Source organism: Nocardia sp. NPDC006630 (assembly GCF_040611495.1).
GTDB lineage: Bacteria > Actinomycetota > Actinomycetes > Mycobacteriales > Mycobacteriaceae > Nocardia.
This window is the reverse complement of record NZ_JBEXOK010000014.1, coordinates 1-57,671: the sequence shown is the minus strand read 5'-3', so window position 1 is coordinate 57,671 and position 57,671 is coordinate 1. Positions and strand designations below refer to the sequence as shown.

The following is a 57,671-nucleotide window of genomic DNA, read 5'->3' as shown; positions in this document are numbered from 1 at the left end:
CTACCGTCAGCTCGCCGCCGTCTGCGATTACCCGCTGCACCTGGGCGTCACCGAGGCCGGTCCGGCCTTCCAGGGCACCATCAAGTCCGCGGTCGCGTTCGGCGCGCTGCTGTCCGAAGGCATCGGCGATACGATCCGCGTCTCGCTCTCGGCCCCGCCCGCCGAGGAGATCAAGGTCGGTGACCGCATTCTGCAGTCGCTGAACCTGCGTCCCCGCAAGCTCGAGATCGTCTCCTGCCCCTCGTGTGGTCGCGCCCAGGTGGACGTCTACACCCTTGCCGACCAGGTCACCGCCGGTCTGGACGGCCTGGAGGTGCCGCTGCGCGTGGCCGTCATGGGCTGCGTCGTCAACGGTCCCGGTGAGGCGCGCGAGGCCGATCTCGGTGTGGCCTCCGGCAATGGCAAGGGCCAGATCTTCGTCAAGGGCGAGGTCATCAAGACCGTGCCCGAACACCTGATCGTGGAGACCCTGATCGAAGAGGCACTGCGACTGGCCGAGGAGATGGGTGAGGCCGCCGGCAGCGGTTCGCCGGTTGTCAGCGCGGGATAAACGACTGGTCGGCGTGCGGTCCGGCGCAATAGTGCGGCACGTTCTCGGAAATTCTGGCAGGCTGTGAACGTGCGGAGTGTGCTGGAGCCGACTCGCCGGGGCAAAGCCTCCGGCGCTCAACAGCTCGCGAACCGCGATCTGTCACAGGTTTTGCGCGTACTCGACACCGATCCGGTGGCGAGTTGCATGGTCGCGGCGCGGTTGCAGGACTACGGTCTGGATTCGCGCGGCGCCTACGGGGAACTGTGGAGTCGCGGCGGGCCCGAGGCGTCCCTATGTTTCTCGGGCGCGAATCTGGTACCGCTGCGCGGTAATAGAGCCGATCTACGTGCCTTCGCCGAGCGTGCGGTCCGCGGTCCGCGGGTGTGCTCCTCGGTGGTGGGCCGCCGCGAGCTCGCCCTGCCGCTGTGGGAGTTGCTCTCCGATCATTGGGGTCCGGCCCGGGATCTGCGCGCCGATCAACCGCTGCTGGCCATGGAGAAGACGGCCGCCATCGCGCCGGATCTGCGGGTCCGCCGGGTGCGCCCGGAGGAACTGGACCGCTATCTTGTTGCCGCCGTTGCCATGTTCACCGAGGAGATCGGTGTCGATCCCCGCGCCGGAGACGGTGGCCGGGGGTACCGCCGCCGGGTGGCGGGCCTCATCGAATCCGGCCGTGCCTGGGCGCGATTCGAGGACGGCGAGGTGATTTTCAAGGCCGAGGTGGGCGCCATGTCGCGGCGCACCGGCCAGATCCAGGGTGTGTGGGTGCATCCGGAGCATCGCGGGACCGGTGTGGGCACCGCCGGCACGGCTGCGGTGGCGAATGTGGTGGTGGCCTCCGGTCGTACCGCGAGCCTGTATGTGAACTGCTACAACGAGGTTGCGCGCGCCGCGTATGCGAAGGTCGGGTTCCGGCAGATCGCGACATTCGCGACAGTGCTGCTGGATTGACACTGCTGGATTGATGCGCTGTACGAGGTTCGCCACGGACGACAAGTGATCCTCAGCTCTGTGAAGTCTCCCTGAAATCCTTTCCGGCCCAGTGTGTCGCGCATGTTTGCCAGTAGTTGGCTCTACGATCTGTGCCGATGTCCACACGGGTCTTCACCATGCTGATCGCCGCCGCGGTGTCGGTTGCCGCAGTGGGTTGCTCCTCGGGACCGCAGGGTCCCGCGCAGGCCGCCGATGCCTTCCTGTCCGCCTTCGCCGACCACGATGTGCAGGGGGCCGCCGACCTCACCACCCAACCCGAAAAGGCCGGTCCCGCACTGGCTTCCGCCTGGGATCAATTGCAGGCCGAGAAGCTGACGGCCACCTCCGGCGATACCCGGGTCACCGGCGATACCGCGATCGTCGACTACACCTACGAGTGGAAACTGCCCAAGGATCGCGTCTGGAACTACCGCGGACAGCTCCAGATGGGCCGCACCGAGGGCCGCTGGTCGGTGCGCTGGACGTCTGCTGACATCCATCCGCAGCTCGGCAATACCCAGACGCTGCAATTGCGTGCGCTGCCCGCGCCGCGCGCTCGGGTGAACGAGCGCTCGGGCAGTGATGTGCTGGTGCCGGGCGCGATCTACCGCGTCAATTTCACTCGCACCGCCGCCTCCGATCCGGTTGCGGTCTCCAATGCGCTGTCGCGAGCGCTGCAGCAGTTCGATGAGCGGCTCACCGCCGACGCGATTCTCACCGCCGCCCGCAAGGCCGACGGCGTCTACAACGTCGCCGTCCTGTCGGAGTGGGAGTACCAGGAGGTGAGCTCGGAGCTGGTCGGCCTGCCCGGTGTCACCTTCGGCCGCCAGTGGGATCTGGTCCCCACCGACCGGCATTTCGCCCCGGACCTGCTCGCGCAGATTCGCAAGACGGTGATCGACGAGGTGGACGGCAAGGCCGGCTGGAATGTGGTCACCGTCAATTCCAATGGCGCCGATACCGATGTGCTGAAAGAGGTCGATCCGCAAACCTCCCCGTCGTTCTCGCTGAGCGTCGACCGCAATATCCAGAATGCCGCGCAGCACGCCGTGGACGCGCGCGAGGACCAGGCCATGATGGTGGTGATCCAGCCGTCCACCGGTGCGGTGCTGGCCATTGCGCAGAACGCGGCCGCCGATACCGACGGTCCCGTCGCCGCGTCCGGTCTCTACCCGCCGGGTTCCACCTTCAAGACGGTCACGGCCGCCGCCGCCATGAAGGCGGGGCACATCACGCCGGACACGGTGGTGCCGTGTCCGGGCCGGATTGTGGTGGGGGAGCGGACCATTCCCAACTACGACTTCTTCTCACTCGGTGATGTTCCGGTGTCGACCGCCTATGAGCGCTCCTGCAATACCGCGTTCGCGAAGATCGCCTCGGAGCTGTCCGGCGATGATCTGCAGGCGGCCGCGTCGACGCTGGGTCTGGGTCTGGACTATTCGGTCGTCGGCCTGCCGACGGTCTCCGGTTCGGTGCCGCACGACGATGATCTGGTCCAGCGTGCCGAGGACGGCATCGGTCAGGGCAAGGTGCTGGCGAGCCCGTTCGGTATGGCCATGGTGGCGGCCTCGGTGGCGCGCGGTTCGGTGCCGGTGCCGTATCTGATCTCCGGTCATCCGACGCAGGTATCCGGCGATCATCCGGAGCTGTCGGCCGATGTGGTGAACGGATTGCGGCTGATGATGCGCAAGGTGGTGCTCGGCGGTACGGCCGAGCGCATTGCGGATCAGGGTGAGGTCTACGGCAAGACCGGTGAGGCGGAGGTGGACGGCGGTTCGCACGCCTGGTTCATCGGCTACCGCGGGGATATGGCCTTCGCGACGCTGGTGGTGCGCGGCGGCAGTTCCGACAATGCGGTGGCGGTGACCCGCGATATGCTCGCCGCCCTGCCGTCGGGGTACTGAGAGTCACCGGCGGGCTGGGACTTCAGCGGTAGACGGGAACCTGTGCGAGATGGACACAGGCCAGCGGCTGGATTTCCCCCGAGGCCGGATCGGCGATGTAGTGCTGCTGGGCGAGCGTGCGCGCGGCGGGCGGTCCGACGCTGGAGGCGTCGCCGAGGATTTCGGTGACGCCGGCGCCGGCGAGGATCATGCCGGCGGTGGTGATGAGCAAAAGGGCCGAACGCTTCATGGTCCAACTCCCTTGTTTAGGGGGATGAGTGGGCGCCCCGAAAGGTCAGTTTCGGATAACCGGTGCTCATTAGGGTTGGCTGATTGTTTGCCACCGTAAGGAACGGTAATCCGACAGTCCTGTTCGACGCAACCCGCAGGTGTGATCCCGCACACTTATCGAAGTAAAGTGCCGCAGGTCACGAATGGTTGGACGCAATAGAAGTTTTTTCAGTTCTCCCGCTGCATGGTTGATGCCAGATGATGCTGCAGCGGTTGCTCGACCGCCGCCATGCGCAAGGTATAGCTGAGGGTGTCACCGGCCAGCGTGATCGTGCGGCCGAGTGCGGTCACCGCTTTTGCGCTGCTGCTGAGCCCGATCGAGGTGGAGTCCAGTTCGATGCGCAGGCCCTCGTCATCGGCGACGAGACTGCCCTCGCAGATCTCGGTGATGCCGGTCGGATGCGCGAGAATCAATTCGACCCGATCTTCGGGGAGCGCGCGCAGATATCCGGTCTCACTGTGCATGGGACGCCCATCGTCGGCGGCGCGAGTGCGCTGCCGATAGGTGAGGAAGGCGCGGCCGACATGGCCGAAGTGCACTTCCTCCAGATACTCGAAATTATTGATGGTCGGATATTCGCCCTGTCCGCGTCCGCGCCAGGTTCCCAGCAGCGGTGCGAGATGAGCGATATCCGGATGGGGCGCGACGGGTGATTGGGGTTCGAGCACGGCGGCCAGCATAGTGCGCCCCGCAACCTCCGGCGCGCGCTCGACGCGCCGGAGGTTCGGTATTTGGCGAAAGGGGGCTGGATGGGGGGATTGTGTTGTGGCCATTGGGGGTACGAGATTCGGACATCTCGCGCAAAGGGGTCAGCGGCGGCTGGCTCGCCGGTAACCGTAGGCCGCCGGAACCGCGAAAACGATGATCATGCCCAGCGACCAGACGATGGTGAGCAGGAGCGGACGAGCCAGCGCACCGCCCTCCGCGAGCGAGCGCATGGTGTCCACCGCGACGGACATGGGCTGGTTGCGCACCACCGGCTGAATCCAATTCGGATACGCGCCGAGCGGGACGAAGCCGGTGCTGAAGAACATCAGCAGCGACGACAGCAGCGCGACGCCCTCCACCAGTGTGGATTTGGCGGTGAAGACCGCGATCGCGGTGACCATGGTGGCGAAGGCCAATCCGAACAGCACCGGCAACCACAGGAAGGCGAAGGCGGCCAGCGGTCCCTGATGAAATCGGAAGCCCAGCAGCATGGCGAAGCCGATGATCACGACGGTGCCGCAGAAGATGCGGCAGCCCTCGGCCAGAATGCGCGCGGCCAGCCCGGAGCCGCGATGCACCGGCAGCACCCAGAACCGGGCCAGCAGTCCGGCATCGCGTTCGCGCCCGAGCATGACGCCGCTGGCGACGGTGCCCGACAGCGCGCCCACCAGTGTCACCATCGGCACCGATCCGTAGAGGGCGCTGTGGCCGGAGAACTTCTGGATCTGGCTGCCCACAACGATATTGAGCATCATCAGCAGCAGGCACGGGACGATGAGGGTTTCGAGCAGGGTGATGGGGTCGCGTCCCCAGCGCAGCAGTAGCCGCTGGGTCTGAATCCAGGTGTGGCGCAGCAGCGCCGGGGCCGAGGATTCGGGCGGGCGGAGGGTGTCGGCGTCGGTGTGTTCGGCGAGGGTGGCCATGTCACGACCTCTTCATATTCAGCCGGACGGTGCAGATGAGCGAGAACACGATGATCGCGGCCGCCCAGAGCAGCGGCGGTGTCATGAGCGACCAGGTCACCTCGCCCGCATTCCCGCGGGTATCGCCGCCGAGCGCCCGCAGCCCGTAGGCGAATTGCGAAACGGGTTGATTGCGCACGAAAGCCTGTACCCAGTGCGGGAATTGGCTCGCCGGTGCGAGTCCGGTGGAGAGCATGCCCAGGATGAGCGGCGGCAGCACCAGCATCTGGGTGGTGGCCTCCGGACTCTTGGTCACGGTGCCGATGACGTCCGCGCCGATGCTGAAGGCGATGCCGATGAGCATGGCGAAGAGCAGGAATCCAATGGTGTGCGAGGCGGGGCCGTGGAACCGGAAGCCGATCACGTACACACTCACCACGGCGGAGGCGAGCCCCACGAGCATGCGAAAGAGATTGGCGGCCATACGCGCCGCGGTGGGAATGAGCGGATGCATCGGCATGGCATCGAAGCGCCGATCCAGTCCGGAGACCATATCGGTGGCGGCGCGGAAGGCGGCGGAGATGGCGGTGAACGCGGCCGCCTGCAGCATGACGATGGGTGTCATGAACTGCGCATAGGAGCTGAATCCCGTTCCGGCGAACGACATTACGCGATTGAGCGGAATGTAGAAGCTGATGGTGAAGGTGATCGGCGCGAGCACCGCGGTAATGATCTCCCCGGTCGTGATCGCGGGCACGATGAGCCGGATGGTGAGCACCCACCACTGCCGCAGCGTGGCCGGGGTGGCACGGGCGCTGGTGAGCCAGACCGCCGGTGCGGCCGTCGCGGCGGTCACGACTGCGCCTCTTCCGCGATGACCAGTTCGGCCGGATGGCCGGTGAGCTGCAGGAAGACCTCGTCGAGCGAGGGCCGCCGCAGCGCGATATCCACCAATTCCATTCCGGCACTGTCGAGTCGGCGCAGCGCCTCGGCGAGCGTCTTCGCGCCCTCCGGTGCGGGAATCGCCAATCGATCCGAATCCCCGGTCAGGGCAATGCGAGTCGAGTCGGGAATCAGATCGCCGAGGGCTCCGGCAATGGCGGGCAGATCCTCCATGCGCAGCGGCACGATCTCGCAGTAGCTGCCGCCGGTGCGTGCCTTGAGCTCATCGGGCGTGCCGCTGGCGATCACGATTCCGTGGTCGATGACGATGATCCGATCGCAAAGGGCATCAGCCTCCTCCAGATACTGCGTGGTGAGCAGCGTGGTGATGCCGTGCTTGCGGAATCCGCCGACCAGATCCCAGACCCCTTGGCGGCTACGGGGATCGAGCCCGGTGGTGGGTTCGTCGAGGAAGACCACCTCCGGCCGCACCACCAGTCCGCAGGCGATATCGATGCGCCGCCGCATACCGCCGGAGTAGGTGCCGACGCGGCGTTTCGCGGCCGCGGTGAGATCGAATTCGTCGATGAGCTCATCGGCGCGGGCGCGGGCGGCGCGCTTGCGCAACCCCATGAGCCGCCCGAACATGACGAGGTTCTCGTATCCGCTCAAAGCATCGTCGAGCGCGGCGAATTGGCCGGTCAGCATAATGCTGCGGCGCACCTCGGCGGCCTCGGCGACCACATCGTGCCCCGCGACCGAGGCACGCCCGGCATCGGGTGCGATGAGCGTGGAGAGGATATTGACGGTGGTGGTCTTCCCGGCGCCATTGGGTCCGAGAATGCCCAGTACTTCACCGGGCGCGGCGTGGAAGGTGATGCCGCGCAAGGCCTGTACCGCGCCGAAGGATTTCTCGACGCCTTCCACGATGACGCCGTCACCGGCTTCCGACGGCACCGCGCTGCTGGTTGTGGTCATGGTGTCCCTCCGAGGTTTTCGTCGAGGATGCGGGCGATCGCCGCGAGCGCATGGGGTGCGGTCAGTTCCTCGTGAGCGACTTCGATGTCGTGATTGGTGATGTCTCCGGTGATCCACGGCCGCCAGCCGGCGGGCCCGAAGATCTCCGAGGTGTCGACGGTGGCGCTGAAATACAGTGCGTCGCCGTGGAATACCGGCCGCTGATACCCGGTGCGGGTGCGGGCGGAGGCGTTGTAGGAGGCGGCCATGCGCTCGAGGGTGGCGGCGTCGATCAGCGAGATGCCGCCCATGCGCTCGCGAATGAGCTCGGCGGCCTCGTCGGCGGTGGCCTCGGCCGGGACGTCCTCGATGCCGAAGACCTGGCCGAAACTGGCCACGAAGGAACCGGCGGTGAGCCTTTCGATGCTGTCACCGTCGATATCGGTGCTGTCCGCGTCGAGCAGCGTCAGTATGCCGATCCGAGCCCCTGCTTCCTGGAGTTTTGTGGCGACGGCATGTGCGATGAGACCGCCGAAGGACCAGCCGAGCAGATGGTACGGGCCCTCCGGTTGCAGACGCCGGATTTCCTGCACGTAGCGCTCGGCGAAGTCGTCGATGCTCTCGGCATGGGGTGCGCCGGACAGATCCGGAGCCTGCAGACCGTAGATCGGACGGCCGGGGCGCAGGGCATCGGCCAGTCCGAGGTAGGTCCATGCCATACCGGAGGACGGGTGGATGCAGAACAGCGCGGGTTCGTCACCGCCGAGCCGGATGGGCAGCACCACGTCCAGGCCGAGTCCGGGCGGTGAATCCTGTTGTACGGCAGTGAGTGCGGCGCGCGCCTGCTCGGCCACATACCGCGATTCCGCATCGGAGGCCGCCCGGGCCGCCGGGGTGTCGGCGAACCAGGCCGCGGCGGTGAGCGTTTCGACCCACAGCCAGGCCAGAGCGGCGACTTTCGATCGCGGCACCAGCTTTTCGGGGTAGCTGAAACTCGCCTGCAAGCGGTCACCGGCCACCACGGCATTGATCTCGATTTCGGCGGTCACCGGTACATCCGGGTGCTCCGTGGCGTGCAGATCCCCGAATTCGTCGGTGGGCAGCCAGCCGAGTCCCTCCAGCCCGGCCGGAATGTCGGCGGCGGCATAGCGACCCAGATAGTTGAAGCCGATGCGCCCAGGCAAATGCTCCGGCAGTGCTCGCGCGGTCTCCTGATCGAGATAGCGCAGCAGGCTGAAGCCGATGCCCTTGTCCGGCACGGCGAGCAGTTGATGTTTGACCGCGCGAATCGCCTCGCCCATGGCGGGACCGCCCTGCAGCGCATCGTCGATATCGATGCCCGGCAGCCGCAGTTCCACCGGATAGAGACTGGTGAACCAGCCGATGGTGCGGGACAGATCCGCACCGGGCACGATCTCCTGCTGCCGCCCGTGGCCCTCCATGCGGATCAGCACCGAGTCGTCATCGCTGCGAATGCGCCAGTGCCGGACCGCGAGGGCGAGGGTGGCCAGCAGCGCGTCCTCGACACTGCCGCCGAACAGCGCGGGCAGGGTGGTGAGCAGGGCGGTGGTGACCTCGGCGGGTGCTTCGACATCGACCGCGCGCACGGTGCCGATGAGGTCGATCGCGGGATCGAGTTCGCGGCGGCCGATCGGCGGATCCGGGGTGGTGGCGATCGCGCGCCAGTAGTCCAGTTCGGCGGTGCGGGTGGCGCTGCGCGCTTCCTCCTGCAGCGCGTGTGCCCAGCGGCGCATGGAGGTGCCGGTCTCGGACAGCACCGGGGCCGCGCCACCGGAGATCTGAGCCCAGGAGGCGATGAGATCCGGGATCAGGATGCGCCAGGACACACCATCTATGACGAGATGGTGGGCCACCAGGATCAATCTTCCGGAGCGACCGGTCGGTCCTGCCGGATCGAGCCACACCAGCTGCAGCATGACCCCGGCCGCCGGATCGAGCCGCTGGAGTGCCGAATCGAGTTCGGTCGCGGCGTATTCGCGCAGCTCACTGATGCCGGCGGCCTCGAATTCCACCCGATGCAGCAGCGCATCCACATCGACGGCCCCGGGCTCCCGGGTCCGCAGCCGCCAATCCCCGTCCTCGAAACTGAGCTGGGCGCGCAACATATCGTGGTGATCGACCACCGCGCCGACCGTAGCGACGAGCTGTTCGCGGGTGATGCCCGCCGGCATTTCCAGCACGGCGGTCTGCGCGAACCGGCTGAAATCACCGCCGCGCTCGATCATCCACCGCATGATCGGCGTGAGCGGCATATCGCCGACACCCCCGCCGGGCAGCTCCTCCAGGACGACGGCCTCGCCCGCCGCATCCGCGAGCGCGGCCAGCGCGGCGACGGTGCGGTGCTCGAAGATCTGCAGCGGCGTGAGCTCCATCCCGTGCAGTCGAGCCCGCGAGACCAGCTGAATGGCCAGAATGCTGTCCCCGCCGAGCGCGAAGAACGAATCGTGCACACCGACCCGCTCGCGCCCGAGCAGCTCGGCCACCAGTGCGGCCAAGGTGGATTCGGTATCGGTCGTCGGGGCGCGATATTCGGTCTCGGCCTCGAAGATCGGCTGCGGCAGGGCTTTTCGATCGAGCTTGCCCACGGCATTGAGCGGGATGGCGTCGAGCACCACGAACGCCGACGGCACCATATAGCCGGGCAGGTGATCGGCGGCATGGGCGCGCACGGCGGCGATATCGAGCTCCGCATCGTGTGCTGGCAATAGATAGGCGGCCAGCGCGGTGGCTCCGCCCGGTCCCGGAACACCCAGCGTGACAGCGAATTCGACATGGTCGGCGCGGGTCAGCACCGCGTCGATCTCGCCGAGTTCGATGCGCTGGCCGCGCACCTTGACCTGGAAGTCGGTGCGGCCCAGATACTCCAGCCGGGGCGCGGTGAGCGCACCGATCCAGCGCACCAGATCGCCGGTGCGGTACATGCGTTCGCCCGGCTCGCCGTACGGGTCGGCGACAAAGCGGCCCGAGGTCAGGCCGGGGCGCGCGTGGTAACCGCGAGCCAGTGCGGGTCCGGCCAGATAGAGCTCACCCGCGACACCCAGGGGCACCGGCCGCAGCCGCTCATCGAGCACCACGGCGGCCGCACCGCGAATCGGGCGCCCGATGGTGACCTGCCGATCTGCCCGCAGCACATCCGAAGTTGTTGCCCAGATGGTGAATTCGGTCGGTCCGTAGAGGTTCACCAGCATTCGGTCCGCCGCCCAGCGGGCGACCAGATCGGGCCCGATGGCTTCACCGGCGACGGCGAGCACACGCACGCTCGGCACAGCGGCCGGATCCATGGTCGCCAACGCGGAGGGTGTGATCACCAGGTGGGTGACCTGCTGTGCGGCAATGAGTTCCGCGAGCGCGTCACCACCGAACACATCGGGCGGCGCGACCACGGCGGTACCGCCGGCGCCGAACGCCATGAGCGCCTCGAATGCCGAGGCGTCGAAACTCGGTGAGGCGACCTGCAATACCCGCGACTTCGCATTGAGCCCGAGCATATGGTGCTGGGCCCGCACCAGATCGGCGATCCCGCGATGCGAGACCGATACGCCCTTGGGCGTTCCGGTCGATCCGGACGTGTAGATCAGCCAGGCGGGGTGGTCCGGGTGTATCTCGCGATAGGTCTCTTCCCACGGCTCTTTCGCTCGTACCGGAGTGCTCGGCTGGTCCAGTTGCACCCAGCGAATGGTGTCCGGCAGCAGTGGCCGGTGCACGCTGGTGGTCAGTCCGAGCACCGCGCCGGAGTCGGACAGCATGTGGTCGATGCGATCGAGTGGATGGCGCGGGTCGATCGGCAGGAAGGCCGCCCCGGTCCTGGCGGTGGCCAGCAGTGCGATGAGCAGCTCGGCGCTGCGCGAAAGCGCCAGGGCCACCACGGTTTCGACATCGGCTCCCGCGGCCGTGAGCTGGTCCGCCAGCCGGTCGGCGGCGGCTTCGAGTTCGCCGTAGGTGGTGGTCCGGCCGTCGGCCACAATGGCCGGGCGATCGGGGTGGAAGGCCGAGGCGGTTGTGAGAATCTCGGCGAGCGTGCCGGTGCCGCCGGTGCGTGGCCCGCGCAGCGGTACCAGTGCGGCCCGTTCGGCCGTGGCCATGAGATCGATATCGGAGATCCGGATATCGGGATCGGCGGTAATGGCGGTCAGCAACTGCTCCCACCGCGCCACCAATTGTGCGGCGGTGGCCGGATCGAACATATCGGTGGCGTAGGTGAGGGTTCCGTCCAAACCGCCAGGTCCCGCACCGGGATTCGGATCGCGCAGATCGAAGGTCAGATCGAACTGGGAGGTATCCCGGTCGAACGGCTCCACCGTCACCCGCAGTCCCGGGAATTCCAGGGCCGGGGTGTTGAAGTTCTGCAGGGACAGTGATACCTGGAACAGCGGATGGTGCGCCGTGGAGCGCGGCGGATCCAGCACCTGCACCAGGCGTTCGAAGGGCACCTCGGCATTGGCGAAGGCATCGAGGTCCGAAGCCCTTACGGTGGAAAGGAATTCGCGGAAGCCGCGTCCGGTGTCGACCGGTGTGCGCAGGGCCAGGGTATTGACGAACATGCCGACCAGATCGTCCAGTGCGGCCTCACCGCGTCCCGCCACGGCGGTGCCGATCAGGACATCCGGAGTGCCCGCGAGTCGCGAGAGCAGCACCGCCAGCGCGGCGTGCACCACCATGAACAGGCTGGATTCGGTCTCGGCAGCCAAAGCCGTGAGGGCACTGTGTAATTCGGGCCGGATGCTGAACGGCAGGTCGGCGCTGCGCATGCTCTGCACCGCCGGTCGCGGCCGATCGGCGGGCAGTTCCAGTGCGTCCGGCGTCGCGGCCAGCCGCTCCGCCCAGTACCGGATCTGCTGTGCGGCAGCGGAATCGGGATCCTGTTCGTCGCCGAGCAGCTCGCGCTGCCAGATCGAGTAATCCGCGTACTGCACCCGCAGCGGCGGCAGCGCGTGATCCGCTCCGCTGCTGCGGGCCAGGTACGCGGCCATGAGGTCGGTGGCCAGCGGCGCCATGGAGGTGCCGTCGGCGCTGACGTGGTGCACCACCAGCACCACCACATGTGTCTCGGACTCCGGGGTGATCCGGAAGAACCCGATGCGCAGCGGTGATTCCCGGGTCAGATCGAATCCGCTGCCGGTGACCGCCGCGATCCGATCGGCCAGTGCCGCACCGTCTTCGGTCTCGGCAACCCGCAGTTCGGGCGCGGCCGACTCCGCGCCGACCACCACCTGCCGCGGTCCGTCGGCATCGGCCGGATAGATGGTGCGCAGCGTCTCGTGCCGGGTCACCACATCGATGACGGCCTGCCGCAGCGCCGGTACATCCAGTGCGCCGGTGAGCCGCAGCGCGACGGAGATGTTGTAGGCCGCCGACTCCGGATCCAGCCGGTTCATCACCCACATGCGCTGCTGCGCGGGAGAGAGCGGAATCCGGTCGGGCCGAATGCGGGCCGCCAGCATGGGCCTGCCTGTGCCGTCCCCTGCGGGCACCACCCGCGTCGAGAGCTGGGCGACGGTCGGTGCGTCGAACAGATCGCGCAGCGCAATGGTCGCGCCCAGTGCGGAATTCACCCGCGCCACCACCCGGGTCGCGCTGAGCGAATTGCCGCCGAGTTCGAAGAAGGATCGGTCGATACTGACCTTCTCCACTCCGAGCACCTCCGCGAACACCTCGGCGACCGCGGTCTCCACCGCGGTGCGCGGTGCCAGATACCGTTCCAGCAGACTGGCGAAATCCGGTGCGGGCAGGGCATTCCGGTCGAGTTTGCCGACCGGGGTGAGCGGCACCTCATCGAGTTCGATGAGGTAGCTCGGCACCATGTATCCGGGCAGCGCGGCGGCGACGCGGGTGCGCAGCAGTTCGGTATCGAGATCGTGCTCGCCCAGTCCGACCACATACGAGACCAGCACGGTCTGCCCGCCGGGCCCCGGGCAGCCGATGGTGGCCGCATATTCGACCTCGTCGTCCGCGCTCAGCACCGCGTCGATCTCGCCGAGTTCGATCCGCAGGCCGCGAATCTTGACCTGGAAGTCGCTGCGCCCCTGGTATTCCAGCTCGAGCCGGGTCTGCTCGCCCTGCTCGCTCTCTACCCACCGCACCATATCCCCGGTGCGGTACATGCGTGCGCCGGGCGATCCGTACGGATTGGTCACGAAACGTGTTGCGGTGAGCGCGAATCGGTTGAAGTACCCGCGCGCGAGTGCCGGTCCGGTCAGATACAGCTCCCCGGTCGTGCCCACCGGCACCGGTCGCAGCCAGGTGTCGAGCACCATGGCCGCCGCCCCGCGAATGGGCGTGCCGATGGTAATGGCCTCCCCGCTCCGGAGTTCGCCCGGTCCGGTGGCCCAGATGCTGAATTCCGTGGGACCGTACAGGTTCACCATGCGCCGGCCGGGGGCCCACGCCGCCACCAGCTCCGGTCCGGCCGCCTCACCGGCCACCGTCAGATTCCGCAGATCACTGAGCCCGTCCGGATTCATGGTGGCCAGCACCGACGGTGTGATGACCGCATGGGTCACCCGCTCGGTGCGCAGCAGCTCCTCCAGCTCCGGGCCGCCGTACACATCCGGCGGCGAGATGACCAGTCGCCCGCCCATCCCGTGCGCCATGAGCATTTCGTGCACCGAGGCGTCGAAGCTGGGGGAGGCCACCTGCAGCGTGCTGCACTCCTCGTTCAGATCGAGGAAGGTCTCCTGGGAGGACACCAGATTGGCCAGACCGCGATGACTGAGCAGTACGGCCTTGGGTTTACCGGTGGAACCGGAGGTGTAGATGAGATAGGCGATCTGGTTCAGATCGATGGGCCCGCCGCGTTCGGCATCGGTAATGGGCGCGTCCGAGACCGTCATGACCCGGCGAATGGTGTTGAGGTCGTCCAGCAGCAGCCAGTCGATACTGCCCGGCAGCGTTTCGCCGACCGAGCACACCGTCACCCCGATCGGTGCGCGGGAGTCGGTGAGAATGTGCTCGATGCGCTCCACCGGATAGTTGGGATCCAGCGGCAGGAACGCCGCTCCGGTCTTGGCCAGCGCCCACACCGCGACCACCGATTCCACCGACCGGGTCAGCGCCAGTACCACGAAGACCTCGCGGCCGACACCGCGGCGCAGCAGCATCCGGGCGAAGCGATTGGACCAGGCGTCGAGATCGCGATAGGTCATGGTGAGGTTGCCGGAGCTGAGGGCGATCCCGTCCGGCGCGACTCGCGCACCGGCGCCGAGGATTTCGGCCAGCGTGCGCATCGGCACCGGCCCGGCGCCGCGCACCGGCAGCAGAGCCCGCCGCTCGGCCGGATCGCAGTGCTGCAGCTGTGCCACCCGCAGTCCGGGGCGGTTCGCGATCTGCCCGAGCAATTGCGCGAAGCGCTCCAGCAGTCGCCGCGCCTGCGCCTCGGGCAGCTGATCGGTCATGAATTTCACGGTGAGCTGCAGACTTTCGGCGCCGTCCGGTGCGCGCTGCGGAATCACCATGAGGTTCAGGGGATACGGCGTGGCATCGGTGCCGGAGACGTCCAGAATGCGCATGCCGGCGATATCGAGCGCCTGGGACAGGGTCTCCCGATCGATCGGGTAGGACTCGAAAACGGTGAGGGTGTCGAAGAGTTCGGACAGCCCGATCGCCTGATGAATCGCGGCCAGCCCGACATGCTGATGGTCGAGCAGCCGGGTCTGCTCCGATTGCACCCGGGCCAGCAGTTCGGTCACCCGCTCGGCCGGATCCAATCGCACGCGCACCGGCAGGGTATTGATGAAGAGCCCGACCATCTCCTCGATACCGGACAGCTGCGGCGGCCGCCCGGACACGGTCCCGCCGAACACCACATCGGTGCGCCCGGTGACCATGGCCAGCAGCAGTGCCCAGGCGGACTGCACTGCCGTATTGACGGTCGCACCGGCGCCCCGCACGGTCGTCTCCAGCCGCGACAGCGCCTCCGGCCCGAAATCGACTGTCACCATGCCGGATTCGGTACTGGAGATCTCCGCCAGGGACGGGACGGCGCGGGTCGGGGAATCCACGCCCGCGAGGGCTTCGGTCCACGCGGCCAGGGAGGCGGCCTCATCCTGCTCGCCCAGCCAGGCCAGGAATTCGCGATACGAATGCGCGGGCGCCGCGGTGAGTTCGTGCCCGGTGACCGCGGCGAGGTAACCGGCCAGCAGTTCCCGCACCACCAGCGGGGTGGACCAGCCGTCCAGCACCAGATGGTGATTGGTCATGAGCAGCGTGTACGCCTCGGCGTCGGTGCGAATCAGACTCAGCCGCAGCAGCGGCGGGCGGGCGAGATCGAATCTGGTGCCGGCATCGACGGCGATCAGCCGCGTCAGCTCGCGCTGTCGCTCGGCGGCATCCACGATATCGGTGAGATCGACCTGCTGCCAAGGTATTTCGGCGTCACCGGCAACCAGCTGGCGCGGTCCCGCCGCCGTTTCGATGAAGGCCACCCGCAGCACCTCGTGCCGATCGAGAATGCTCTGCGCCGCATTCCGCAGCCGCGCCGCATCCACCCGGCCCGCCAGCGACAGCTGTGTCTGCACCGTGTAACCGTCGGCGGTATCGGTGTCGTACCGGGCATGGAACAGCAGCCCGTACTGCAGCGGCGACAGCGGCCAGACATCGGTGAGCCGCGGATAGTCGCGCTCCCACGCCTCGAGCTGCGGCTGCGTCACGGTGACGAGCGAGAAGTCGGACGGGGTGTGCCCGCCCGCACCGGTCCGGCGGGCATGGTCGGTGAGTGCGGTCAGTGCCGCCGCCCACAGCTCGGCGAAGTCGCGGACCTGGGTCTGCGTGACCAGTCGCGCGGCGTACGCCCAGGTGATTTCCAATCCGGCGTCGGTGTGGAAGGCATTGATGTCCACGGCCGCCGCGAGGGGTGCGTGATCGTCGTGGGTCGCCGCGAAACGGCGTGGCAGCCAGGGGGTTTCGTCGCCGTCCACGGTACTGCCAGCCCCGGTGCGGCCCAAGTAGTTGAAGCTGAGCTGCGGAACGGGTGCTGCCGCCAGCTCGGCGGCCGTCTCCGGATTCAGGTAGCGCAGCATGCCGAACCCGACACCCTTGTCCGGTATGGCGCGCAGCTGCTCCTTGACGGCCTTGAGCGCGGCTCCGGCGGCGGGACCGCCACGGAACGCCTCGTCGAGATCGATCCCCCCGAGATCCAGTGCGACCGGATACACGCTGGTGAACCAGCCGACGGTGCGGGAGATATCCGCGCCGGGCAGGATCGATTCCTCGCGGCCGTGGCCCTCCAGGGTGAGCAGGGTGCGGTGGCTCCTGCGCCACTTGCCGGCCGCGAGAGCGAGGGCGGTGAGCAGGGCGTCATCGGCGCCGCAGTGGAAAAGCTCGGGAATGAGTTCCAGTGCTGCCGAGGTGGTTTCGGCATCTATGGTGGTGCGCAGCTGCTCCATGGTGGCAGCGGTATCGTGCGCGGCATCCAGTGCCCGCGCACCCAGTGCCGGATCGGGTGTCGCCAGCATCTCCTGCCACAGCGGCAATTCCGCTACGCGCTCGCCGGCCTGCTCCTGTTGCGCGTGCGCCCAGCGCCGGAAGGAGGTGCCGATCGGCGCCAGCGTGCCGCCGGAGCAGGCGGTCACCAAGTCGGGCAGCAGAATTCGCCAGGACACCCCATCGGTGACCAGATGGTGCAGCACGATCCACAGCAGCGGATCGCGATCCTCCCGTTCGATGAGTACGAACCGGGCCACCACTCCGGCGGACGGGTCGAGCAGATCCGCGGCGCGCTGCAATTCGACTTCCCCATCGGAATCGGCGGGCGCGCGAACCACCTCGATGAGCGCGCCGGCCTCCACCGAACCGGGCTTGTCGACCAGCCATTCCCATTCGGACCCGGCCTGCTGAGTCAGTGTGCTGCGCAAGAGATCATGCCGGTCGAGCAGGGCCTGCACGGCCGTTCGCAGCTGGGACCGGTCGATATCGCGCGGCAGTCCGATGAGCACCGCCTGGGCGAAGCGCGGCCAGCTGTCGCCCTGATCGAGCATGGCGGCCGCGATCGGAGTCAGTGGCACCCGGCCGATACCGCCGCCGGGCAGCTCCTGCACGACCGGTGCGGTGGCGTCCGTGGCTGCTCTGGCGAGCGCGGCAACTGTCTTGTGCTCGAAGACATCTCGCGCCCGCAGGCCCAATCCGGCGGCCTTGGCGCGCGCCACCAGCTGGATGGCGACAATGCTGTCGCCGCCGAGGGCGAAGAAATTGTCGTCCGCGCCGATGGCGTCGGTACCGAGCACCTCGGCGAATATCGTCGCGAGAGTGCGCTCCCGTTCGCCCTCGGGCGGGCGACCGGTGCGGGTGCGCGCGCCGAACTCCGGCTGCGGCAGCGCCCGCCGATCCACCTTCCCGGCCGGGGTGAGCGGCAGCGAATCAAGGACCATGACCACCGACGGCACCATGTGCGACGGGAGTTGGCGGGCCACAGTGGCTTTCACGGACTCGGCATCGACGGTCGCATCCGGGGCGGGCAGCACATACGACACCAGCGCGATCGCTCCGCCCGGCGTGGTCGCGCCCACCGTGATGGCGGTCGCCACTCCGGCGTGCTGCGCGACCGCCGCATCCACCTCACCGAGTTCGATACGGAACCCGCGCACCTTGACCTGGGTGTCGCCGCGCCCCGCGAATTCGAGCTCGAAGCGCCCGTTGCGCCGCCGCCACCGCACCAGATCTCCGGTGCGATACATACGCTCACCGGCGGCGAAGGGATTCGCGACAAACCGCTCGGCGGTGAATCGGATGCGCTGGTGATAGCCCCGCGCCAATCCGGCTCCGCTCAAATACAACTCACCCGTCACTCCGGGCGGGACCGGTCGCAGCCAGGGATCGAGGACAACCGCGCCGACCCCGCGGGCGGGCGCGCCGATGGTGATCGGTTCACCCGGCGTCAGCGGCGCACTGAGCGTCGCGGTCACGGTGGTCTCGGTCGGCCCGTAGCCATTGAGCACCGTGCGCCCGGCCCAGCGCGCGGGCAGCTCCGGCGGGCAGGAATCGCCGCCGACGACCAGGGTCCGCAATCGCGGCAGCGTCGCCACCTCGAGTGAACCCGCCACGGCCGGAGTCACATTCAAATGCGTGACCTCCAGCGCGCGCAGGACGCGCGCCAGTTCCTCACCCGCGTAGGCGGCGGGCGGCACCACCGCCACGGTCGCTCCCACCGCTAATGCGACCAGCAGCTCCTCCACCGAAATATCGAAACTCGGCGAAACTGCATGCGCCATCACGGCATCCGAGCGCACTCCGAAGGCCGTGCCGGAGCCGGTCACCAGATTGGACAGCCCGCGGTGCGTCACCCCGACGCCCTTGGGCAGTCCGGTGGAACCGGAGGTATAGATGAGATAGGCGAGCTGGTCGATCCGCACCGGTGCGAGCCGGTCGGCATCGGTGACCGGGCCGGAATCGACTGCGGTGAGCGCTGTTTCGGCGGCCTCGTCATCGATGACCAGCCATTGCACCCGATCCGGCAGCGCACTGCGCGCGGCGGCCACGGTCACCCCGGCCACCACCCGGCTGTCGGTGATCATGTGCTCGATGCGATCGGTCGGATATCCGGGATCGATGGGAACGAAGGCCGCACCGGTCCGCGCCACCGCGCACATGGCCAGCACCGACTCCGCCGAGCGCGGGATCGAAATGGCCACGGCCCGTTCGGGTCCCGCGCCGGCGGCGATGAGCAGGCGGGCGAGTCGATTGCTGTACTCGCTGACCTCGCGGTAGGTGAAGGCGGTCCCGTCGGCGCGCATGGCAATCGCGGACGGATCGACCTGTGCGCCGGCGTCGAGAATATCGGGCAGGGTGTGCGGCCGGGTACCGATCCGGCCCTGCGCGGGCGCCAGCTCCCGGCGCTCCGCCGCGGACAGGGCGGTGACCCCGGCGAGCGGCGTGCTCTGCCCGCCCACCAGGAATCGGTGCAGGAACTCCAGGAACCGGGCGTGCAGGGTGGCCAGTTCGGTCTCGTCGTAGCGGTTCGGATTGGCCTGGAAGTCGATATGGGTCTGCTCGCCGCCGGTGCCGGGATAGACATTGACGAACAGATCGTCGATCAGGCCCGAGGTCAGCACGTGCAGCTGTCCGGTCACCCCGCCCAGCCGGATGCGGGTATCGGCCAGCATGAGATTCACCGTCGGGCCGAAGCCGGCGATCTCGTCCATGGCCCAGCCCAGATCGCGGATGATGTCTTCCTGCCGGTACCGCTGCCGCCGCAGTGCGGCCACCAGTTCACCCTGGGTGGCCCGGATCAGCGCACCCACGGTGGCGCCCGGCTGCGGATGCAGGCGCAGCGGCACCACATTGGCGACCATGCCGCCGGAGCGGCGCAGGGCGGCGGTGGTGCGGCCGGAGACCGGCAGGCTCAGCACGATTTCGCCGCTGCCGGTCATGGCGCCGACAAAAGCGGCGAAGGCGGCCACCACCACGGGTGCGGGACTGGTGGACAGTTCGGCGGTGACAGCCGCCAGCGCGGCCGCGGTCTCCGCGGGCAGTGCGCCGCTGAGCAGCCGGGGATGGGCGTCGACCGCTCCCGCGCGGCCGCCGAGCTGCCGTGGTTCGGCCATACCGTCGAGATGTTGTTTCCAGTACTCCCGATCCGCGCCGAGCTTATCCGAGTTCCGGTATGCCACATCGGCTTCCACGATGTGCTGCAGTGGCTCGGCCTTGCCCTCGGGCACTTCCCGCCCGGCGGCGATGGCGTTGTAGAGCTCGGAGGTGCGCTGCAGCATGGTGAGTGCGCCGACGCCGTCGAGCAGGATGTGATGTAGCCGTGAGTACCAGAACCAGCGATCTTCGGCCAGCCGCAGCATGGCCACGGTGCACAGCCGGTCCCGGGTGAGATCCAGCGGTGCGGTGTATTCGGCCCGCATCCAGGCCTGCGCGGCGGCGTCCGGATCGGGTGCACCGCTCAGATCGACGGTGAGAATGCGATCGTCGAGGGTGGTGTCGACGAGTTGCCATGGCAGCTCGTCGATTTCGATGAGGCGCAGATAGCCGGTGCCGAACTCCCGTCCCGCCTGCCGGGCCACCCGGCCGAGCAGGTCCACATCGACCGGGCCGATGAACTCGACGTACTGGGCGATGGAGATGGGGGTGTCACGGGCCAGCTGCTGGGCGAACCAGATGCCACGTTGTGCAGCGGACAGAGCGAAGGCTGAGGTGGCAGAGCTGGAAGCCATGAAACATCCTGCGGGCTGGGGAGATTCGGCGGATCAGGCGGCGGCCGGAAGTGCCGGATGGAGCTCCGCGGCGGTGAGGGGCGCGTCGGAACCGGTCAGGTACTGCACCAGCGTGGAGCGATCGTCGAGCACCAGCCAGCGGCCGGTGTCGGTGTAGTGCTCCAGGCCGGCCTTGGTGGTGATGCCGAAATCGGCCCGCGAAGCGGTGGTTTCGGTGGTGTAGGGCGCCGGGGTGGCGCCGGTCTTGGTGATGGCCAGCCGGGCCACGATCGACTCCAGCTGCGGGGTGTGCACGATGGCGACGTGATCGCCGGGGCGGACGCCGCGACGCAGCAGCATGCGGGCCAGCCGATTGCTCCAGCTGTCCAGTTCGGCCTGGGTCAGTTCGGCATCGGTGGTGGTGGCGGGCGATTCGACCGGCTTGCACATCGGTAATCATCCTCTCGGAGCTGCGGCTGTGTGGTGCTGTTGGCTATGTATCCAACTGTCGCCGCATTCGGCTGCTCCCGACAGCAACCTCAGTGCTGTCGATCACCGCTCCGAGGGTGGTGAGGTGTGCACCCTGGGGTGGGTGGTGGCGCGGTTACTCCAGGTCACGCATGGTGTCCGAGATCATGTCGATGGAATCGCGGGGGCTCAGTGCCATGGCCCGCAGCTGATCGAACATGACGCCGTAGCGGCGGACCTCGGGATGCCCCTCGATCAGTTCGTCGCTCGCGATGCCCTCCACGTACACCAGCTCCGGATCGGCGGGATCCGGAAAGTCCAGCAGCGTAAAGGATCCGAGCATGCCGGGGTGCGCGCCGGCGTCGAAGGGCAGGATCTGCAGGATCACATTGCGCTTCTCGGTGTGGTAGCGCAGCCGTTCGAACTGCTCCCGCATCACCTCCTTGCCGCCCACCAGTCGCCGGATGACGGCCTCGTCCAGCACCACCCACAGCTCCAGCGGATCATCCTTGGTGAGCACCCAGGATCGTTCCTCGCGCGCTCGAATGCGTTGCTCCACCACCTGATCGGAGATCTTGGGCATGGTGGTCTGGTAGACGGCGGTGGCGTAGGCGGCGGTCTGCAGCAGGCCGGGGACGTACGAGGCCTGGAAGAAGCGCGCCGAGAGCGCCTCGGCCTCGAAGTTGATGTACGCGCCGTAGACCTCCGATACCGCGTCCTCGAAGGACCTGGCCATACCGGGCTTGAGCGCGTCCACCAGCAACTGCAAGGCATCTGAACGCTGTGGCTCGGGAATCTCGTAGAGCTCCAGCATGGCCGTCAGGGTGCGGCGCTGTGGCCTGGCCTGTGCGGTCTCGATGCGGTACAGGGTGGTGACGTTGATGCCTGTTTTGGCGCTGACCACCTCTTTGCTGAGTCCGGCTGTTTCACGCATCTCGTGAAGCATCGCCGCGAGTCTGCGCAAACGGACAGTAAGCACAGTTCGCTTGCCCGCCATGACAACCCTTTCGTCTTGCGCACTAGCAAGAACGCACTGTTGCGTTCTTGCATTTGTAAGAGCATGATTCGGCTAGCCTATTCGTGAACAACCGATCCGATGACCGGTATAGCTGATTTCGGAGACCAATCATGTTGGTGCGATTAGTGATGCTGTCAGGTACGTGTGGGGCGACCCGATGACCATGTCGATAGCCAGCGTTCTGCCGACTGCCCCGCAATTACTCTGTGCCTTCCAGGGGCGGCGCTTTCAAGATCGAGTTCTGCTCAGGTCCGCGCACGCTCTGGCCGAGCTGCACGAACGCCGAGCGGAGATCGGGGATTCCCTGCTGGTTGCCGAGATCGATTGCCGGCGCATCGAACTCGTCGACGATATCAATGACTGGGTGGAACAGGAACTGCCACAGCACCGCAGTGGTGCGCTGGTGCACACCGAGAGCCTGGGGGCGGTCGTCGACCGCATGGCCAGGAGCTGGGTGAAAGCCAATCAGGTGATCGATCACGACGGTGCGGGCAGCGATAACACCCATAAACACTGGTACCATCTGGCCGAGTTGGTCGACGGTTACACTGATCTCGTAATCGACGTGGCCGGAGGCCGCATCCGTTTACCAGAACAGTGATTCCAAATGCATTGACACAATTGATGCATTGGTACGGAGCCATTGTCACCAGCGGTGACGTCAACAGCCGTTCAGACGTCGCCCGCCATAAGACGGCGGGCGCAACGGGGCGCCCCGCCCGGTGTGCCGCGTGGTCGACTGGCGCGGCACACCCGCTCCGCCTCTTTCCTTGCCATCCACCGCATCGCTTTCCCTCCATGCCTGAACATGACTTCGCGAAATTGCGAGTGAAATCAGGCATTTCACATTAAATGGACGGAGTTCGATCATGAATGCCGGAGAGACCACGGCCGCTGCGCTGTACAACCAGGCGGTGTCCGGCGCCTTCCGCATGGATACGTCGGTCGCCCGCAAGTGCGCCGCAACCTTCCTGCGATTCGCGGACGCCTTGGACCCCCAAGTGGACCACTCCCGCCGAATCCACACCCTCACCGGCTTCGGCGCCTTCGATTCGTCCCGTCAACTACAGCACGGCTTCGAATCCAAAGCGGCCGAGTTGACCGAAACCTTGACCACCCTGCGAGATTCGGCCCTCCACCTGGCCGCCGCCCACCTCCTCGCCGCCGGCCTCATCCAAACCGCCGACGACACCCACGCCCGCGCCCTCCTGGCTACCGCTGCGGGCCTGTAAAAACTTCAGGCCGATCCCTCCCTGAAGAAATAGCTGGACCGGTGCCGACCATTCGGCACCGGTCCAGCTGCATTTTCTACCGCAATTAAATACCGACCAATTGGTATAAGAAATGCGCATGGCGATATCGGGGAATTGCCTGCACTGCAACATTCTCCGGCCCGCGCGGCGGGGTCTCAGCGCAGGGCCGCGCGGCCCCTCAGGCGGCCCAGGATGATCAGGGCGACGAGGGTTACGGCTACCAGGAGGGTGGTGCTGGCGGCGGCGTTGAAGACCTCGCCGCGGTCGGTGGCGGCGAAGATGCTGACGGGCAGGGTTTTCCAGGTGGCGGGGTAGACCATGATGGTGGCGCCCAGTTCGCCCATGGAGAGGGCTACCGCCAGACCTGCGGCCGCGCCCAGGGCGGGGAGCAGGAGGGGGAGGGTGATGCGGAAGAGGACGCGGGCGGGGCCGGCGCCGAGGGATTCGGCGGCCTGCTGGTAGCCGGGGTCGAGGCGATCCAGGGCGGCGGAGACGCCGCTGAAGGCGTAGGCCAGGACCAGGACGGTATGGGCCAGGATGACAATCCATTTGGTGCCGCCCAGGAGCAGGGGGCGCTCGTTGAAGGCGATCAGCACACCCAGGCCGATGGCTACCGAGGGGACGGCCACCGGGACGTGGAAGACCGCATCGGTGATGCGGCGTAACCACTGTGGGGCCTCGCGGGAGGCCAGGGCGGCCCAGGTGCCGAGCACCAGGGCGAGGAGTCCGGCCAGCAGTGCCGTCTGCAGGCTGACCGACAGGCTGGCCGATTCCTCGCCCGAGAGCACATGGTCGAAATTCGCGAGGCCGAGATGCGACGGCAGCGGGCCGGTCCAGCGCCCGGCCAGCGCGGCGGCGACCACGGTGGCGATCGGGGCCACGAAGACGACGGTGACCACCAGGGCGAATACGCCCAGTACCGCGAGACGTCCGCGGCGAGTCCACACCAGCATGGTCAGCTCTCCTGTCGGGTACTGGTCAGGCGGGCGAAGAGCAGGCGGTAGCCGAGGTACAGCGTCAGCGACAGCAGTACCTGCACCGAGGCCAGCACGGCCGCACCGGGAAGATCGAAGGTGACGATGCCGCGCGTGTAGATCAGCGCGGGCAGCGTGATGACACCCTTGGCGCCGGTGAAGAGCACGATGCCGAATTCGTTGAGCGTCAACAGCAATACCAGGCTGCCGCCCGCGGCGAGTGCGGGCCAGGCTTCCGGCAGCACCACCTGGCGCAGCACCCGCCAGGGTGTCGCGCCGAGGCTGGAGGCCACATCCAACTGCTCCCGGGGCAATTGCGCGAACGCCGCCAGCAGCGGGCGCACCACGAACGGCGTGAAGAAGGTGATCTCGGCGAAGATGATGCCCCACGGCGTGGACAGGAAGTTCAGCGCCGGTTCAGCACTGCCGGTGAGCTTTTCGATCAGCGCGTTCACCGCGCCCGCCGTCCCGTACAGGAAGGTGAAGGCGAGCGTCACCAGGAACGACGGCAGCGTCAGCACGGTGTCGATGAGGCGTCCCACCAGCTGCGAACCCGGAAACGGGATGAAGGCCAGCACGATTGCCAGGAACGTGCCCAGCAGCAGGCATCCGATCGTCGAGGACACCGCGATGGTGACGGTGCGCCACAGCGCATTTCGCACCGACTGCTCGGCCAGCACGCTGGTCCAGGTGCCGGTGCCGCGCCCGCCGCCCTTGGTGGTGGTGGACTCCCACAGCACACGCACGATCGGATACACGGCGATGAACAGCACCACCAGCACCGGCGGCAGCGTCCACAGGATCGGCCGCAGCGAGCGCCGCGGCCCGGCGGACTCCGGAGCCGCAGGGGCGGTGGGAGTTTCGAGTACAGCGGTCACGGCTGTCTCCTATCGCGTGCGGCGGCGACTCCGGTGAAAAGTTCGGACCACACGTCCCCCCTCACGGGACGCGTGGCCGTAGTCGAACGACGGTCACGTGCTGGCGGGCCGGCACCCTCCAGGTCGTTCGAGTCAAGGGGCCGACGGCGCGGCAGTGCGCTCGAATTCATGCCCGCACCCCGGAATCAGCTGCGGCAGAGCCGGTTCCGATGGCGGGCGGGATCAGCACACCGGCCGGGTCGGGGAAGCGCACGCCCACCTCATCACCGGCGGCCAGTTCGGTATGCCCGGGCACCTCGGCGGTGAACTCCACGGGAATACCGGCCACGGTGAGGTGCAGGCGGGTGACCGCACCCTTCCAGACGGCGGCGTTCACGGTGCCGCGCAAGGCGTCCCGCTCGGTGAGCGCGACGATCTGCACGGTGTGCGGGCGTACGCACAGCTGCGCATCGGCATTGGGCACCCAGTCCGGCCGCCCGACGCTCGGCTGCGGCGCTTCCGCCTGCAGCGTGTGCTCGCCGACGGTGACCAGGGCCGCCGTACCGGCGACGTGCCGCACGGTGCAGGGCAGCAGATTCGCGCCGCCCAGGAAGGATGCGGTGAAATCGGTGGAAGGCTGCTGCCACAGCTTGTGCGCGGTATCGATATCGACCAGCCGCGCATCGCGCATGACAGCGATCCGGTCGGCCAGCGCGAGCGCCTCCGCCTGATCATGGGTGACATACAGCATCGCCGTGTCCGGCAATGCCTTTCGCAGCTCCTGCAGCTCACCCAGCATGGACTGCCGCAGCTGCGCGTCCAGCGCCGCGAGCGGCTCGTCGAGCAGCAGCACCTTGGGCCGGATGGCCAGCGCGCGGGCGATCGCCACCCGCTGCTGCTGCCCGCCGGACAGCTCCCGCGGCAGCCGCTTTGCATAGGAACCCATGCCGACCATGTCGAGCGCCTCGGTCACCCGGGCCGCGATCTCGTTGCGCGGCACCTGATGTGCCTTGAGCCCGAAGGCCACATTGTCGTGCACCCGCATATGCGGGAAGAGCGCATAGGACTGCACCACCACTCCGATACCGCGTTTGGCGGGGGAGAGGTCGGTGACATCGCGGCCGCCCAGTCGCACCGCGCCCGAGGTCGGCCGGACGAAGCCGGCCAGGGCCTTGAGCGCGGTGGACTTGCCGGAACCGCTGGGGCCGAGCAGGGCAACCGTTTCTCCCGCGGCGACGCGCAGGTTGAAATCGGCGAGTGCGACGGTGGTTTTACGGCCGCGGCCGTAGGTGACACCGACCCGGTCGAACACGATGGCCGGTTCGATGGCGGCGGCATTCGCCACGGTGGATGTCGTCAACGCGGAAGACATGGTTGCTCCTGGGGTTGATTCAGTTAGCTGCCGGTGGCCTTCGAGTACGCGGCGACATCGGCATCGAGGGAGTCGAGGACCGCGGTCCAATCCGGGTGCAGGACAGTCACATTGCGGACGACCGAGGCCGGGTTCACGGTGCCGGCGGCGGCCGGGGCGGCCTGGACGTCGGTGCGCGCGGAAACGGCCATGGCATCGGGCAGGGTCTTCTGCGTATCAGCGGACAGCAGGAAGTCCATCAGCTTCTTGGCGCCGTCGGAATGCGGAGCGCCCTTGGCCAGACCCATCAGGTACGGCAGCGCGACGGTGCTCTGCTTGCCGTCGGCGGTGGCCGGGAAGAAGACGTTGAACTTGGAGCTGTTGTCCTTGATGGTCGCCAGGTTCATCTGCACATCGCCATTGGCGACCAGCAGCTCACCCTTGTCGACCTTCGCCTGCAGCTTGCCGGTGGAGGAGGACGGGCCGACATTGTTGGCCTGCAGCTTGGTCAGGTAGTCCAGCGCGCCCTGCTTGCCGTAGAGCTGCTGCAGCAGGATCAGCACCGCGGTGCCGTCGCCGGCCTGGCCGGGGGTGGAGTACTGGACCTTGCCCTTGTAATCAGGCTTGAGCAGATCGTCCCAGGTCACGCTGGTGGCATTGACCGACGGGTTGGCGATGAAGCAGAGGTAGTTGCCCGCCAGCGTGACCCACTGACCATTGGCGTCCTTGTCGGCGGCGCCGAAGGCGGCGAGATCGACGCCGCTGTTCTGCAGCAGGCCCGACTTCTCGGCCTTCTGCATGAACGGCGGCAGCGTGACGATGACGTCGGCCTGCGGGTTGGACTGTTCCTTCTCGACCCGGTTGACGACCTCGCCGGAACCGGCCTCGACCAGATTGACCGCGATACCGGTCTGGTCCTTGAACTTCGCGAACTGGGTCTTGTACCAGTCGCCGACACCGTCGGCGGAGTAGACGGTGACCGTCTTGCCACCGCTGGAGTCGCTGCCGGTGCCGCCGCAGGCGGTGAGGCTGAACGCGACCGCGGTGGCGGAGGTGAGGATCAGAGCGGTACGGGCGATGGTGCGTGCGAGGCGGTTGTTCGTATTACGCACGGTGACTGCACTTTCAGTAAATGGACAGAGCCAGTTCGTGGGACGGGGTCGATCGAAGGGGTGTTATTCACTGCATCCGCCGCCCGGTGCGAAATCGCCTCGGGCGGCGGAAACTCAAGCGCGTTCGGCCAGCAGTAGCTGCGCGAACTCGGTGACCGACGGCACCACGTGGGTGGCGCCCGCGGCCCGCAGCTGCTCCTCGTCGTGCGCGCCGGTCAGCGTGCCCGCGACGATCCGGGAGCCGGCGGCCAGGCCGGTGGCGATATCGCTGGTCGTATCGCCCAGCACCGCAACACGATCCACGGCGTCGATGCCCAGTCGCAGCAGGGCGGTGAGCACCATGTCCGGATAGGGGCGGCCGCGTCCGGCATCGGAGGGAGCCAGGGTCAGATCGGCGATATCGTTCCAGCCCAGGGCGTTGAGCAGCTTGTCCTGGGTGCCGCGGCTGAAGCCGGTGGTCAGCGCCACCTTGATGCCGGCCGCCCGCAGTGCCGAAATGGCCTCGGCCGCACCGGGAATCGGGGTGACACCCGCATCGGCGAATTCGGAGTACGCGGTCTCGAAGGCGATATTGGCCTGCTGCGCGCGCTCCTCATCGCCGAGGATGGCGCGGAAGACGGTGATCTTGGACTGACCCATGGTGTCGATCACGTACTGCCGGGCGGCTTCGCGCTCCGGACCCTCGAGCGGAATGCCCGCGACGGTCGCGGCCTGCTCGAAGGCGCGGATGACCAGGCCGTCGTCTTCGACCGTGGTGCCCGCCATATCCAGCACTGCGAGGTCGATCTGCTTGTCGGACAAGGAATTTCCTTACAGTTGACGGAGGTTCAGAGATTGAGCAGGTCGGCGGTCTCTTCGCCGATCGCGGGGCCGAGGGTCATACCGCGCCCACCCGGACCGGTGATCACCCAGACGTTCTCGTCGGCCTGCGCGCGGGTCACGATGGCGCCCGGATCGATGGACTGGCTGTAGACGCCGGCCCAGCGCCGCACGACCTGCGGCAGTTTGCGGCCCAGCAGTTCCTCCGCCACGGCGGTGAGGTGCTCGTAGGGGGCCTCGTCCACATCGAAGGTGAACGGTTCGTCGTATTCGTGGGTGTCACCGATGGTGAGCCCACCGTGCAGGCGCTGCACACACAGCAGCTGCATCTTGTGCTGTGCGGCCGTGAAGGGCTGCGCCTCTTCACGATTGAGCCGATCCAGTTCCGCACCGGCGAAGGCCGGGTAGTAGCGGAAGCTGTCGCCGTCGGCCACGGCGGTGGTGAGCGGTTCGCCGAGCGGAGCGGTCTGCATCATCTGCAGCCGCACCCGGCGCACCGGAATATCGCCGACCAGTTCCCGGGTGAGGCCGGTGTGCGCCGCGCCCGGGCAGACCAGCACCAGATCACCCTCGTGGCGGCGACCGCGATCGTCGAGGACGGCGGTGCCGGTGACGGTGCGCGCCTCGGTGCCGGCGAAGAAGGTGTAGCGCCCGGTGGCCTCCATATAGCGGCGCAGCGCGGGCAAAGCCTGCCGTGACTCCACCGCGGCATCGGTCGAACAGTGTAGTCCGGCAAGGAATTTGCCGCGCAGCGCCGGGTTGACGGCGCGCACGCGCTCCGCGTCCAGCAGTTCGAAACCGCGCTCGGCGGCCGAGGAATCGCGCATGGCGGCCTCGGCCACGGCCAGTTCGGTTTCGGTGCGCACCAGGGTGATCGAGCCCGCGGGCCGGAAGCCCACACCCGGCACCTTGCCGCCGATCTCCTCCCACAGCTGCCGGGAGCGGAGCGTGATCTCCAATTCGCTGGCGCTGCGCCCGGATACCCACACCAGACCGAAGTTGCGGACGGTGGCGCCGCGCGCCTCCGCCTCCCGCTCCAGCTGGACCACTTCGTGGCCGCGTCCGATAGCGGCCAGGGCGTGGGCGGTACCGATGATGCCGCCGCCGATGATGACCAATCGCATGCGACCTATGGTGGCCAATGGTCTAGACCTACGGGTGTTTCGTGTGCAAACGCTAGGTTAACAATTGGTATAGACCAATCGTGGGTATGCTTCAGGGCATGGACACGACGGAAGTCGCCCTTTCCGCCGCCGAGGCGCGCATCCCGAAGTCGTACCGGGTGCGCACCGAGCTGGAGTCGCTACTGGGCGAACTGAACGAGGGTGATCCGCTGCCCTCGGAGCGCGATCTGGCCCTGCGCTGCGGGGTGGCGCGCGAGACCGTGCGGCAGGCGCTGCGGGAGTTGCTGGTGGAGGGCCGCATTCGCCGCCAGGGTCGCGGCACGGTGGTTTCGCGCCCGAAGATGGTGCAGCCCTTGACTCTTCGCTCCTATACCGAAGGCGCGCTGAAGTTCGGGCGCGCGCCCGGCCGTCTGCTGGTCGAGTGGGCCGATATCCCCGCGGACCCCGATACCGCGCAGGATCTGGCCCTCGCTCCCGGCACCCTCGTCATGCATCTGGAGCGAATCCTGCTGGCCGACGGTGAGCGCATCGGCCTCGAGAGCACCTTCATGCCGCTCGAACGCTTTGCCGTGCTCCGGGAGTTCTACAACCCCGAAACCTCGCTGTACGCCGCCACCCGTCAGATGGGCGTCGCCTACGCCTCGGCTACCGAACGCATAGAGACCATGCTGGCCTCCCCGCGCGAGGCAGCGCTGCTGGAATGCACCACCGCGCTGCCCATGCTGCTGCTGCATCGCCGCAGCATCGATACCGACGGCGTCCCGATCGAGCGGGTCCGCTCGCTCTATCGCGGCGATCGCATCGCCTTCCAGGCCAAGCTCACCGACTAGCGATTCCCGGTGCGCACCGGCTGGTGATACCCAGCATGGTCACGATGTGACAGACACGGCTCGGCGGTCGTGGCACGTATCCGTAAGCGACGCTAACCTCGAAATCGGGACAATTACGGCTTTCACCCGTTGCCACGGCGGCAACGGGTAGTTGTCGATCCCACCCACGTTCACTGGGTCTGTGCTCGAAAGGTATTGAAGAACAACGAGTTTGGAGTCAAGACGGTTATGACGACGCCTTCTGCATCTGCGACCACCATGCCCATCCCCCGGAGCGCGCTGCCCGCTGCTCAACCCGGCCGCAGCGCATGGCAACGGGGATCGCTGTGGTGGGACGCGAAATCCGTTCTGGTGACCCGGCCGACCGAGCCGGGCCGTCTCGTCACCATGGCGCACCTGGTCGTTCCCGCCGAATACGGCCGGCTGAACTTCCTGCTCTCCTCCTACGACATCGAAGCCGAACAGCTGGGGCAGGATCGCCGGGTGATGATCCAGCCCGGAGACTGGCGCGGCCGCCCGATGGTCGGCAGTCGCCAGCAGTACGGCAGCGTCCACATCGTCCGGGACGATTTTCTGGTCGAGCGGGCGCACGAAGGCATGCGCATCAAATACGGCGCGCGAAATGCCTTGGCGCGCATGGTCCATCGTTTCAAGCAGGGCACCGCTCCCTACGGCGACCTGGTCGCCTTCGTGGAGGTGCACCCGCACCGCCCGCTCATGATCGAGCCCTGAGCGGGCGATCGCACGGCCATCCGCTGCGGTGGTGTGGCTCAGGCCAGTCTGCCGCCGCCGTCGACGTGCAGCGTGGTGCCCGTCAGAAACGGGTTGGTCAGGGCCAGCAGGGCGGCGGAGGAGATATCGGCGGGGTCGCCCACGCGGCGGGCCGGGTTCTGTGCGGCGACGGTCCGGAAGAACGAGTCCTTGCCGGGGCCGTCCCAGGCGCCGGAATCGATGATGCCGGGGGAGAGGGCATTGACGCGCAGCGGCGCCAGTTCGACCGCGAGTGCCTCGGCCAGGGCGGCGGCGGCCGCATTGGTGGCGGCCATGACCGAGCGCCCGGGAGCCGGTCGCCAGGCGGCGACACCGGAGAACAGCAGGATCGCGCCACCCGGCCGGAAGCTCGGCGCGAGGTGTTTGGCGAGCAGGATCGGGCCGATGACCTTGGCGTCGAACGCGCGGTGGATCGCATCGCGGTCCAATTCGGTGACCGGGCCATTGGCATGGTCTGCGGCCAGTGAGATCAGATAGTCCAGCTCGCCGACGCGTTCGGCCAGCGCATGGATGGACGCTTCGTCGGTCAGATCCACCTCGGGACGGCCGACCGAAATCACCTGGGCGCCCTGCGCTGTCGCGTCGTCCGCGATGCGGCGGGCAATGCCCGACCCGGCGCCGATGATGACCAGTTTCTTGTCTTGCAATGTTGTCATGCCCGGTTCAAGCGGGGACCGAAGGTGAATCATCCCTTCGTGAACCGAATGTTTTCTATCTCTGCCATAGAATGTGCGAATGCCCACCCTCCGCGCACTGGAATGCCTGATCGCCGTCCTGGATGCCGGATCGATCACCGATGCCGCGGCGGTACTGCATATGTCGCAGCCGGCGCTGTCACATCAGCTCGCGGCGCTGGAACGGGAGATCGGCGCACCGGTGGTGGAACGGCTGCCGCGCGGCGTGCGCGCGACCGGGATCGGACGGGTGATCGAGGCTGATGCCAGAGCCGCATTGGCCGCGGCCGACCGGGTTGTCGGCGGCGGCCGGGCGGCGGCCCGCGGGGAGGGCGGTCAATTACGGCTGGCCTGTGCGGAAAGCCTGACCGCGAGTCTGCTGGCGCCGGTGCTGCGAACCTGGTTGCGGCACAAGCGCGCACCGGAGGTGATTCTCACCGAGGCCGCCAGCGCCGACGACCTCGCGCACATCGTCGAATCGGGACGGGCCGATCTCGCGTTCGGCCCGCGCCCGGACCGCTGGGCGGGGCAGGTCGCGCTCATCGGCACGGAGGAGATCGTGGCCGTCCTCCCCGCCGATCATGTGCTGTCCCAACGGAAGCAGCTGAGCTTCGGCGACCTGCGTGATCAACCGGTGGTGCACTACCACCGCGATCATGGACTCGCCGGTTGGCTCGATGCCGAGGCCGCCCGCCACGACAGCACCCTCGATGCCGTCATGCGCACCCGGAATGCCACCACCGCAGCCCAACTCGCCGTGGCGGGACTCGGCATCGCATTGGTTCCCACCACCGCGATCACGGGCGCGGTACCCAGTGTCGTGAAACGCCTGCGCCCCAGCCTGTCCCGGGACCTGGTCTGCCTCATCGGCACTCCGAGCGATGCCGCCATCAGCCGCTTCGCCGCCGATATGGTCGCACGTGGAGTGCCGGTGAACGCCACGCTCGCAGCAAGACTGGGCTGATACCGGCGTCGGCGGGGCTGATCAGGCGACGGCGGTTCGAGCGGGGACGGGCAGACCGGCCGGGGTGGTGTCGAGCCAGTCGAAGATGCGCTGGTGGGTCAGGAGCATGGCGCCCATATGGCAGTGCTCGCCCGCGCCTTCGGCCTCGGTGCCGGTGATCAGATCCTTCGGGCAGGTCAGGGCCGCATAGACGCGCTGGGCTTCGCCACGGAAGAACTGGTCGTTCTCGGCGTCGAGAACCAGTGTGGGGCACTGGATTTCGGTGATCACATCGGCGAGGGTGTAATCCGCGGTGCGGCGGATGTAGTCGGCGGGCGAGGCGGCGCCGAAGGTCCACGGGCCATTGCGCAGCGCCCAGCGGACGGTGGTGTCGAAGGCCATGATCATCGCGGCCACGTGATCGGCCTCCTCATCGCGACCGGCGGCAATCCACTCCGACAGGAACGGCGGGAGAATGCGCTGGTGGACGCCGTGATAGTCGAAGAGGCCGTCATCGAGAATCAGTGCGGCCACGCGGTGTTCGAAGGCCGCGGCCCGAGCCGCCAGGAAGCCGCCGAGGCTGTAGCCGAACAGTGCGATCCGGTCCGGGTCGATCTCCGGCACGGTGAGCGCGAAATCCACGACCGGGGTGATGACCGCTTCCCAGTCGGGCCGGAACGGCAACCCCTGCTCACGAATCACCGCACCCTGGCCGGGTCCGTCGAAAGCCAATACCTGATAGCCGCGGGCCAGCGCGCCGGCGGCCAGCGCGAAGTAGGACTCCTCCAGCGTGGAATCGAATCCGCTGTTGAAGATGACGGTCGGGCGGGGCGTCCCGGAGTCGTCGACCAGGTACAGGTAGCCCGGAAGTGTGGTGTCCGCGTAGGGAATCGACACCGATCGCACCGGGGTGTCCATCAGTTCTGCTGCCTGCGAGAAGGTTTCGCGCGACAGCCGGGAGAGTTCGCGGGCCTGCGGATCGTCGGCCGGATGGTCGCGGCGGTAGAACTCGGCGGTGCGGTAGTAGTTCGACGCGCGCAGCAGCGCCTCGCGGGCGCTGACCCGGCGGCCCGCCGCGGCGCATGTCGACCCGATGCCGTGCACCCGCCGAGCGGTGGCCTCCCACTCGCGCAGCCAGGCCGCCTCGTCGCCGTCGGTTATCCGGCTCGCGGTCGACACCACCTCGCCGAGTTCGGCTCCGCCGTAGCAGGCGAATCCGGCCGCGCGCAGCGTCTCGAAGGAGAAGGACTCGTCGTCGAATAGGAATTTCATGGCCTCGACCTCTCGATTTACGTCGATACGACACCGTTTCGTCGTATGAGAAATACGGTAACCGCACCCACGACGAAACGCAACCGTTTCGTCGTTGCTAGAGTCAGGGTCATGACCGACGACTCCAGCCCGCGCACCCGCAAACCCGCGGGCGCGGCCGTGATGCAACCGCAGGTGACCGCGGCCATCCGCACCGCCGCCTTCGAGGAATTGGCCGACGTCGGCTACGGCAAGCTGTCCATGGAGGCGGTCGCCCGCCGCGCGGGCGTCAGCAAACCGACCCTCTACCGCCGCTGGCCCGGCAAGGAGCAATTGGTGCTGTCGCTGGTCGCGGAGGTGGCGGTGGACGCCGCCGACACCCCCGATACGGGCAGCCTGCGCGGCGACATACGCGCCTTCCTGGAGGTTGCGGCGGCGGGCCTGACCCACCCCCTCGCGTCTCGGATCATTCCGGACCTGCTCGCACAGGCAATGCGCACGCCAGCCCTCGCCATGGCTCTGCAAACCGGCGTCGGTGAGGGCCGTCGCGTCAAGGTCGTCGCACTGCTGGAACGCGCCATCGACCGGGGCGAACTTCCCGCCGACGTGAATCTCGAACTGGCCCTGGATTTCCTGCTGGCCCCACTCTTCTGGCGCGCTCTGCGCGGCGGCGATCCGACCACTCCCGAATACCTCGACGAATTGACGGACATGCTGCTCGCTGCTTTGGGGGCCACCCCGCAGACATGAGAAACGGATGGGCTCCCGATGGTGATCGAGGACCCATCCGTCGAATGTTTCGTGCCATTCAGCTGATTCGTGCGATTCATCGCACCTGCGGGGCCACCTTCTCGCCGAGCAGTTCGATATTGCGGAGCACCTTGTCGTGCGGGAGGGTGCCGACGCTCGTGTGCAGCATGAAGCGGTCGAGGCCGAGAGTGTCTCGGACATCGGCGATCTTGCTTGCCACGTGGTCGGGCGTGCCGACGAAGAGCGAGCCGCTCCGTGAGCGCAGACCTGCGAATTGCTCGCGGGTCATCGGTCCCCAGCCCCGTTCGCGGCCGATGCCGGTCATGGCGCGGGCGTAGGGCGCGTAGAAGTCCGCGACCGCCTGCTCATCGGTGTCGGCCACATACCCGTGGGCGTGCACCGCGATCGGCTGCGGTTCCTGACCGCCCTCCTCCAGTGCCCGGTGGTACAGGTCCACCAGCGGCTTGAAGCGCGCGGGCTCGCCGCCGATGATGGCGATCGCCAGCGGCAGGCCGAGAAGCCCTGCGCGGATGACGGATTCGGGGCTGCCGCCGACGGCGATCCAGACCGGCAGCGGACGGTTCTCGGTGCGCGGGTAGACGATGGCGTCCGTCAGCGGTGCGCGGAACTTGCCGGACCAGGTGAGCGGACCCTCCTCGCGGATCTTCAGCAGCAGTGCCAGCTTCTCCTCGAAGAGTTCGTCGTAGTCGGCCAGGTCGTAGCCGAACAGCGGGAAGGATTCGATGAAGGAGCCGCGGCCGGCCATGAGTTCGGCGCGGCCGTTCGACAGCCCGTCCAAGGTCGAGAAATCCTGGTACACGCGTACCGGATCATCGGAGCTCAATACCGTCACCGCGCTGGTGAGCTGAATCCGCTCGGTGCGCGAGGCGATGGCCGCCAGCACCATGGCGGGCGAGGAGGCGGCGAAATCCTTGCGATGGTGTTCACCCACGCCGTAGACGTCGAGCCCGGCGGCCTCGGTGGCCACGGCCTCCTCGACGACCTGGCGCAGCCGCTCACCTGCGGTGGGCACCGGCCCGTCGCCGCCGACGGGATGAGTCTCGGCGAATGTCGTCAGTCCCAATTCCACGGCTCTACGCCCCTTCCGAATTTGTTTCCAAGTCAACCTAAAGCTTAAACGGACCGTAGTCCGGAAACATTCCGCGCTTGTCCGGGCGGGTTCATCGCCGGGACTTCCGCGCTGGACGCGAGCCGCCCGCATCGGGCGGATAGTCTTGTTCCATGTCAGTGCGCACCCGCCAACCCCTCGTTCCCGGCACCCAGTCGCCCATCCGCGAGGTGCCGAAATCCATCGAGCGGCCCGAGTACGTATGGAAGAAGACCGCCAACGAGGGCCATGAGCCCTGGGTGCAGACGCCGGAGACCATCGAGGCCATGCGGGTGGCGAGCAAGCTCGCCGCGCAGGCGCTCGAGGCGGCGGGCAAGGCGGTCGCTCCCGGCGTCACCACCGATGAGCTGGACCGCATCGTGCACGAATACCTCATCGACAATGGCGCGTACCCGTCGACGTTGGGCTACAAGGGCTTTCCCAAGTCCTGCTGCACCTCGCTGAACGAGGTCATCTGCCACGGCATCCCCGACTCGACCGTCATCGAGGACGGTGACATCGTCAATATCGATGTCACCGCCTACATCGGCGGTGTGCACGGCGATACCAACAAGACCTACTTCGCCGGCGATGTCGACGAGGAGGCGCGCCTGCTGGTCGAGCGCACCGAAGAGGCCACCATGCGCGCCATCAAGGCCGTGCGGCCGGGCCGGGCGCTCAATGTGATCGGCCGCGTCATCGAGTCCTATGCCAATCGCTTCGACTACGGCGTGGTGCGCGATTTCACCGGCCACGGCGTCGGCCCGACCTTCCACAGCGGCCTGGTGATCCTGCATTACGATCAGCCCGCCGTGGAGTCCACGATCGAAACCGGCATGACCTTCACCATCGAGCCCATGATCAATCTGGGCGGCATCGACTACGAGATCTGGCCCGACGGCTGGACCGTGGTCACCAAGGACCGTAAGTGGACCGCCCAGTTCGAGCACACGCTCGTGGTGAACGAGAACGGCGCGGAGATCCTGACTCTCCCGTGAAAGGTGCGCTGCTGATCGCGGGCACCACCTCCGACGCCGGGAAAAGCGTTGTGGTGGCGGGGCTTTGCCGCATGCTGGCCCGGCGCGGCGTGCGCGTGGCCCCGTTCAAGGCGCAGAACATGTCCAATAATTCCGTCGTCACGCTGGACGGCGGGGAGATCGGGCGGGCGCAGGCCTTGCAGGCGCGCGCCTGTGGACTCGAGCCGAGCGTGCGGTTCAATCCGGTGCTGCTGAAGCCCGGTAGCGATCGGCGCTCGCAGCTCGTGGTGCGCGGACGGGCGGTGGATACCGTCGGGGCGAAGGACTACTTCCGGCATCGCACCGAATTGCGCGCGGTGGTCGCCGAGGAATTGGCTTCGCTGCGTGCGGAATTCGATGTGGTGATCTGCGAGGGCGCCGGATCGCCCGCCGAGATCAATCTTCGGGCAACGGATCTGGCGAATATGGGTTTGGCGCGCGCCGCCGGGCTGCCGGTCCTGCTGGTCGGCGATATCGATCGCGGAGGAGTGCTGGCGCATCTGTTCGGCACCGTCGCGATCCTGGAACCCGAAGACCAGCAACTGATCTCCGGCTACATCATCAACAAGTTCCGCGGCGATGTGGACCTGCTGCGCCCCGGCATCGATCAGCTCACCGAACTCACCGGCCGCCCCACCCTCGGTGTCATCCCCTTCGCCGAGGATCTCTGGATCGACGCCGAGGACTCACTGAGCACCATTGCCGACGCCCCGGTCGGCCGCTCCCGGCCGCCGCTGGGCAAGGACTGGCTGACCGTCGCCGCCATCCGCCTGCCCCGGATTTCGAACTCCACCGATATCGAGGCCCTGGCCTGCGAGCCCGGCGTCTCGGTCCGCTGGGTCACCGACCCTTCACGACTGGCCGGAGCCGACCTGGTGGTGCTGCCCGGCAGCAAATCCACCGTGAGCGACCTGGAGTGGTTGCGCCGCACCGGAATCGCCGCCGCCCTGCAAGCCCGCGCGGCCACGGGCGGCCCCATTCTCGGCATCTGCGGCGGCTACCAAATGCTCGGCCGCACCATCGAAGATCGTGTCGAATCCACCGCAGGCACCGTCGAGGGCCTGGGCCTGCTCGATCTCGAGATCGAATTCCACGACCCGAAGGTGCTGCGCCGCAGCGCGGGTCACGCGCCGGGGTATGCGAGCGCCGCGGATGTCCCCGGCGATAGCCGTGCCGCGGCGGATGAGGGTATCGCCATACTCCGTCCCGGCCGTGCTCCGGGTATCCCGGTGCACGGCTACGAGATTCATCACGGCCGGGTTCGTGCCACGGGTGATCGACCCTGGCTGGACTTGAACGGCGCACCCGAAGGCAGTGTGCGCGACGCCATCTGGGGTACGCACCTGCACGGTGCCCTCGAATCCGACGAATTCCGCCGCGCCTGGCTGCGCGAGGTCGCCGATCGTGCTGGTCGGTCCGATTTCCTTGTGGCCGACAATGTTTCGGTGGATCAGGTGCGTACGACCCAGCTCGACCTGCTTGCCGACCTCATGGAGAAGTATCTCGATCTCGCGGCTCTGGAGCGCCTGATCGATGCGAGCGCGCCCGCGAATCTGCCGACCCTCACAACGACTCGGTGATTTTCATGAACGATCGGCATTTCTGCGTCCCGATAGTGATGCCGGTCACAGCAATCGGGGCGACTCGCGTTCGGGACTTTCGCGCGCCCTGTAGCGTAATTCGTTATGGAATCTAGGCGGATCACGGTCGGTGACCGCGTATGGGCCGTGCGGGTCGGAGGCACCGAATCTCGTCACCACGTGCTCCTGCTCCCCGATGCGGGCGATCCGGCCGACGTATACGACGGGGTCTGTGAACGACTGCAGACCTCGGACCTGCGCACCATCGTCATCGAACCGGCGGATGGGCTCGACAGCGCGGCGGTCTTCGGCATCCTCGACGAACTGAAGGTGCCGTGGGCGAATCTGGTCGGCAGCGGTAGCGGCGCCGACCTGGCCTGGCAGCTCGCGGCTCGCGGTTTCGGCCGCTTCATGAGCCTCATCGCAGCAGGTAGCGGTCATCCCGCGGCCCCGGGTGCGGACGGGGCGATCGCCGACGCCACCTGCCCGCCGGTCGAGATACCGACCACCCTGCTCGCCACCAAGCGCCTGCCGCGCCCGGCGGCCGAGGCCTCCGGGCGCTACGTCTACGGCGAATTCCGGCTCGTCCCCGTGGACGTCACGGATGTGGCCGCCGAAGCGGGCCACGAACTCGCCACCGAGATCGTGCTACGCACCAGCTTCTGGTGATGTAGCCAGCCACTCCAGCCAGGAATCGAGCTCCTTGAACGCCTGGGTGCGCGGCTTTTCCGACGACAGGAACACGTCGTGCCGCGCACCTTCGATCGGCACGATGTTGGTGCGCTCGCCCAGGCAGCCCGACCAGCGCTGAATCTGCTTCACATCCAGCACCACATCCGCCACATCGGCGGCCGGACCGTACTTGCTCATGAAGCGGGTCAGCTTCGACCGCAGCACCAGCGCGGGCACTCCGATATCGAGCCCGCGGTGCACCCGCAGATGTCCGCGCCGGATGGCGCGCAGCCAGCCCGCGTGAATGGGGAAGCCGGTCAACGGCTTCCAGTCCAGGTTGTAATCCCACTCACCGGATGCGGTGCGGTGCAGGCTGTCTCCGTAGGTGGAGATCTTGCCGAGCGGCAGCTGCGCCATGGCGCTCAGGCGCCCGATGCCCTGCAGCAGCGCGGTGCTGAGCGGATTGCGGTAGTACGAGGGGCCCTGCAGATCGAACCACGGGCTGTTGAGCACCAGGCCGGTAATGCCCTGTGCGCGAGCGCCTCCCGTGGCCTGCAGCCGGTTCAGCCACAGTGAGGTGACCAGCCCGCCCGTCGAATGCCCCATGACGAGCACCGGCAGCCCGGTCTCCTCGCGAATGATGCGCAGCGAGCGGTTCAGCTCCACGTCGTAGAGCGCGAGATCGGTCACGAAGTGCGGCGTCTGCCCCGCGCGGGTGGAGCGCCCGCACTTGCGCAGATCGAGCGCGTAGAAGGCGAATCCCTGCGCGGCCAGGTGCTCGGACAGATGCTCTTGGAAGAAGTAGTCGGTGAACCCGTGCACGAACAACACGGCGCTGGTGGCGACCGGCTGATCGCCGGGCGTATAGCGGACCAGCGTGGCGAAGGCGTCGCCCTCGCCGTCGGGATCCGGGCCCAGCGGCAGCGTGCGCTGCTGATAGTCCGGCCCGAGCACATCGGGCTGCCACGCGCCCGTGGCCTGGGTCGGAGCGGATGAGGCGGCGGTGGATGACGTATCAGAGGTCACCTGCTCAAGATAATCCCCGGCGGGCGGAAAGGGAGCTTGGAGGTATCTCTCACAATTGGGCTTTTCGTTGCTGGATTTCGGCGTGTCCAGGGGCACAATCGAACCTAGGTGAACGACGGGTAACCTAACTGCCGCTGGGTTGCCTCACACAGACAAGGAAGTCGATCAACACCGTGTCGAACGCTGCCACGATTGAAAAGACCGATGTAGTCCTCATCGGTGCCGGCATCATGAGTGCCACCCTCGGTGCATTGCTTCGACAGGTGCAACCGGACTGGACCATCTCGCTCTTCGAGCGGCTCGACGCCGCCGCGGCCGAGTCGAGTGACCCCTGGAACAACGCGGGCACCGGCCACTCGGCCCTGTGCGAGTTGAACTACACGCCGCGCAATGCCGACGGCTCGGTGGAGATCACCAAGGCCATCGACATCAATGAGCGGTTCCAGGTCTCGCGCCAGTTCTGGTCGTATTCCGCGGAGAACGGCGTTCTCGCCGATCCGTCGAACTTCATCAACCACGTACCGCACGTGAGCTTCACGCACGGTGCGGACGGAGTGGAGTACCTGCGCAAGCGCCAGGACGCGCTGTCGCGGCACCCGCTCTTCGAGGGCATGGAGTTCATCGACGATGCCGACGAGTTCGCGCGCCGACTACCGCTCATGTCGAAGGGCCGGGATTTCTCCGATCCGGTCGCGCTGAACTGGACCGACTACGGCACCGATATCGACTTCGGCGAGCTCACCAAGGAGCTGCTGGCCTACCTCGGCGCTTCGGGTGCGGATATCGCCTTCGGTCACGAGGTCAAGAACCTGACCAAGCAGTCGGACGGCTCCTGGCTGGTGAAGGTGCGCAATCTGCGCACCCGCAAGACCCGGGTCATCAACGCCAAGTTCGTGTTCGTCGGCGCGGGTGGCGGCGCACTGCCGCTGCTGCAGAAGTCCGGCATCAAGGAGATCGCCGGATTCGGCGGCTTCCCGGTGTCCGGCCTGTTCCTGCGCTGCAAGAACCCCGAGCTCATCAAGCAGCACGAGGCCAAGGTCTACGGCCAGGCTTCGGTCGGCGCGCCGCCGATGTCGGTGCCGCACTTGGACACTCGTGTCATCAATGGTGAGCGCGGCCTGCTCTTCGGCCCGTACGCGGGCTGGACGCCGAAGTTCCTGAAGGACGGCAAGAACACCGACCTGTTCAAGTCGGTGAAGCCGAACAACCTGTTCTCCATGCTGGGTGTCGGCGTCACCGAGATGGGTCTGGTGCAGTACCTGGTCGGCGAGCTGCTCAAGTCGCAGTCCGGGCGGGTCGAGGCGATGGAGGAGTTCCTCCCGCGCGCCGACGGCAGTGACTGGGATCTGATCATCGCCGGTCAGCGCGTGCAGGTCATCCGCCGCAAGGGTGCGGGCGGTGTGCTCGAACTCGGTACCGCGGTCGTCGCGGCCGAGGACGGCACCATCGCCGGTCTGCTGGGTGCGTCCCCGGGTGCGTCCACCTGTGTCAGCGCCATGCTCGACGTCATGAAGCGGTGCTTCCCGGGCGAATTCGCTTCGTGGGAGCCGAAACTCAAGGAAATGGTGCCGTCCCTGGGCGTCAAGCTCTCGGAGAACCAGGCGCTCTACCGCGAGGTCTGGGAGTGGTCCAACAAGGCGCTGCGCCTGGATCACGACAAGACGCCGAAGCATTCCGGGGTCACATCTCACGCGTAGTTGTGGCATTGCACGCGTAGGTGTGATAGCAACAATCGATGATGTCAACGGTTGCTCTCAAACGGTCATGGGCCCTGGATCTGGACACCAAGACTCTGTACAGGCTGTTGAAACTTCGTGTCGAAGTGTTTGTCGTCGAGCAGAAATGCGCATACCCGGAGCTCGACGGTCTGGACCTGCTTCCGGAAACACGACATTTCTGGCTCGACGACGAGGGTGAGGTCATTTGCACCCTCCGGCTGCTCGAAGAGCACGATGACGGCGTGAAGTCCTTCCGGATCGGGCGCCTGTGCACCACCCCGCCCGCGCGCGGCCACGGCTACACCACCCGCCTGCTGCAGGCGGCCCTGGCCGAGACCGGCACGGGCGCCACCGTGCGCCTGAACGCGCAGACCTACCTGGTCGATATGTACACCAAGCACGGATTCAAGGTGGACGGCGAGGAATACATCGAGGACGGAATACCGCACCTGCCGATGCGCCGAGGCTGACGTGATCCCCGCAACCGAATCGGTTGCGGGGATTCCTTTTTCAGGGGCTGACGGTGCTGTCCCTGCCTGTTGCGCCTATCTGCCGCCTCCCGGGTCCGAGTCTCCGGCTCCGTCTGCAGGCTCCGGCCGCCGCGTCCGTGCGCTGTCTGCCGCATCGCATCCGCTCGGTGCCGCCTGCATCGCCTGGGCCGCAGGTGGTCGCATACGCCGCTGCCGGGTGGGCCGATCTAGGTGACTGCTCGCTCGTGGACCGGCCGGGGTACCTCCAGGCTGCGCACGCGGCGCGCATAGAGTTGACGGCGTGTCCGTCTCCTCTGTGGCTTACTCCGAATCCGAGCGCGCGGTCTCCGATGTCGAGGCCGGGTTTCCGTTCTCGGCGGTGGTCGGGCAGGAGCGGTTGCAGTTGGCGCTGATTCTCTGCGCGGTGCATCCCGGAATCGGCGGGGTGCTGGTGCGCGGGGAGAAGGGGACCGCGAAGTCGACCGTGGTGCGCGCGCTGGCGCAATTGCTGCCGCCTGTGGTCGACGAGAGCGGCGCGCGGCCCGCCCGGCTGGTGGAATTGCCCGTGGGCGCCACCGAGGACCGTGTGGTCGGATCCCTGGATCTGGAACGGGTGCTGCGCGACGGCGAACAGGCGTTCAAGCCGGGGCTGCTCGCGGCGGCCCACCACGGAGTGCTCTACGTAGACGAAGTGAATCTGCTGCACGACCATCTGGTGGATGTGCTGCTCGATGCCGCCGCCATGGGGCGCGTGCATATCGAGCGGGACGGCGTCTCGCACTCGCATCCGGCGCGCTTCGTGCTCGTGGGCACCATGAATCCCGAAGAGGGCGAACTGCGGCCGCAGCTGCTGGACCGGTTCGGCCTGACCGTGGATGTGGTCGCCTCCCGCAATGTGGATGTGCGTATGTCGGTGGTGCGCCGCCGGCTCGATTACGAGGCCGATCCGGCCGGATTCGCCGCCGGTTATGCCGGCGCCGATCGTGAAGTGGCCGAACGCATTCTGACCGCCCGGGACCGGATCGGCGAGGTCACGCTGGACAATGTCGAACTGCGCCGGATTGCCGCACTGTGCGCCAGCTTCGATGTGGACGGTATGCGCGCGGATCTGGTTGTCGCCCGCACCGCGACCGCGCACGCCGCCTGGCGTGGCAGCGCCGCGGTGACCGAGGAGGACGTTCGGATCGCGGCGGAACTCGCACTGCCGCACCGCCGTCGGCGAGATCCGTTCGACGAACCCGGGATCAGTGAAGAGCAACTCGACGAGGCTATGGAGCAGGCGGCCGATGAGGCGAACCGTGAGACGCAGGACGGCGGTGCCGACGACCTGGGAAAAGGTAATGCGACCCCGCAGGATGATGCGGGGTCGCAGGACCAGCGGGTAGCAGGTTCACCGGAACCCGAGGATGATCCGGACGGTCCCGGCGGCGGTGCGGATTCGCCTGCGGGCGAAGCGGATTCACCGCAGCAGTCAGATAGCGGACCGGATTCGCCTGCGGAAGAACAGGATTCGCTGCCGGACCGGCGGCCTGCCGATCCGAACCAGGATTCCTCCGGCGACCAGGAGTCGGGGCGACCGGCGCGTGAAGGTCGCTCCGGCATGCCTTCCCAGTCGGTGGCCAAGCCCCCGCGCTGGGAGGTCCCCGGTGTCGGCGAGGGTGCACCGGGCCGTCGCTCGCGTGCCCGTACCCGCCAGGGCCGCGTTGTGCGCGCCACTCCCGAAACCGGTACCGGCCTGCACCTGCTCGGCACTATCTTCGCGGCCGTCCCGCATCAGCGCGCCCGCGGCCGGATCAATGGTCCCCTGGAATTCGCCGCCGCGGATCTGCGCGGCGCGTATCGCGAAGGGCGCGAAGGCAATCTGGTCGTCTTCGTGGTCGACGCCTCCGGCTCGATGGCTGCCCGGGACCGCCTCTCCGCCGTCACCGGCGCCATCGTCGCGCTACTGCGCGATTCCTATCAGCGCCGCGACAAGGTCGCCGTCATCACCGTGCGCGGCGCGGATGCCGAACTGGTGCTCCCGCCCACCTCCTCGGTCGATATCGCCGTCCGCCGCCTCGCGGATCTGCGCACCGGCGGCAAAACCCCACTCGCCCAGGGCCTCCTGAAGGCCCGCGAAGTCATTGCCCGCGAACGCATCCGCGACCCGCACCGCCGCCCCATGCTCGTCATGCTCACCGACGGCCGCGCCACCGGCGGCCCCGACCCGGTGCCCCGCGCCCGCGCCGCCGCTCGCCTGCTGGCCAACGACTCGGTCACCGCCATGGTCGTCGACTGCGAACGCGGCATGATCCGCCTCGGCCTCGCCCGCGACCTGGCCCGCGAACTCCGCGGCGGCTACCTGCAACTGGCCGAACTCACCGGCGATTCAGTAGCCGGTGTCGTCCGCGCGACCCGCGCCGCCTGAGCGCAGTACCTACTCGCCTGACCTACTGAGGTTCAACTCGTGAAGTCGTCCCCCCTCGTCCGCCCTCGCCGGAATGACGAGGCGACACCGCGCATACAAGCTCAGTAGCCGGGTCGCCGGCGTGAGGCTGGTCAGCCGATCATCAGGAACTGGTGCAGGCATCGGCCGAGAACGGCGCGCCATCAGTTCCTGATGATCATGAAAGCGCGGTGGCCGGGCCGGGACCGGGGGCGGTGGCTGGGTATGGCACCGTAGATTCCCGACGGCCGCACTCTGGCCGCGTCAGGAGAAGGAGCGCAGACGATGCCCCAGGGCGTGCCACTGCCGGAGACCATTCCGGATGACGGACTGACCACGCGGCAGCGCCGCAATCAGGCCGTGCTCGCCATCCACACCGGGCCGGGCAAGGGGAAGTCGACCGCCGCGTTCGGGATGGCCTTGCGCGCTTGGAATCAGGGCTTCGATGTGGCTGTCTTCCAATTCGTGAAGAGCGCCAAGTGGAAGGTGGGCGAGGAGGCCGCCTTCCGCACCCTCGGCAAGTTGCACGAGGAAACCGGCGCGGGCGGCGCGGTCGAGTGGCACAAGATGGGGGAGGGCTGGTCCTGGACGCGCAAGCAGGGCAGCGATGAGGATCATGCCGCCGCCGCGCTCGCGGGCTGGCAGGAGATCTCCCGCCGCCTGGCCGCCGAACAGCACCGCTTCTATGTGCTCGACGAATTCACCTACCCGCTCAAATGGGGCTGGGTGGATGTGGACGAGGTGGTCGAGACGCTGCGCAATCGTCCCGGCAATCAGCACGTGGTGATCACCGGCCGCGATGCCCCGCAGGCGCTCATCGAGGTCGCGGATCTGGTCACCGAGATGACGAAGGTCAAGCATCCGATGGACGCGGGCCGCAAGGGCCAGCGCGGCATCGAATGGTGAGTGTGCCCGCGGTGGTGGTGGCCGCGCCCGCATCGGGCAGCGGTAAGACCACTCTCGCCACCGGACTGATCGGCGCGCTGCGGCGGGCCGGGCATCGGGTGGCGCCGTTCAAGGTGGGGCCCGATTACATCGATCCGGGCTATCACGGACTGGCTGCCGGTCGGCCCGGGCGCAATCTGGATCCGGTGCTGTGCGGGGCCGAGCGGGTGGTTCCGCTCTACCGGCACGGCAGCGCGGGCTGCGATATCTCCGTGGTCGAGGGCGTGATGGGCCTGTTCGACGGCCGCATCGACGAACACAACACCGAACCCGTGGCGGAGGGCTCCACCGCGCAGATCGCCGCCATGCTGGGCGCACCGGTCGTCCTGGTGGTGGACGCGCGCGGCCACAGCCAGAGCCTGGCGGCGCTGCTGCACGGATTCGCCACCTTCGACAGCGGAATCCGTTTGGGCGGAGTCATTCTCAACCGTGTCGGCAGCGAACGGCACGAACAGGTCCTGCGTGCCGCCTGCGCCCGCGTCGGCCTGCCGGTACTGGGCGCACTGCCACGCCTGGACGAATTGGCCGTGCCGTCAAGGCATCTCGGCCTCGTCCCCGCCGTGGAGCACGGCTCCGCGGCGCAGTCCGCGGTCGACGCCATGACCGATCTTGTTGCCGCGCATATAGATCTGGCGGCCGTGGCTGCCCTGGCGAGTTCGAATATCACGGGCCCGGCATGGGATCCGGTCGAGGAGCTGCGGCTGGCGGTCGCACCTCCTACTGGCGGCCCCATCATCGCCGTAGCAGGCGGAGCCGCCTTCACCTTCGGCTACGCCGAACACCGCGAACTCCTCGAAGCCGCAGGAGCCCGCGTGGTCGTCTTCGACCCCCTGTGCGACGAACTACCCTCCGGCACAGCCGGTTTGGTCATCCCCGGCGGCTTCCCCGAGGAACACGCCGCCTCCCTGGCCGCCAACACCCACCTGCTCACCACCATCGCCGACCAGGCGCGCCGCGACCTCCCCATCCACGCCGAATGCGCCGGCCTGCTCTACCTCACCCGCTCCCTCGACGGCCACCGCATGGCCGGCGTAGTCGAAGCCGACGCCGAATTCGGCCCCCGCCTCACCCTCGGCTACCGAGACGCCGTGGCCCTCACCGACTCCCCCCTCTGGCAAGCCGGAGAACGCGTCCGAGGCCACGAATTCCACCGCACCCGCCTCGCCACCGCCCCCTCCGACCCCCTCGCCTGGGCCTGGCGCGCCCCCTCCGGCGAAACCATCCGCGAAGGCGCCATCCTCCGCAACGTCCACGCCTCCTACCTCCACACCCACCCCGCCGGAAACCCCACCGCCATCACCCGCTTCGTCTCCACCGCAGCCGATTTCACCCGAACCCATGTCCCGGCCTGACCTGGCAGTCGGGGTCGGTATGAGCTCGGGGGTCGAAGCAGTGGCCATTGTGAAAGCGGAGGCGCTCGGCACGCCCAGCGTGGCCGAGGCGGCGAATGTCTGAGCGGCAGTGCGGGCCTGCGGCGCATCAGCTGGCGGTGGGGGTGGGAATGCGGTCGGGAGTAGCAGCCGAGGCCATCGTCGACGCGATCCGGGAAGTGCTGGGGGATATGGCCATCGGGTGCTTGGCGACCGTGGACAGGCGGTCGGCGGAGCCCGGCCTGGTGGCGGCGGCGGAGCAGCTCGGGGTGCCCCTGGTGGTGTTCACGGCGGCGCAGCTGGCGAGCGTGGCGGTGCCGAGCCCGTCGGTGCGGACGGCCGCGGCGATCGGCACGCCCAGCGTGGCCGAGGCGGCTGCGGTGCTGGCGGCCGGTAATGGTGAGCTGGTGATCCGCAAACGGGTGGTAGGTGGACTCACCGTGGCGGCCGCCACTATTCGGCGCTGAGCATCGCACTTCGGCGGCACGGCCGAATCGAACAGTGCGAACATCGGCCAGTGACGCCGGTCCGCGAAGCCGACCGCCGCGCGCGCCGACTGGTTGGGTTGTCGGCGGGCGCGGCGGCGGTGCGGATCATTCACAGGGAGTGGATGATTCGCGGTCTGGGGGTTAGGGCGAGACCGAGCCCCAGTCGGCGAAGCCGGTGGGGTCGTGGCGGCCGAGGCTGCCGTGTTCGAACAGGCCCCAGCCCACGTCGTCGCCGCAGCGGGCCTTGCCGACGTGGTCGATGACGCTGAAGGGGATGCGGCCCGCGATGGCGGGATCGGTCAGGTCGAAGCTCTTGCTCTCGGACCAGTTGCGGCCCTTCCACTGTCCGTGCTGCCAGTCCGGATCGCCGCCGTAGCCGCAGCCGACATTGAGGGCGATATGGGTGCCGGCCTCGACCTCCACCTCGAGCGGCTTGCCGTCGGGGGTGGTGAGGTCCAGGCGCACCGAGGTCGGAATGCGGGTGCCGGACTTGTACTTCAGATTGATGCGCGGCCAGCCCAGCTGCTCGATGCGGCCGTCGTGCCAGATCCGGGTGGCATCGTTCAGGGTGCGGAAGCCATTGGGCTCCTCCTGCACGATGACGATGATCGAATAGTCGTCGAAGCGCAGCGGCACGTACAGCCACCAGAAGCCCTCGGACGGTTCGGAAGCCACGCGCCCCGCCGGATCGGATTCGCCGACCGGCCGGATGCCCCAGGAGCGGTCGCGGGTGCCGGTCCAGTTCGCCGGATCGACGGTGATGTCGGCGCCGTCGACATGCAGTGTGCCGGACCAGGATCCGACCTGGGCGAAGCGCTGCGCATCGATCATGGCCTTGTTCATGCCGGTGATGATGGTGTGCGCCTCCTCCTGTACGACCGGGAACGCGCCGTCCCAGGTCATATCGAAGGACAGGTCCTCGTGCTCGCAGATCACCCGTAGCTTCTGCAGCGGCTCGATGATCTCGATCCGGTACCCGCCGACGGCCAGGTCCAGGCCGCGCTGGTCCAGTGCATCCGAGAACCGCACCGCGTGCTGGGTGTCGCCGCGCCGCACGGTGGCGAAGGCGTCGGTCACACCCAGGTTCGGGTACACGCCGAACCCGGTGATCAGCATCAGGTCACCGGTGGTGTCGATGGCATTGAAGTAGCTGCGGTCGTAGAAGTTCTTATCGCTGCTGACCACCCGCGCCATCGGCAGTGGCGCCTGGTGGATGGGGAATTCGTCGAGCGGGCCGATCATGGGTTTCATAGCTCTCAATCCCAGGCGTAGGTGCCGTCGAGCATGGCCTCGAGCAGCGGTCGGTGCATGACGTAATCGTCGCGATCGTCGGTATCGGTGTCCTCACCGAAATGGATCATGCGGCGCTTGATGCGGCCCATCACGATGCCGTGGCGCAGCGCCGCGTACATCAGGTACCAGTCCAGATCGCGGACCGCGTGCCCGGTGGCCTCCTCGTACAGCTTCTCGACATCGCTGCGCCGCAGGAAGTCCGGCAGTCCGGGCTGATCGAAGCGGGTCGCGATGTCCTGGAAGAAGCGGTGGATCAGGATGGGCCAGGCCACATCGAGTTCCCGCGGGCCGAGGGCCGCCATCTCCCAGTCGAGGACGGCGACCAGATCGCAGTCCTCGTTCTCCTGGAACATGATGTTGCCGGGCCGGGCGTCACCCCAGTTGAGCACATCCGGCCCCGAGTCCTCCGGCCAGTTCTGCTCCAGCCATTCGAAGGTGCGCTCCAGCAAGGGAATACGGAATCCGTCGCGGGCGAGCGCCCAGTCGTACCACTGCTTCTGGGCCTCGAAATGCCGGCGCAGCGCCGAACCCTCGCCGTCCAGCATGGGGAAGCGCTGGGCGGGGTTCTCGATGCCGTGCACCTTGGCGATGACCTCGACGGTCTTGCGGGTGATCTCCAGCCGCTGTTCCGGCGTGGCGTCGAAGACCCAGCCGAAGAACACGTACGGCGGATTGTCTTCGCAGACACGGCCATTCACGCGCCGCATGACGAAGAACGTGGAACCGAGCACCTTCGGATCGGTCTCGATCCAGCACAGCTCCGGCACCGGTGCGTCGGTGGCCTCGGCGACTCCGGCCATGATGGCGTACTGGGTTTCCAGGTCGTACTTCTCGAAGACCGGGAAGGAGCTGTCCTCCGGCGCCAGGCGCGCCACGTAGGAGCCGCCCGCGGGCTGCCCGTTCTCGGTCCATTCGGCGTCGAAGAGCAGCGTGGTGCTGGACATGCCGCCCGCCTGCGGCTTGGTCAGCGAAGTGACGCGGGGCGCCCCGTCGGCTACGACCTTGGTGGCGAGCCAGCTCGCCAGTTGTGCCGCGAGTTGATCCTCGTCGCGGTCGGAGACGGTGAGTTCCCATCTCTGGTTGGGGTCGTCGGCCGACATGTCTATTCCTCCTGGCATGGAAAGGCAGGCGTGTCAGGCGCGGTTCGGGCGGGCCGGAAAGGGCCGCTGTGACCCGCACAACACGGTGCCGAGAAATGTAACGTGTTCCAGTTCGATTGTGCAGGGGTTGCGGGGTCGAGTACCGGTGAATGGGATGACCGCTCGACGGGAATTCCGGCGCGGCGGTAGTGCTGGCACGTCATCACCTTGGGGGCTGGCACGTAATCCCGCAGAGGTATGCCGGAGCTCCGGAAAAGGGGGATAACCCGGAGGCGTCGAGATCGCATTCGAACTACGGTCGAAGTTCGGAGCGAGGGGATGTGCGATGAGTGTGCGAACAGTAGGTACCGCAACGGATTTCGAGGATCTGGCACCGGAGCGGAACCGCGAGTGGCGACCGGCCTTCCGGATTCTCTTCCGCTTCGTGATCGCCTATTGCACGCTGTTCTGCGTCCTTTACCCGCAGCCGATCTTCGCATTCTTCGGCATCGTCCAGAAGTGGCTGCCGGACGATCTCCTGCAGAAGTACGCGGATCTGCCCGGCCCCTTGGTGCGCTGGACCGGGCGCACCGTCTTCGACCATCCGGGCGTCCACCTGAATTTGGATTCCGGCAGCGGCGATCAGCTGTATCTGTGGATCGAGGTCTTCTGCATTCTGATCGCCGCGGTGCTGGTGACCGCGGTATGGAGTGTGCTGGACCGCAGGCGCACCGAATACCGCACGGCGGCCGGCTGGTTCCTGCTGTTCTTCCGGGTCATGCTGGCCGGTCAGATGCTGAATTATGGCTTCGCCAAGGCGATTCCCCTGCAGATGCCGGTCCCCGGCCTGGCCACACTTGTGCAGCCCTACGGCGATTTCAGTCATATGGCGGTGCTGTGGAATCAGGTCGGCGTCTCACCGGTCTACGAGAGCCTGCTCGGCCTGGCCGAGATCACCGGCGGTCTACTGCTTCTGCTGCCGCGCACCCAGGTGGCCGGTGCGCTGCTCAGCCTGGTGAGCATGGCGCAGGTGTGGGTGCTGAACATGACCTTCGATGTCCCGGTCAAACTGCTGGCGTTCCACCTGTTGCTGCTGTCGATGGTGCTGCTGGCCCCGGATGCGCGGCGGCTCGCCACCGCACTGCTGGGCGGCGCGGCGGGGCCCTCGACCGCCCCCACCCCGTTCCGGACGCGGCGATCCCGGCGGATCTCCGATATCGCACTGGTGGTGCTCGCGCTCTGGTTCGTCCTGGGCCAGGCGGTCGGGGCCTGGGACGGCTGGCACAAGTACGGCCCGGGCCGGCCGCAGTCCGAGCTGTACGGCATCTGGAACGTCACCGAGTTCACCAGGGACGGGCAGTCGGTGCCGCCGCTGCTCACCGATGAAACCCGCTGGCGGCGAATGGTGTTCGACGATCCGGGTGTGGCGATCTACCAGCGTATGGATGACGGCATGGTCCCGGTCCTGACCGAATTCGACAGTGGCGCACACCGTCTCACCCTGCGTGCGCCCTCGGGCTCCGAGCTTTTGGCGAGCTTGACCTACGAACGGCCCGCACCGGATCGGCTCACGCTGACCGGCGAACTCGAAGGCCATCCGGTGACGCTGGCGCTCACGCTCGTCGACTCGGATCGAATGCCGATCCGCCAGGGCGGATTGCATCTGGTGCAGGACTACGCCAACGGCGTGAAGTGACGCGCCGGCGGCGTGAAATAGTGCCGGGAATCAGCCTGCAGCACAGTCTGTTCACACCATCCGTGACCACACTTCCCGAGGGACTCAAGAAGCACATCGACGAGTCGAAGGTATTCGCCACGGTGGCGACCATCGGCGCCGACGGCCAGCCGCATCTGACCGTCGTCTGGCTCGACCGTGAGGGCGACGAGTTGGTGTACTCCACCTCGGTGAGCCGGCAGCAGTACAAGAATCTGGTGCGCGACCCGCGGGCCACCGTCATGATCACGCCGCCGGACAACCCGTACGTCTATGCCGAGATTCGCGGCACCGTCACCGTGGAGCCGGACCCCGAGCGGGCACTGCCGGACCGGATGTCAGTGAAGTTCACCGGGCAGACGTACGGGGAGTTCATGCCGTCCTCGCTGACCGACCCCGCCGAGCGAGTGGTCGTCCGCATCACCCCGGCCAAGGTCCACAGCCGCATCTGAATCGGCGTCCGCCCGCGTAGAGCCAGGCACGATTCCCAGCCGCGCGTGACGGCCCGATATCGGTTGCCGCGCGGCTGCCGGGCGATTGTTCCGGTTTTCCGTGCACACCGTAGGCTCAATCCTTGTGCCGAACACGTCAGCCGCATCCGATGACCAGCCTGTAGGCGACCCGAACTACCTGGTCGGGCTCGATCTGAACGGGCGCCGCGTGGTGGTGGTCGGTGGTGGGACCGTGGCGCAGCGCCGGCTCGGGCTGCTCATCGCCTCCGGTGCGGATGTGCACGTGATCAGCCGCGAGGCCACTCCGGCGGTCGAGGGCATGGCCACCTCGGGGCAGATCTCCCTGCAATTGCGCGAATATGCCGACGGCGATCTCGAGGACGCCTGGTACGCGCTGGTGTGCACCGACGAACCCGAAACCAATGCGGCCGTGGTGGCCGAGGCGACGCGGCGCCGCATCTTCTCCGTGCGTGCCGACAATGCCCGGCTCGGTACCGCCGTCACTCCGGCCACCGCGCGCTACGACGGGATGAGCCTCGGCGTGCTCGCCGGTGGGCAGCATCGCCGTTCGGCCGCGGTGCGCAACGCACTCCTGGAAGCACTGCAATCCGGTGTGGTGACCGATGATTCGGGTCCGGTGGCCGCGGGTGTGGCGCTCATCGGCGGCGGCCCCGGCGATCCGGACCTGATCACCGTGCGCGGCCGCCGACTGCTGGCGCGTGCGAATCTTGTTGTCGCGGATCGGCTCGCGCCGCCGGAACTGCTGGCCGAACTCGGCCCGGACGTCGAGGTCGTGGACGCCGCCAAGATTCCGTACGGCCGCGCCATGGCCCAGGAGGCCATCAATACCGCGCTCATCGAGGGCGCCAAGGCCGGAAAGTTCGTGGTCCGCCTCAAGGGCGGCGACCCGTATGTCTTCGGCCGCGGCTACGAAGAACTCGAGGCCTGTGTCGAAGCCGGTGTTCCGGTGACGGTTGTGCCCGGCGTCACCAGCGCCATCTCGGTGCCCGCCCTGGCCGGAATCCCCGTCACCCATCGCGGTGTCACCCATGAATTCGTCGTGGTGAGTGGGCACGTCGCCCCGGACCACCCGGACTCCCTCGTCGACTGGCCCGCGCTGGCCCGGCTGCGCGGCACCATCGTGCTGCTCATGGCCGTGGAGCGCATCGACAAGTTCGCCGCCGCACTGCTGGAGGGCGGTCGCGCCGCGAATACCCCGGTGACCATCGTGCAGGAGGGCAGCCTGCGCACCCAGCGCATCGTCCGCGCCGACCTCTCGACCGTCGCCGAGCAGGTGCGCGCGGAAGCCATTCGCCCCCCGGCCATTATCGTCATCGGCCCCACCGCCGGATTCACCGCCGGCGACCCCGACGCCGCCGCCCTCTGAGCGCAGCGGGACCGCTCACCGTGCCCAAAGTTCCCGCTGATGCGACAGCCGACACCCCACACCGTTCCGCGACGTCGGCCTCGGCCGCCGCACAGCAGCTGTCGACTCTGCGCAGCATCTATTGGAGCTGTGAGGCGCCGGCGGGGGCTGCGCGGTGGTCTGGGCCGCGGCATCGATCGGCGCCGCGGCCGCTTCTGCTACCGCGCGATCGGGCCGCTGTGCTGAGTCGATCGCGCGGGAACGAGATCGGTTCGGTCCGTCCGGCATCCATTACAGTGTCGGAGTGCTCGATAATCCCGCTGCGACGATGCAGTATCCGGTGACCAAGCGGGCGTTCGGGCTCGCGATTCTCGTATTGAGCGGGCTGCAGTTGATGGTCGTGCTCGATGGCACCGTCATGATTCTGGCGTTGCCGCGGGTACAGGAACAGCTGGGTCTGTCCAGTGCGGGCAGCGCCTGGACCGTCACTGCCTATGGTCTGCCGTTCGCGGGTCTGATGCTGCTCGGTGGTCGACTAGGGGACTCCTTCGGCCGTAAGCGCATGCTGATTCTCGGCGTCGGCGTCTTCACGGTGGCCTCGGCGCTCTGCGGTACTGCCCAGAACGAGGCCTGGCTGATCGCTGCCCGCGCACTGCAGGGCACCGGTGCGGCCATTGCCGCGCCGACCGCATTCGCCTTGGTGGCCACCACTTTCGCGCCCGGCCCCGTCCGAAACCAGGCCATCGCGATTCTCGGTTCCATGGTGGGCATCGGCTCGGTCGGCGGTCTGGTGGTCGGCGGTGCGCTGACCCAGGTGGATTGGCGCTGGATCTTCTGGATCAATGTGCCGATCGGCCTGCTCATCGTGCTCGGCGCGATCTACGAGCTGCACGACACCGAACACCACCGCATCTCACTGGATATTCGCGGCGCGGTGCTGGGCACCCTGGCCTGTGCGGCCATTGTGTTCGGCGCGACCGAGGGTCCGCAAATGGGCTGGGACAGCCCGATTATCATCGGCTCGCTGCTCGGCGGACTGGCGCTGCTGATCGTGTTCGTGTTCGCCGAACGCAGTGTCGCCAATCCGCTGCTGCCGTGGTCGCTGTTCGACAGCCGCGATCGCGTGATCTCGTTCGCGGCCATCTTCCTGGCCTCCGGTGTGCTGGGTGCGACAACGTTCTTCGTGGCGCAGTTCCTGCAGAATGTGCTCGGCTACAGCCCGCTCATGGCGGGTCTGGGCAGTATCCCGTTCACGCTCGGCGCGGGCGTCGGCACCGCGGTGTCGTCCAAGGCGGTGCAGTACGTGCAGCCGCGCTGGCTGCTGTTCGGTTCGGCGATCGTGCTGGCGGCCGGGCTGTTCTTCGGTTCCACCATCGACAGTTCGGTGGAGTACTTCCCGACGCTGCTCGGACTGCTGTGCGTGGTCGGCTTCGCGGTCGGCATGGTCATCGTGATTCTGCCGCTGTGCGTACTGGTCGGTGTGGACATGGCGCATATCGGCCCGCTGTCGGCGGTCGGGCAGATGTTCATGAATATGGGCACGCCGTTCGCGGTCGGTCTGCTGAGTCCGGTCGCGCTCTCGCGCACGCTGTCGCTGGGTGGCACCACCGGCAAGGTCACCGAAATGACCTCCGCGCAGATCGACGCGCTCGGCAGTGGTTACACGCTGGTGCTGTTCGTCTGCGCGCTCGGCACGGCGTTCATGGGCTTGCTGTCACTGTCGCTGCGCTACACACCGGAGCAGCTGTCCCAGGCGCAGCATGCTCAGGACGCCGCGCAGAAGTCCTGAGGCCCCGCGTCGCCGTAGTTCTGAGGGGACCTGTGTCACTGGTAGTTCTAGAGGACCTGTGTCACTGGTAGTTCTAGGGGACTTGCGTCACCGCGACCGCCGATTCGCTGAGGACCCGCGTCGCCGTAGTCCTGAGGGGACCTGTGTCACCGGTAGTCCTAGGGGACCTGCGTCACCGCGATCGCCGATTCGCTGAGGCTGCCGAGATAGAGGGCGCCGTCGTGTTCGGCGGCGGCGGTCACCATGCCGTAGTCGGTGCCCTCGCGCTGCAGATCGTGCACGAGCGTGCCGTCGAAGTCGAAGGCCATGGCCCAGACGGTGCGGGCCGGTTTCGGTTGCAGCCGTTCGGGAATCGCCCAGGAGATCTGCCGCAGGATGCCCGGCAGCGGAAGCAGGTTGTCCAGCAAGGGGTTTCGCGGTGCGGCGAGTGAAACCCAGACCAGGCCGTCGCTGCCGAGCAGCATATTGTCCGGGAAGCCCGGCAGGTTCTCGACGAGCCGGTCGCAGGTGCCCGTCTGCGGGCCGGACAGCCGATACCGGGTCACACGGTAGGCGCCGGTCTCGGCGACCAGAACGCAGGAGCGGTCCGGCGCGAGCACCACGCCATTCGCGAAATCCAGCCCGTCGATGAGGGTTTCGACCGTGCCGTCCGGATTGCGGCGCAGCAGGCGACCGGTGCCGGAGTGCTCCATGATGTCGCCCATCCACTGCTTCAGGGGCCAGCGACGCGAGGACTCGGAGAAGTAGATGGTCCCGTCGCCGTCGGCGACCACATTGCTGGTGAAATTCAAGGCCGCACCGTCGACCTCCGCCACCAACACTTCGATCGCGCCGCCCGGCTTGTCCAGCCGCAGCAGCCCGCGCTCGGCATCGCAGATCAGCAGTGCGCCATCGGATTCCACATGCAAGCCGAGCGGCCGCCCGCCGGTGTGCGCGATCTGCTCCACCGCCCCGGTCGCCGGATCAACGGCCAGAATCGCCCCGTCATCGATACCCGTCAACAGCCGCCCATCAGCCGCGACCACCACGTCTTCCGGTCCCCGGCCGGGCAATTCGAGCAACCGCAGCGCGGGCATTTCGGGGGTACTGCGGGTTTCGCGCGCACGAGGGGTGGCGGGCGGCGGTGTCCACCGGTGAGGTTGCATCGACATGGATTCCAGTATCTGCCAACGCAACGCACAGCGCGAGGATGAAGACACTCGCCACCCGCTGCGCGAGGACGAAGAGATCCGCCACCTCGCCGTGTGAGAAGAGATCTGCCACCCCGCCGGGTGGGCAGAGGTCCTCACCTCGTCGTGTGGGAAGGGGCCGTCACCGCGTCGTGTGGGAAGGGGCCGTCACCTCGTCGTGTGGGAAGGGACCGTCACCGCGTCGTGTGGGAAGGGGCCGTCACCTCGTCGTGTGGGAAGGGGCCGTCACCGCGTCGTGTGGGAAGGGGCCGTCACCTCGTCGTGTGGGAAGGGACCGTCACCGCGTCGTGTGAGCAGAGACCGCCACCTCGTCGCGTGAGCAGAGATTCGCCACCTGTCGCGCGAGGGGGTCGCCTGGAGTAGTGAAAACGCGGCAGTCCGAACTTCCCCTTGGGCCGCAGCGCCGGACACGTGTGGGCGGCAGCGCTATACGGGTGCGGGACCGGGGTGCTGCTGCACGGATGGGACAAGCGTGCTGCAACACGGTGTGGGACGAGCGTCCGGCAGTGCGGTGTGGGATGGGGGTGCAGATATGCGGCCGGGGCACAGTGGCGAAGAGCACCGTGATTCAGGGCTGTTGTCTCGGCGGCACATTCGGCAGACTGCGTAGATGGGGACGAGTCTGGACGCAGAACTGCTGGACCGCTGGACCGAGCTGGCCGGACCGTCGGCGCGGGCGGTGGGGGAGGACCTGGTCCGCCGCTACAGCGAACCGCACCGCCGCTATCACACCGTCGAGCATCTGGCCGCAATGCTGAGCATCATCGACGACCTGGCCGCCGACGCCGCCGATATCGCCGCCGTACGCTACGCGGCCTTCTTCCACGATGCCGTGTACTCGGTCGAGGGCGGCGACAATGAGGAGGCCAGCGCCGCGCTGGCCGAAACCGCGCTGCCCGCAATGGGTTTGGACGCCGAGCTGGTGGCCGAGGTAGCCCGCCTGGTCCGGCTCACGGCCGGACACCACCCGGACCCCTCGGATCGCAATGGCGGCGTCCTCTGCGATGCCGACCTGGCCATCCTGGCCGCCGGCGAATCCGCCTACGCCGCATACGCGTCCGCAGTCCGCGCCGAATACGCACACGTCCCCGACGAGCTGTTCCGCAAGGGCCGCGCGGCCGTCCTCCAGGGCCTCATCCAACAGGAACACCTCTTCCGCACCCCCACCGCCCGCGCCCGCTACGACAACGCAGCCCGCGCCAACCTCGCCGCCGAGCTGATCACCCTCTCCGAGCCAGGAGCCTGACCCATGGCTGCCTGCACAGGCACCAATTGTCGATGCGTCTGAGTGCTGACAAGAGCAAAAGACAAAGACGCCTGGACAAGAAGGGCAAGACATAAGAACAAGACGAAAGCTAAAACCCGGATATTCTGAATAGCCTTATATCACAACGGAATTCGACTTTCGAGGTCTGTTTTCGCGGAGTAGAATAGAGGCATGGAATCAGGGGGAGAATCCGCAATCGCGACCGGTGCAGCCGCACTGGTCGCGGCGGTCG

Annotated in this window: 44 protein-coding genes (1 of these 44 running past the window's edge); 23 read left to right on the top strand and 21 right to left on the bottom strand. The window is 67.5% G+C overall.

Features of this window, described 5'->3' with window-relative positions; all coding sequences use genetic code 11:
* From ispG to ABZX86_RS34755, 3 genes are all read left to right on the top strand, one after another.
* Positions 1-550: the end of a flavodoxin-dependent (E)-4-hydroxy-3-methylbut-2-enyl-diphosphate synthase gene (gene ispG, locus ABZX86_RS34765; RefSeq protein WP_327146462.1), read on the top strand. 584 nt of this gene lie to the left of the window's left edge; the window shows 550 of its 1,134 coding nt (coding positions 585-1,134); the start codon falls outside the window, past its left edge; it ends in the stop codon at positions 548-550.
* Positions 551-619: 69 nt separating this feature from the next.
* Entirely contained in the window at positions 620-1,483 is an 864-nt protein-coding gene (locus ABZX86_RS34760; protein WP_355130011.1) for a GNAT family N-acetyltransferase, read from the top strand.
* Between the two features lie 137 nt (positions 1,484-1,620).
* Entirely contained in the window at positions 1,621-3,408 is a 1,788-nt protein-coding gene (locus ABZX86_RS34755) for a penicillin-binding transpeptidase domain-containing protein (protein WP_355129811.1), read from the top strand.
* A 22-nt stretch (positions 3,409-3,430) separates the two neighbouring features.
* On the opposite strand, the gene ABZX86_RS34750 is transcribed toward ABZX86_RS34755, so the two are convergent.
* The 8 genes from ABZX86_RS34750 to ABZX86_RS34715 all read right to left on the bottom strand — a co-directional run bounded on the left by ABZX86_RS34750 (position 3,431) and on the right by ABZX86_RS34715 (position 21,690).
* Positions 3,431-3,637 (bottom strand): hypothetical protein, encoded by a 207-nt coding sequence (locus tag ABZX86_RS34750; RefSeq protein WP_355129809.1) that lies wholly within the window; start codon positions 3,635-3,637, stop codon positions 3,431-3,433.
* Between the two features lie 209 nt (positions 3,638-3,846).
* Complete coding sequence (locus ABZX86_RS34745; RefSeq protein ID WP_355129807.1) at positions 3,847-4,359, bottom strand: peroxynitrite isomerase; 513 nt, start codon at positions 4,357-4,359, stop codon at positions 3,847-3,849.
* Positions 4,360-4,488: 129 nt separating this feature from the next.
* Entirely contained in the window at positions 4,489-5,310 is an 822-nt protein-coding gene (locus tag ABZX86_RS34740) for an ABC transporter permease (RefSeq protein ID WP_355129805.1), read from the bottom strand.
* Between the two features lies 1 nt (position 5,311).
* Positions 5,312-6,145, bottom strand: coding sequence for an ABC transporter permease (locus ABZX86_RS34735; protein ID WP_355129803.1), 834 nt, complete (start codon positions 6,143-6,145; stop codon positions 5,312-5,314).
* Positions 6,142-7,149: an ATP-binding cassette domain-containing protein gene (locus ABZX86_RS34730; RefSeq protein ID WP_355129801.1), complete on the bottom strand. Its 1,008-nt coding sequence runs from the start codon at positions 7,147-7,149 to the stop codon at positions 6,142-6,144. The genes ABZX86_RS34735 and ABZX86_RS34730 overlap by 4 nt, the downstream gene beginning before the upstream one ends.
* A complete protein-coding gene (locus ABZX86_RS34725; protein WP_355129799.1) occupies positions 7,146-20,297 on the bottom strand; it encodes an amino acid adenylation domain-containing protein in 13,152 nt (4,383 codons plus the stop codon). The genes ABZX86_RS34730 and ABZX86_RS34725 overlap by 4 nt, the downstream gene beginning before the upstream one ends.
* 33 nt (positions 20,298-20,330) lie before the next feature.
* Complete coding sequence (locus tag ABZX86_RS34720) at positions 20,331-20,726, bottom strand: AMP-binding protein (RefSeq protein ID WP_355129797.1); 396 nt, start codon at positions 20,724-20,726, stop codon at positions 20,331-20,333.
* Positions 20,727-20,880: 154 nt separating this feature from the next.
* Positions 20,881-21,690 (bottom strand): helix-turn-helix transcriptional regulator, encoded by an 810-nt coding sequence (locus ABZX86_RS34715; protein ID WP_355129795.1) that lies wholly within the window; start codon positions 21,688-21,690, stop codon positions 20,881-20,883.
* Positions 21,691-21,904: 214 nt separating this feature from the next.
* Between ABZX86_RS34715 and ABZX86_RS34710 the strand changes: the two genes are divergently transcribed.
* Both ABZX86_RS34710 and ABZX86_RS34705 read left to right on the top strand, forming a co-directional pair.
* Positions 21,905-22,363, top strand: coding sequence for a DUF4254 domain-containing protein (locus tag ABZX86_RS34710; protein WP_355129793.1), 459 nt, complete (start codon positions 21,905-21,907; stop codon positions 22,361-22,363).
* A 268-nt stretch (positions 22,364-22,631) separates the two neighbouring features.
* Positions 22,632-22,994 (top strand): hypothetical protein, encoded by a 363-nt coding sequence (locus ABZX86_RS34705; protein ID WP_355129791.1) that lies wholly within the window; start codon positions 22,632-22,634, stop codon positions 22,992-22,994.
* A 176-nt stretch (positions 22,995-23,170) separates the two neighbouring features.
* Here ABZX86_RS34705 and ABZX86_RS34700 read toward each other — a convergent pair whose 3' ends face one another.
* From ABZX86_RS34700 to ABZX86_RS34675, 6 genes are all read right to left on the bottom strand, one after another.
* Positions 23,171-23,968: an ABC transporter permease subunit gene (locus tag ABZX86_RS34700; protein ID WP_355129789.1), complete on the bottom strand. Its 798-nt coding sequence runs from the start codon at positions 23,966-23,968 to the stop codon at positions 23,171-23,173.
* 2 nt (positions 23,969-23,970) lie between these two features.
* The gene (locus ABZX86_RS34695; protein ID WP_355129787.1) at positions 23,971-24,867 is read right to left on the bottom strand and encodes a 2-aminoethylphosphonate ABC transporter permease subunit; all 897 of its coding nucleotides are present in this window, start codon (positions 24,865-24,867) and stop codon (positions 23,971-23,973) included.
* Positions 24,868-25,033: 166 nt separating this feature from the next.
* Positions 25,034-26,218, bottom strand: coding sequence for an ABC transporter ATP-binding protein (locus ABZX86_RS34690; RefSeq protein WP_355129785.1), 1,185 nt, complete (start codon positions 26,216-26,218; stop codon positions 25,034-25,036).
* 23 nt (positions 26,219-26,241) lie between these two features.
* Positions 26,242-27,276, bottom strand: a complete 1,035-nt coding sequence (locus ABZX86_RS34685) for a 2-aminoethylphosphonate ABC transporter substrate-binding protein (protein ID WP_355130009.1) — start codon at positions 27,274-27,276, stop codon at positions 26,242-26,244.
* A 147-nt stretch (positions 27,277-27,423) separates the two neighbouring features.
* Positions 27,424-28,110 (bottom strand): phosphonatase-like hydrolase, encoded by a 687-nt coding sequence (locus ABZX86_RS34680; protein WP_355129783.1) that lies wholly within the window; start codon positions 28,108-28,110, stop codon positions 27,424-27,426.
* 26 nt (positions 28,111-28,136) lie between these two features.
* Positions 28,137-29,252, bottom strand: coding sequence for a TIGR03364 family FAD-dependent oxidoreductase (locus tag ABZX86_RS34675; RefSeq protein WP_355129781.1), 1,116 nt, complete (start codon positions 29,250-29,252; stop codon positions 28,137-28,139).
* Between the two features lie 98 nt (positions 29,253-29,350).
* Between ABZX86_RS34675 and ABZX86_RS34670 the strand changes: the two genes are divergently transcribed.
* Positions 29,351-30,082 carry a GntR family transcriptional regulator gene (locus tag ABZX86_RS34670; protein WP_355129779.1) on the top strand — a complete coding sequence of 244 codons (732 nt, stop codon included), beginning with the start codon at positions 29,351-29,353 and terminating at the stop codon, positions 30,080-30,082.
* 228 nt (positions 30,083-30,310) lie between these two features.
* Positions 30,311-30,814, top strand: coding sequence for a hypothetical protein (locus tag ABZX86_RS34665; RefSeq protein WP_355129777.1), 504 nt, complete (start codon positions 30,311-30,313; stop codon positions 30,812-30,814).
* Between the two features lie 38 nt (positions 30,815-30,852).
* Here the strand turns inward: ABZX86_RS34665 and ABZX86_RS34660 are convergent, their stop codons facing one another.
* Positions 30,853-31,509 (bottom strand): SDR family oxidoreductase, encoded by a 657-nt coding sequence (locus ABZX86_RS34660; protein ID WP_355129775.1) that lies wholly within the window; start codon positions 31,507-31,509, stop codon positions 30,853-30,855.
* Positions 31,510-31,588: 79 nt separating this feature from the next.
* Here ABZX86_RS34660 and ABZX86_RS34655 point away from each other — a divergent pair, with 79 nt between their 5' ends.
* A complete protein-coding gene (locus ABZX86_RS34655; protein WP_355129773.1) occupies positions 31,589-32,491 on the top strand; it encodes a LysR family transcriptional regulator in 903 nt (300 codons plus the stop codon).
* Between the two features lie 21 nt (positions 32,492-32,512).
* On the opposite strand, the gene ABZX86_RS34650 is transcribed toward ABZX86_RS34655, so the two are convergent.
* Positions 32,513-33,742, bottom strand: a complete 1,230-nt coding sequence (locus ABZX86_RS34650; protein WP_355129771.1) for an alpha/beta hydrolase — start codon at positions 33,740-33,742, stop codon at positions 32,513-32,515.
* Between the two features lie 111 nt (positions 33,743-33,853).
* On the opposite strand from ABZX86_RS34650, the gene ABZX86_RS34645 reads away from it, so the two are divergent.
* A complete protein-coding gene (locus tag ABZX86_RS34645) occupies positions 33,854-34,471 on the top strand; it encodes a TetR/AcrR family transcriptional regulator (protein WP_355129769.1) in 618 nt (205 codons plus the stop codon).
* A gap of 76 nt (positions 34,472-34,547) precedes the next feature.
* Here ABZX86_RS34645 and ABZX86_RS34640 read toward each other — a convergent pair whose 3' ends face one another.
* Positions 34,548-35,561 (bottom strand): LLM class flavin-dependent oxidoreductase, encoded by a 1,014-nt coding sequence (locus tag ABZX86_RS34640; protein WP_355129767.1) that lies wholly within the window; start codon positions 35,559-35,561, stop codon positions 34,548-34,550.
* 152 nt (positions 35,562-35,713) lie between these two features.
* Here ABZX86_RS34640 and map point away from each other — a divergent pair, with 152 nt between their 5' ends.
* The 3 genes from map (at position 35,714) to ABZX86_RS34625 (ending at position 38,844) form a co-directional block, all read left to right on the top strand.
* Entirely contained in the window at positions 35,714-36,577 is an 864-nt protein-coding gene (map, locus tag ABZX86_RS34635; RefSeq protein WP_355129765.1) for a type I methionyl aminopeptidase, read from the top strand.
* The gene (locus tag ABZX86_RS34630) at positions 36,574-38,175 is read left to right on the top strand and encodes a cobyric acid synthase (protein WP_355129763.1); all 1,602 of its coding nucleotides are present in this window, start codon (positions 36,574-36,576) and stop codon (positions 38,173-38,175) included. Before map ends, ABZX86_RS34630 begins: the two co-directional genes overlap by 4 nt.
* A gap of 105 nt (positions 38,176-38,280) precedes the next feature.
* Entirely contained in the window at positions 38,281-38,844 is a 564-nt protein-coding gene (locus tag ABZX86_RS34625) for an alpha/beta hydrolase (protein ID WP_355129762.1), read from the top strand.
* Here the strand turns inward: ABZX86_RS34625 and ABZX86_RS34620 are convergent.
* Positions 38,824-39,873 (bottom strand): alpha/beta hydrolase, encoded by a 1,050-nt coding sequence (locus ABZX86_RS34620; RefSeq protein ID WP_355129761.1) that lies wholly within the window; start codon positions 39,871-39,873, stop codon positions 38,824-38,826. The two genes, ABZX86_RS34625 and ABZX86_RS34620, sit on opposite strands and share 21 nt — an antisense overlap.
* A gap of 173 nt (positions 39,874-40,046) precedes the next feature.
* Here ABZX86_RS34620 and mqo point away from each other — a divergent pair, with 173 nt between their 5' ends.
* From mqo to ABZX86_RS34590, 6 genes are all read left to right on the top strand, one after another.
* Positions 40,047-41,570, top strand: coding sequence for a malate dehydrogenase (quinone) (gene mqo / locus ABZX86_RS34615; RefSeq protein WP_355129759.1), 1,524 nt, complete (start codon positions 40,047-40,049; stop codon positions 41,568-41,570).
* Between the two features lie 38 nt (positions 41,571-41,608).
* Positions 41,609-42,061, top strand: a complete 453-nt coding sequence (locus ABZX86_RS34610) for a GNAT family N-acetyltransferase (RefSeq protein ID WP_327144881.1) — start codon at positions 41,609-41,611, stop codon at positions 42,059-42,061.
* Between the two features lie 301 nt (positions 42,062-42,362).
* Complete coding sequence (locus tag ABZX86_RS34605; protein ID WP_355129757.1) at positions 42,363-44,468, top strand: magnesium chelatase subunit D family protein; 2,106 nt, start codon at positions 42,363-42,365, stop codon at positions 44,466-44,468.
* A gap of 303 nt (positions 44,469-44,771) precedes the next feature.
* A complete protein-coding gene (gene cobO, locus ABZX86_RS34600) occupies positions 44,772-45,392 on the top strand; it encodes a cob(I)yrinic acid a,c-diamide adenosyltransferase (protein WP_327144883.1) in 621 nt (206 codons plus the stop codon).
* Positions 45,386-46,783, top strand: a complete 1,398-nt coding sequence (locus ABZX86_RS34595) for a cobyrinate a,c-diamide synthase (protein WP_355129755.1) — start codon at positions 45,386-45,388, stop codon at positions 46,781-46,783. Before cobO ends, ABZX86_RS34595 begins: the two co-directional genes overlap by 7 nt.
* Before the next feature lie 95 nt (positions 46,784-46,878).
* A complete protein-coding gene (locus tag ABZX86_RS34590; RefSeq protein WP_355129753.1) occupies positions 46,879-47,268 on the top strand; it encodes a cobalamin biosynthesis protein in 390 nt (129 codons plus the stop codon).
* A 162-nt stretch (positions 47,269-47,430) separates the two neighbouring features.
* On the opposite strand, the gene ABZX86_RS34585 is transcribed toward ABZX86_RS34590, so the two are convergent.
* Positions 47,431-48,531, bottom strand: coding sequence for a hypothetical protein (locus ABZX86_RS34585; protein ID WP_355130007.1), 1,101 nt, complete (start codon positions 48,529-48,531; stop codon positions 47,431-47,433).
* A 14-nt stretch (positions 48,532-48,545) separates the two neighbouring features.
* Positions 48,546-49,682, bottom strand: coding sequence for a phosphotransferase family protein (locus ABZX86_RS34580; protein WP_355129751.1), 1,137 nt, complete (start codon positions 49,680-49,682; stop codon positions 48,546-48,548).
* Positions 49,683-50,007: 325 nt separating this feature from the next.
* Between ABZX86_RS34580 and ABZX86_RS34575 the strand changes: the two genes are divergently transcribed.
* From ABZX86_RS34575 to ABZX86_RS34560, 4 genes are all read left to right on the top strand, one after another.
* Positions 50,008-51,357 carry a DoxX family protein gene (locus tag ABZX86_RS34575; protein ID WP_355129749.1) on the top strand — a complete coding sequence of 450 codons (1,350 nt, stop codon included), beginning with the start codon at positions 50,008-50,010 and terminating at the stop codon, positions 51,355-51,357.
* 62 nt (positions 51,358-51,419) lie between these two features.
* Positions 51,420-51,827 (top strand): PPOX class F420-dependent oxidoreductase, encoded by a 408-nt coding sequence (locus ABZX86_RS34570; RefSeq protein ID WP_355129747.1) that lies wholly within the window; start codon positions 51,420-51,422, stop codon positions 51,825-51,827.
* 124 nt (positions 51,828-51,951) lie between these two features.
* Positions 51,952-53,214 carry a uroporphyrinogen-III C-methyltransferase gene (cobA, locus tag ABZX86_RS34565; protein WP_355129745.1) on the top strand — a complete coding sequence of 421 codons (1,263 nt, stop codon included), beginning with the start codon at positions 51,952-51,954 and terminating at the stop codon, positions 53,212-53,214.
* 307 nt (positions 53,215-53,521) lie between these two features.
* Positions 53,522-54,982: an MFS transporter gene (locus ABZX86_RS34560; RefSeq protein ID WP_355130005.1), complete on the top strand. Its 1,461-nt coding sequence runs from the start codon at positions 53,522-53,524 to the stop codon at positions 54,980-54,982.
* 158 nt (positions 54,983-55,140) lie between these two features.
* Here the strand turns inward: ABZX86_RS34560 and ABZX86_RS34555 are convergent, their stop codons facing one another.
* A complete protein-coding gene (locus ABZX86_RS34555; RefSeq protein WP_355129743.1) occupies positions 55,141-56,133 on the bottom strand; it encodes an SMP-30/gluconolactonase/LRE family protein in 993 nt (330 codons plus the stop codon).
* Positions 56,134-56,782: 649 nt separating this feature from the next.
* Here ABZX86_RS34555 and ABZX86_RS34550 point away from each other — a divergent pair.
* Entirely contained in the window at positions 56,783-57,418 is a 636-nt protein-coding gene (locus ABZX86_RS34550) for a metal-dependent phosphohydrolase (protein WP_355129741.1), read from the top strand.
* Positions 57,419-57,671 lie beyond the last annotated feature (253 nt).

What these genes read in the sequence shown, in the direction of transcription:
- ABZX86_RS34755 (WP_355129811.1), top strand. Translation starts at nt 1,621, where the DNA reads ATGTCCACACGGGTCTTCACCATGCTGATCGCCGCCGCGGTGTCGGTT.
- ABZX86_RS34750 (WP_355129809.1), bottom strand. Translation starts at nt 3,637, where the DNA reads ATGAAGCGTTCGGCCCTTTTGCTCATCACCACCGCCGGCATGATCCTC.
- ABZX86_RS34745 (WP_355129807.1), bottom strand. Translation starts at nt 4,359, where the DNA reads ATGCTGGCCGCCGTGCTCGAACCCCAATCACCCGTCGCGCCCCATCCG.
- ABZX86_RS34740 (WP_355129805.1), bottom strand. Translation starts at nt 5,310, where the DNA reads ATGGCCACCCTCGCCGAACACACCGACGCCGACACCCTCCGCCCGCCC.
- ABZX86_RS34730 (WP_355129801.1), bottom strand. Translation starts at nt 7,149, where the DNA reads ATGACCACAACCAGCAGCGCGGTGCCGTCGGAAGCCGGTGACGGCGTC.
- ABZX86_RS34725 (WP_355129799.1), bottom strand. Translation starts at nt 20,297, where the DNA reads ATGGCTTCCAGCTCTGCCACCTCAGCCTTCGCTCTGTCCGCTGCACAA.
- ABZX86_RS34720 (WP_355129797.1), bottom strand. Translation starts at nt 20,726, where the DNA reads ATGTGCAAGCCGGTCGAATCGCCCGCCACCACCACCGATGCCGAACTG.
- ABZX86_RS34715 (WP_355129795.1), bottom strand. Translation starts at nt 21,690, where the DNA reads ATGCTTCACGAGATGCGTGAAACAGCCGGACTCAGCAAAGAGGTGGTC.
- ABZX86_RS34705 (WP_355129791.1), top strand. Translation starts at nt 22,632, where the DNA reads ATGAATGCCGGAGAGACCACGGCCGCTGCGCTGTACAACCAGGCGGTG.
- ABZX86_RS34700 (WP_355129789.1), bottom strand. Translation starts at nt 23,968, where the DNA reads ATGCTGGTGTGGACTCGCCGCGGACGTCTCGCGGTACTGGGCGTATTC.
- ABZX86_RS34690 (WP_355129785.1), bottom strand. Translation starts at nt 26,218, where the DNA reads ATGTCTTCCGCGTTGACGACATCCACCGTGGCGAATGCCGCCGCCATC.
- ABZX86_RS34675 (WP_355129781.1), bottom strand. Translation starts at nt 29,252, where the DNA reads ATGCGATTGGTCATCATCGGCGGCGGCATCATCGGTACCGCCCACGCC.
- ABZX86_RS34670 (WP_355129779.1), top strand. Translation starts at nt 29,351, where the DNA reads ATGGACACGACGGAAGTCGCCCTTTCCGCCGCCGAGGCGCGCATCCCG.
- ABZX86_RS34665 (WP_355129777.1), top strand. Translation starts at nt 30,311, where the DNA reads ATGACGACGCCTTCTGCATCTGCGACCACCATGCCCATCCCCCGGAGC.
- ABZX86_RS34660 (WP_355129775.1), bottom strand. Translation starts at nt 31,509, where the DNA reads ATGACAACATTGCAAGACAAGAAACTGGTCATCATCGGCGCCGGGTCG.
- ABZX86_RS34655 (WP_355129773.1), top strand. Translation starts at nt 31,589, where the DNA reads ATGCCCACCCTCCGCGCACTGGAATGCCTGATCGCCGTCCTGGATGCC.
- ABZX86_RS34650 (WP_355129771.1), bottom strand. Translation starts at nt 33,742, where the DNA reads ATGAAATTCCTATTCGACGACGAGTCCTTCTCCTTCGAGACGCTGCGC.
- ABZX86_RS34645 (WP_355129769.1), top strand. Translation starts at nt 33,854, where the DNA reads ATGACCGACGACTCCAGCCCGCGCACCCGCAAACCCGCGGGCGCGGCC.
- map (WP_355129765.1), top strand. Translation starts at nt 35,714, where the DNA reads ATGTCAGTGCGCACCCGCCAACCCCTCGTTCCCGGCACCCAGTCGCCC.
- ABZX86_RS34625 (WP_355129762.1), top strand. Translation starts at nt 38,281, where the DNA reads ATGGAATCTAGGCGGATCACGGTCGGTGACCGCGTATGGGCCGTGCGG.
- ABZX86_RS34610 (WP_327144881.1), top strand. Translation starts at nt 41,609, where the DNA reads ATGATGTCAACGGTTGCTCTCAAACGGTCATGGGCCCTGGATCTGGAC.
- cobO (WP_327144883.1), top strand. Translation starts at nt 44,772, where the DNA reads ATGCCCCAGGGCGTGCCACTGCCGGAGACCATTCCGGATGACGGACTG.
- ABZX86_RS34595 (WP_355129755.1), top strand. Translation starts at nt 45,386, where the DNA reads ATGGTGAGTGTGCCCGCGGTGGTGGTGGCCGCGCCCGCATCGGGCAGC.
- ABZX86_RS34590 (WP_355129753.1), top strand. Translation starts at nt 46,879, where the DNA reads ATGTCTGAGCGGCAGTGCGGGCCTGCGGCGCATCAGCTGGCGGTGGGG.
- ABZX86_RS34585 (WP_355130007.1), bottom strand. Translation starts at nt 48,531, where the DNA reads ATGATCGGCCCGCTCGACGAATTCCCCATCCACCAGGCGCCACTGCCG.
- ABZX86_RS34580 (WP_355129751.1), bottom strand. Translation starts at nt 49,682, where the DNA reads ATGTCGGCCGACGACCCCAACCAGAGATGGGAACTCACCGTCTCCGAC.
- ABZX86_RS34575 (WP_355129749.1), top strand. Translation starts at nt 50,008, where the DNA reads ATGAGTGTGCGAACAGTAGGTACCGCAACGGATTTCGAGGATCTGGCA.
- ABZX86_RS34560 (WP_355130005.1), top strand. Translation starts at nt 53,522, where the DNA reads ATGCAGTATCCGGTGACCAAGCGGGCGTTCGGGCTCGCGATTCTCGTA.
- ABZX86_RS34555 (WP_355129743.1), bottom strand. Translation starts at nt 56,133, where the DNA reads ATGTCGATGCAACCTCACCGGTGGACACCGCCGCCCGCCACCCCTCGT.
- ABZX86_RS34550 (WP_355129741.1), top strand. Translation starts at nt 56,783, where the DNA reads ATGGGGACGAGTCTGGACGCAGAACTGCTGGACCGCTGGACCGAGCTG.